The organism is Thalassotalea sp. HSM 43, from assembly GCF_004752005.1.
In the GTDB taxonomy this organism is placed as follows: Bacteria; Pseudomonadota; Gammaproteobacteria; order Enterobacterales; family Alteromonadaceae; genus Thalassotalea_A.
The window spans coordinates 3,919,854-3,977,524 of record NZ_CP038493.1 but is presented as its reverse complement, the minus strand read 5'-3'; the positions used below and the strand labels follow the sequence as shown (position 1 = coordinate 3,977,524).

Annotated in this window: 53 protein-coding genes and 1 tRNA gene (2 of these 54 cut by a window edge); 32 read left to right on the top strand and 22 right to left on the bottom strand. The window is 42.3% G+C overall.

Going from position 1 to position 57,671, the window contains the following annotated elements; genetic code table 11:
• Window positions 1-92, bottom strand: partial view of a signal peptide peptidase SppA gene (gene sppA, locus E2K93_RS17495; protein ID WP_135440321.1) — the beginning only. The gene continues 1,786 nt to the left of window position 1, outside the view; the window shows 92 of its 1,878 coding nt (coding positions 1-92); it begins with the start codon at window positions 90-92; its stop codon lies off the left edge, out of view.
• A 229-nt stretch (window positions 93-321) separates the two neighbouring features.
• Between sppA and E2K93_RS17490 the strand changes: the two genes are divergently transcribed.
• From E2K93_RS17490 to E2K93_RS17465, 6 genes are all read left to right on the top strand, one after another.
• Window positions 322-1,014, top strand: coding sequence for a DoxX family protein (locus E2K93_RS17490; RefSeq protein WP_135440320.1), 693 nt, complete (start codon window positions 322-324; stop codon window positions 1,012-1,014).
• Window positions 1,015-1,255: 241 nt separating this feature from the next.
• Window positions 1,256-1,813 (top strand): nitroreductase family protein, encoded by a 558-nt coding sequence (locus E2K93_RS17485; RefSeq protein WP_135440319.1) that lies wholly within the window; start codon window positions 1,256-1,258, stop codon window positions 1,811-1,813.
• 156 nt (window positions 1,814-1,969) lie between these two features.
• Window positions 1,970-2,437, top strand: coding sequence for a helix-turn-helix domain-containing protein (locus E2K93_RS17480; RefSeq protein WP_135440318.1), 468 nt, complete (start codon window positions 1,970-1,972; stop codon window positions 2,435-2,437).
• Between the two features lie 117 nt (window positions 2,438-2,554).
• A complete protein-coding gene (locus E2K93_RS17475; RefSeq protein ID WP_135440317.1) occupies window positions 2,555-3,250 on the top strand; it encodes an SGNH/GDSL hydrolase family protein in 696 nt (231 codons plus the stop codon).
• A gap of 93 nt (window positions 3,251-3,343) precedes the next feature.
• Window positions 3,344-3,574 (top strand): DUF350 domain-containing protein, encoded by a 231-nt coding sequence (locus E2K93_RS17470; protein WP_135440316.1) that lies wholly within the window; start codon window positions 3,344-3,346, stop codon window positions 3,572-3,574.
• 27 nt (window positions 3,575-3,601) lie between these two features.
• Complete coding sequence (locus E2K93_RS17465) at window positions 3,602-4,429, top strand: transglutaminase domain-containing protein (RefSeq protein WP_135440315.1); 828 nt, start codon at window positions 3,602-3,604, stop codon at window positions 4,427-4,429.
• 99 nt (window positions 4,430-4,528) lie between these two features.
• On the opposite strand, the gene E2K93_RS17460 is transcribed toward E2K93_RS17465, so the two are convergent.
• The 6 genes from E2K93_RS17460 to bioA form a co-directional block, all read right to left on the bottom strand.
• Window positions 4,529-4,984: a YybH family protein gene (locus tag E2K93_RS17460; RefSeq protein WP_135440314.1), complete on the bottom strand. Its 456-nt coding sequence runs from the start codon at window positions 4,982-4,984 to the stop codon at window positions 4,529-4,531.
• Window positions 4,985-5,193: 209 nt separating this feature from the next.
• A complete protein-coding gene (locus E2K93_RS17455; RefSeq protein ID WP_135440313.1) occupies window positions 5,194-7,677 on the bottom strand; it encodes an ABC transporter permease in 2,484 nt (827 codons plus the stop codon).
• A gap of 18 nt (window positions 7,678-7,695) precedes the next feature.
• Window positions 7,696-8,379 (bottom strand): ABC transporter ATP-binding protein, encoded by a 684-nt coding sequence (locus tag E2K93_RS17450; RefSeq protein ID WP_135440312.1) that lies wholly within the window; start codon window positions 8,377-8,379, stop codon window positions 7,696-7,698.
• A 47-nt stretch (window positions 8,380-8,426) separates the two neighbouring features.
• Entirely contained in the window at window positions 8,427-9,749 is a 1,323-nt protein-coding gene (locus tag E2K93_RS17445) for an efflux RND transporter periplasmic adaptor subunit (protein WP_135440311.1), read from the bottom strand.
• A 288-nt stretch (window positions 9,750-10,037) separates the two neighbouring features.
• Window positions 10,038-11,438 (bottom strand): asparagine--tRNA ligase, encoded by a 1,401-nt coding sequence (gene asnS / locus E2K93_RS17440; protein WP_135440310.1) that lies wholly within the window; start codon window positions 11,436-11,438, stop codon window positions 10,038-10,040.
• Window positions 11,439-11,596: 158 nt separating this feature from the next.
• Window positions 11,597-12,916, bottom strand: a complete 1,320-nt coding sequence (gene bioA, locus E2K93_RS17435) for an adenosylmethionine--8-amino-7-oxononanoate transaminase (protein WP_135440309.1) — start codon at window positions 12,914-12,916, stop codon at window positions 11,597-11,599.
• Between the two features lie 171 nt (window positions 12,917-13,087).
• On the opposite strand from bioA, the gene bioB reads away from it, so the two are divergent.
• The 17 genes from bioB (at window position 13,088) to E2K93_RS17355 (ending at window position 33,769) form a co-directional block, all read left to right on the top strand.
• On the top strand, window positions 13,088-14,143 hold the full coding sequence (gene bioB, locus E2K93_RS17430; protein ID WP_135440308.1) for a biotin synthase BioB: 1,056 nt from the start codon (window positions 13,088-13,090) through the stop codon (window positions 14,141-14,143).
• 2 nt (window positions 14,144-14,145) lie between these two features.
• Complete coding sequence (locus tag E2K93_RS17425) at window positions 14,146-15,315, top strand: aminotransferase class I/II-fold pyridoxal phosphate-dependent enzyme (protein WP_135440307.1); 1,170 nt, start codon at window positions 14,146-14,148, stop codon at window positions 15,313-15,315.
• On the top strand, window positions 15,300-16,094 hold the full coding sequence (bioC, locus tag E2K93_RS17420) for a malonyl-ACP O-methyltransferase BioC (protein WP_135440306.1): 795 nt from the start codon (window positions 15,300-15,302) through the stop codon (window positions 16,092-16,094). Before E2K93_RS17425 ends, bioC begins: the two co-directional genes overlap by 16 nt.
• Window positions 16,095-16,150: 56 nt before the next feature.
• Window positions 16,151-16,867, top strand: coding sequence for a dethiobiotin synthase (gene bioD / locus E2K93_RS17415; protein ID WP_135440305.1), 717 nt, complete (start codon window positions 16,151-16,153; stop codon window positions 16,865-16,867).
• Between the two features lie 156 nt (window positions 16,868-17,023).
• A complete protein-coding gene (locus tag E2K93_RS17730) occupies window positions 17,024-17,173 on the top strand; it encodes a hypothetical protein (protein ID WP_189637810.1) in 150 nt (49 codons plus the stop codon).
• 222 nt (window positions 17,174-17,395) lie between these two features.
• The gene (gene gltS / locus E2K93_RS17410; protein ID WP_228445399.1) at window positions 17,396-18,625 is read left to right on the top strand and encodes a sodium/glutamate symporter; all 1,230 of its coding nucleotides are present in this window, start codon (window positions 17,396-17,398) and stop codon (window positions 18,623-18,625) included.
• A gap of 126 nt (window positions 18,626-18,751) precedes the next feature.
• Complete coding sequence (locus E2K93_RS17405; RefSeq protein ID WP_135440304.1) at window positions 18,752-21,004, top strand: multiheme c-type cytochrome; 2,253 nt, start codon at window positions 18,752-18,754, stop codon at window positions 21,002-21,004.
• Between the two features lie 200 nt (window positions 21,005-21,204).
• Window positions 21,205-22,173 (top strand): AAA family ATPase, encoded by a 969-nt coding sequence (locus tag E2K93_RS17400; protein ID WP_135440303.1) that lies wholly within the window; start codon window positions 21,205-21,207, stop codon window positions 22,171-22,173.
• A gap of 11 nt (window positions 22,174-22,184) precedes the next feature.
• Window positions 22,185-23,126 (top strand): DUF58 domain-containing protein, encoded by a 942-nt coding sequence (locus E2K93_RS17395; protein WP_228445397.1) that lies wholly within the window; start codon window positions 22,185-22,187, stop codon window positions 23,124-23,126.
• A 1-nt stretch (window position 23,127) separates the two neighbouring features.
• Window positions 23,128-23,634 (top strand): DUF4381 domain-containing protein, encoded by a 507-nt coding sequence (locus tag E2K93_RS17390; protein ID WP_135440302.1) that lies wholly within the window; start codon window positions 23,128-23,130, stop codon window positions 23,632-23,634.
• Window positions 23,627-24,625, top strand: coding sequence for a vWA domain-containing protein (locus E2K93_RS17385; protein WP_135440301.1), 999 nt, complete (start codon window positions 23,627-23,629; stop codon window positions 24,623-24,625). The genes E2K93_RS17390 and E2K93_RS17385 overlap by 8 nt, the downstream gene beginning before the upstream one ends.
• Window position 24,626: 1 nt before the next feature.
• Window positions 24,627-25,604 carry a VWA domain-containing protein gene (locus E2K93_RS17380; RefSeq protein ID WP_135440300.1) on the top strand — a complete coding sequence of 326 codons (978 nt, stop codon included), beginning with the start codon at window positions 24,627-24,629 and terminating at the stop codon, window positions 25,602-25,604.
• Window positions 25,598-26,398, top strand: coding sequence for a hypothetical protein (locus E2K93_RS17375; RefSeq protein WP_135440299.1), 801 nt, complete (start codon window positions 25,598-25,600; stop codon window positions 26,396-26,398). The genes E2K93_RS17380 and E2K93_RS17375 overlap by 7 nt, the downstream gene beginning before the upstream one ends.
• Window positions 26,399-26,450: 52 nt before the next feature.
• On the top strand, window positions 26,451-27,872 hold the full coding sequence (locus tag E2K93_RS17370) for a BatD family protein (RefSeq protein ID WP_189637809.1): 1,422 nt from the start codon (window positions 26,451-26,453) through the stop codon (window positions 27,870-27,872).
• Window positions 27,873-28,165: 293 nt separating this feature from the next.
• Window positions 28,166-29,278 (top strand): efflux RND transporter periplasmic adaptor subunit, encoded by a 1,113-nt coding sequence (locus E2K93_RS17365; protein ID WP_135440297.1) that lies wholly within the window; start codon window positions 28,166-28,168, stop codon window positions 29,276-29,278.
• Window positions 29,279-29,287: 9 nt separating this feature from the next.
• Entirely contained in the window at window positions 29,288-32,398 is a 3,111-nt protein-coding gene (locus E2K93_RS17360; RefSeq protein ID WP_135440296.1) for an efflux RND transporter permease subunit, read from the top strand.
• A 111-nt stretch (window positions 32,399-32,509) separates the two neighbouring features.
• On the top strand, window positions 32,510-33,769 hold the full coding sequence (locus tag E2K93_RS17355) for an OmpP1/FadL family transporter (protein ID WP_135440295.1): 1,260 nt from the start codon (window positions 32,510-32,512) through the stop codon (window positions 33,767-33,769).
• Between the two features lie 116 nt (window positions 33,770-33,885).
• Here the strand turns inward: E2K93_RS17355 and E2K93_RS17350 are convergent, their stop codons facing one another.
• Window positions 33,886-34,296 (bottom strand): type II toxin-antitoxin system HicB family antitoxin, encoded by a 411-nt coding sequence (locus E2K93_RS17350; protein ID WP_135440294.1) that lies wholly within the window; start codon window positions 34,294-34,296, stop codon window positions 33,886-33,888.
• A 405-nt stretch (window positions 34,297-34,701) separates the two neighbouring features.
• Here E2K93_RS17350 and E2K93_RS17345 point away from each other — a divergent pair, with 405 nt between their 5' ends.
• From E2K93_RS17345 to E2K93_RS17335, 3 genes are all read left to right on the top strand, one after another.
• Complete coding sequence (locus E2K93_RS17345; protein ID WP_228445395.1) at window positions 34,702-35,703, top strand: alpha/beta hydrolase; 1,002 nt, start codon at window positions 34,702-34,704, stop codon at window positions 35,701-35,703.
• A gap of 114 nt (window positions 35,704-35,817) precedes the next feature.
• Window positions 35,818-36,027, top strand: a complete 210-nt coding sequence (locus tag E2K93_RS17340) for a zinc ribbon domain-containing protein (protein WP_135440293.1) — start codon at window positions 35,818-35,820, stop codon at window positions 36,025-36,027.
• A gap of 70 nt (window positions 36,028-36,097) precedes the next feature.
• Complete coding sequence (locus tag E2K93_RS17335; protein WP_135440292.1) at window positions 36,098-36,376, top strand: hypothetical protein; 279 nt, start codon at window positions 36,098-36,100, stop codon at window positions 36,374-36,376.
• A 121-nt stretch (window positions 36,377-36,497) separates the two neighbouring features.
• On the opposite strand, the gene E2K93_RS17330 is transcribed toward E2K93_RS17335, so the two are convergent.
• From E2K93_RS17330 to E2K93_RS17320, 3 genes are all read right to left on the bottom strand, one after another.
• Window positions 36,498-37,055 (bottom strand): NAD/FAD-utilizing enzyme, encoded by a 558-nt coding sequence (locus E2K93_RS17330; protein ID WP_135440291.1) that lies wholly within the window; start codon window positions 37,053-37,055, stop codon window positions 36,498-36,500.
• A gap of 342 nt (window positions 37,056-37,397) precedes the next feature.
• Complete coding sequence (locus tag E2K93_RS17325) at window positions 37,398-38,387, bottom strand: efflux RND transporter periplasmic adaptor subunit (protein WP_135440290.1); 990 nt, start codon at window positions 38,385-38,387, stop codon at window positions 37,398-37,400.
• 11 nt (window positions 38,388-38,398) lie between these two features.
• Window positions 38,399-38,905 (bottom strand): magnesium transporter, encoded by a 507-nt coding sequence (locus E2K93_RS17320; protein ID WP_135440289.1) that lies wholly within the window; start codon window positions 38,903-38,905, stop codon window positions 38,399-38,401.
• A gap of 211 nt (window positions 38,906-39,116) precedes the next feature.
• Between E2K93_RS17320 and E2K93_RS17315 the strand changes: the two genes are divergently transcribed.
• A complete protein-coding gene (locus E2K93_RS17315; RefSeq protein ID WP_135440288.1) occupies window positions 39,117-40,142 on the top strand; it encodes an AraC family transcriptional regulator in 1,026 nt (341 codons plus the stop codon).
• Between the two features lie 205 nt (window positions 40,143-40,347).
• Here E2K93_RS17315 and E2K93_RS17310 read toward each other — a convergent pair.
• The 3 genes from E2K93_RS17310 to E2K93_RS17300 form a co-directional block, all read right to left on the bottom strand.
• A tRNA-Pro gene (locus tag E2K93_RS17310) sits at window positions 40,348-40,424 on the bottom strand.
• Window positions 40,425-40,524: 100 nt separating this feature from the next.
• Window positions 40,525-42,219, bottom strand: coding sequence for a DUF3413 domain-containing protein (locus tag E2K93_RS17305; protein WP_135440287.1), 1,695 nt, complete (start codon window positions 42,217-42,219; stop codon window positions 40,525-40,527).
• Between the two features lie 26 nt (window positions 42,220-42,245).
• On the bottom strand, window positions 42,246-42,461 hold the full coding sequence (locus E2K93_RS17300; RefSeq protein ID WP_135440286.1) for a DUF1414 domain-containing protein: 216 nt from the start codon (window positions 42,459-42,461) through the stop codon (window positions 42,246-42,248).
• Between the two features lie 144 nt (window positions 42,462-42,605).
• Here E2K93_RS17300 and yejK point away from each other — a divergent pair, with 144 nt between their 5' ends.
• From yejK to E2K93_RS17280, 4 genes are read left to right on the top strand one after another with little or no spacing between them, the layout of a single operon-like run.
• Entirely contained in the window at window positions 42,606-43,709 is a 1,104-nt protein-coding gene (gene yejK, locus E2K93_RS17295; RefSeq protein ID WP_135440285.1) for a nucleoid-associated protein YejK, read from the top strand.
• Window positions 43,710-43,759: 50 nt separating this feature from the next.
• On the top strand, window positions 43,760-44,791 hold the full coding sequence (pyrC, locus tag E2K93_RS17290) for a dihydroorotase (RefSeq protein WP_135440284.1): 1,032 nt from the start codon (window positions 43,760-43,762) through the stop codon (window positions 44,789-44,791).
• An 18-nt stretch (window positions 44,792-44,809) separates the two neighbouring features.
• Window positions 44,810-45,688 (top strand): 6-carboxytetrahydropterin synthase, encoded by an 879-nt coding sequence (locus E2K93_RS17285; RefSeq protein WP_135440550.1) that lies wholly within the window; start codon window positions 44,810-44,812, stop codon window positions 45,686-45,688.
• The gene (locus E2K93_RS17280) at window positions 45,681-46,562 is read left to right on the top strand and encodes a M23 family metallopeptidase (RefSeq protein WP_228445393.1); all 882 of its coding nucleotides are present in this window, start codon (window positions 45,681-45,683) and stop codon (window positions 46,560-46,562) included. The genes E2K93_RS17285 and E2K93_RS17280 overlap by 8 nt, the downstream gene beginning before the upstream one ends.
• Before the next feature lie 77 nt (window positions 46,563-46,639).
• Here E2K93_RS17280 and E2K93_RS17275 read toward each other — a convergent pair whose 3' ends face one another.
• The 5 genes from E2K93_RS17275 to E2K93_RS17255 all read right to left on the bottom strand — a co-directional run bounded on the left by E2K93_RS17275 (window position 46,640) and on the right by E2K93_RS17255 (window position 54,762).
• Window positions 46,640-47,956 (bottom strand): tyrosine-type recombinase/integrase, encoded by a 1,317-nt coding sequence (locus E2K93_RS17275; RefSeq protein ID WP_135440283.1) that lies wholly within the window; start codon window positions 47,954-47,956, stop codon window positions 46,640-46,642.
• Window positions 47,957-48,565: 609 nt separating this feature from the next.
• On the bottom strand, window positions 48,566-50,389 hold the full coding sequence (locus tag E2K93_RS17270) for a 2OG-Fe(II) oxygenase family protein (RefSeq protein WP_135440282.1): 1,824 nt from the start codon (window positions 50,387-50,389) through the stop codon (window positions 48,566-48,568).
• A gap of 136 nt (window positions 50,390-50,525) precedes the next feature.
• On the bottom strand, window positions 50,526-53,516 hold the full coding sequence (locus tag E2K93_RS17265; protein ID WP_189637808.1) for a PqiB family protein: 2,991 nt from the start codon (window positions 53,514-53,516) through the stop codon (window positions 50,526-50,528).
• Window positions 53,513-54,166 (bottom strand): paraquat-inducible protein A, encoded by a 654-nt coding sequence (locus tag E2K93_RS17260; protein WP_135440280.1) that lies wholly within the window; start codon window positions 54,164-54,166, stop codon window positions 53,513-53,515. The genes E2K93_RS17265 and E2K93_RS17260 overlap by 4 nt, the downstream gene beginning before the upstream one ends.
• Window positions 54,163-54,762, bottom strand: coding sequence for a paraquat-inducible protein A (locus tag E2K93_RS17255; protein ID WP_135440279.1), 600 nt, complete (start codon window positions 54,760-54,762; stop codon window positions 54,163-54,165). Before E2K93_RS17255 ends, E2K93_RS17260 begins: the two co-directional genes overlap by 4 nt.
• Before the next feature lie 289 nt (window positions 54,763-55,051).
• Between E2K93_RS17255 and E2K93_RS17250 the strand changes: the two genes are divergently transcribed.
• On the top strand, window positions 55,052-55,816 hold the full coding sequence (locus E2K93_RS17250) for a MipA/OmpV family protein (RefSeq protein ID WP_135440278.1): 765 nt from the start codon (window positions 55,052-55,054) through the stop codon (window positions 55,814-55,816).
• A 163-nt stretch (window positions 55,817-55,979) separates the two neighbouring features.
• Here E2K93_RS17250 and E2K93_RS17245 read toward each other — a convergent pair whose 3' ends face one another.
• The 3 genes from E2K93_RS17245 to E2K93_RS17235 form a co-directional block, all read right to left on the bottom strand.
• The gene (locus E2K93_RS17245) at window positions 55,980-56,486 is read right to left on the bottom strand and encodes a hypothetical protein (protein ID WP_135440277.1); all 507 of its coding nucleotides are present in this window, start codon (window positions 56,484-56,486) and stop codon (window positions 55,980-55,982) included.
• 161 nt (window positions 56,487-56,647) lie between these two features.
• Window positions 56,648-57,214 (bottom strand): phosphoribosyltransferase, encoded by a 567-nt coding sequence (locus E2K93_RS17240; protein ID WP_416316098.1) that lies wholly within the window; start codon window positions 57,212-57,214, stop codon window positions 56,648-56,650.
• A 71-nt stretch (window positions 57,215-57,285) separates the two neighbouring features.
• A protein-coding gene (locus tag E2K93_RS17235) for a M28 family peptidase (RefSeq protein WP_189637806.1) crosses the window boundary here: on the bottom strand, window positions 57,286-57,671 show its end. 535 nt of this gene lie beyond the right edge of the window; the window shows 386 of its 921 coding nt (coding positions 536-921); its start codon lies beyond the right edge, outside the window; it ends in the stop codon at window positions 57,286-57,288.

Here is a 57,671-nt window from a genome sequence, read left to right as displayed (position 1 = left end):
AAGACGAGGTTTAAAAAGACTTTGCGGGAGGTGTTTAAAAACACCCACAAACTCTTAAAAATGCGTTTTATTACACTTGGCTTCTCTGACATACTTCCTCACGTCTAGCTACAGAATAATTAGAATATACATGGTCTTATGATTATTAATATACATGTGGTAAGGAAAAAGATCTTTGCTTACATCCATATATTAAAGAATATTTACAAATAATAAGGTCTTTTGCCGCTTTTTCCACATTTATTTGCCATGCAGGAAATAAAAATTCGGCTAAACTGTTCTAATAAGTTGTTGATACTTAAACAAAGGACTATTAAAACAATGATAGCTACATACAACAAGGCCGTTGACTCAATCCTTAAACTTGATGCCATTCCTGCATTATTGATGCGCGTATTCTTAGCGCCCGTGTTTATTATCGCTGGTTACAATAAAATGCAATTTTCTAACCCTGATTTAGCCATTATTGAACAGATCATGGCAGATCCAAATGTTGTCGAATGGTTCGGTAACAGTGAATGGGGTTTAGGTCTACCGTATGCTGAGGTGTTAGCTAATGCTGCGGCGTGGACAGAGTTCTTTGGCGGTTGGTTATTATTGATAGGCCTAGCGACACGACTGGTTAGTATTCCGTTAATGTTTACCATGATAGTAGCGGCAACCACGGTGCATTTAGAACAGGGTTGGTACGCTGTCGCGCCAACCAATCCGGATACAAGCTCAGCTAAAGTATTTTCATGGTTGGGTTTCGAAAGTGCCGATGAATCTTTAGCTAACAGTGTCGAAGCATCAAAACGGTTAACCCGTATACGTGATATTGTTGAAGAAAATGGTAATACCGATTGGCTTTATGAAACCGGTAATGTGGTGGTGCTCAATAATGGCATTGAATTCGCGTCGACGTATTTCATTATGTTACTGGCCTTGTTTTTTGTCGGCCCTGGTCGCTACGTCAGCCTAGACTATTGGCTGTTTACCGACGACATAAAAAAACAACCTGATACACAAAGCTAAATCATAAGCAGTGCATGACTAAAGCATGAGCGGTGCACGCATAAAACCGTCGTTATTATTTTTAATTAATAAGTGATCTTATTTTAAAATGAACCCGTAGGTAATAATGACTTAGTTTTCAGACCCTAAAGTTGCCTGGCCATTTGGACAGGCTTTTTTTTATAAAAAATTTGTTCAGTAATGAGAATCAATTCGTTTTATGGTACCTTGCCGTTAAACCTCCAACAATCATGATCAAACAATGACAACAACCGCTATAGACTTCCTTATTAATCGTCAATCCAATGGCTTATTACAAGCGCCAGCACCAAATCAAGCGCAAATTGATAAGATGCTGCAAGCAGCACTCGCCGTACCTGACCACGGCAACTTAAATCCGTATCGAGTAGATATTATTCAAGGGCAGGGGTTAGATAAACTCACCGACATATTTGTTGATGTAATGATGCTACTCACCAGTGATGAATTCAAACTGCAAAAAGCTGCGAAAATGGCCTACAGAGCGCCAATGATCATGGTTGTATCAACTCAATATAAAAGCCACCCTAAAGTGCCTAAGCACGAACAGATGATCACCGCCGGTTGTGCAACTCATGCATTGCAAATGGCCGCAGTGGCGCAAGGTTTTAATGCTATGTGGCGCACCGGAGAGTTAGCTGAGCATCCTGTAGTAAAGCAAAAATTGGCCATTGATGCGGATCAGGACATCGTTGGATTTTTGTATGTTGGTACAGAGAGCAAACAATTGGCTAAAAAGCCACGCCGTATTGATAACATAGAAGTACGCCATTGGCGCTAAGTGGTCTAAAATTAATTATATGCTTGGTCATAAAGAAACCGCTAAGTCACTGAAATAATTACATTGTCACTTTCATGTCAGGTGTTTGTCGTCACGTATTAGCGTCATTGTTTGTTATAACGTAAGCGACATCACATTCGGCAAAGGGAGAAAACCGTGTTAATCAAAAAGTTGAGATTGCAAAAAGGCTGGTCACAACAACAATTGGCTGAATTTTCCGGGCTTAGTGTTCGTACCATTCAGCGAATTGAACGCGGGCATAAAGCGGGTAATGAATCGCTTAAATCTCTCGCCGCCGTGTTTGAAACAAACATCCAAACGCTGCGAGGGGACAAGGATATGACAAAAGATTATCAAGTAAGCGACGAAGAGCAACAGGTCTTTCAACAAGTTCAAGACATCAAAGATTTTTTCTCACATGTATTAACCTTCATGGTCGTGGTTCCATGTATGTACATCTTTAATATTATGCTGACACCCGAGGTGTTATGGATTAATTATCTGGTTATTGGTTGGACTATAGGCTTAGCCTTGCATGGTATTTGGGCATATGACGTTATTTCCTTTTTAAGTCCTGATTGGGAGAAAAAGGAAATCGAAAAACGGCTTGGCAGAAAGCTGTAAAAAAAGAGCGGCTAATAGCCGCTTTTATTTTGTCTGTTTCGAAATTTTCAACAATAATTAAAGTGAGTCTGGTTCAACGCTCTAAATAAATATAACTCTTCGGTCCAGGAGATTGCTTTGATCAAACGAATCTCACAAATGTTACTCATGCCCTTATTTTATTGTCAGGGCTGGCACGTGCGCCGTACTGTTCCCAAAATGGACGAACCCAATGGCAATAGGTACGGTGAAACTGGCATGGGCAAAAACCTTAAGCTGTTAGTGCTTGGTGATTCTTCCGCGGCTGGGGTTGGTGTAAAGCATCAAAAATTCGCCTTGTTAGGTCGTCTGGTAAATCAATTAAGCAAACAACGTCGCGTGCAATGGCGGTTACATGCCAAGTCCGGTGCAACAACGGAAGACGCGATATTGCAAATGGATCAACTCGCGAACGAGCAATATGACGTGGTTATCTCGGCATTAGGGGTTAATGATGTCACCGGGCTAGTTGAAGTCGATGAATGGCTCGACTTACAGCACATCTTACGCGATAAAATTCAACGCAAATTTGCACCTCGATTGATTTTACACACCGCCATCCCGCCAATAGATAGAATGACTGCGCTGCCTCAACCGTTAAAGTGGTTTATGGCCGATAGAGGCCGTGAATTTGACCGTGCCTTGAAATACAGTTGTGATCGTTACAGCCAACATTTTCGTCTGGCGCTACCGCCAAATAAATCTATGGTAGCGATGGATGGCTTCCATCCTGGCCGCATAATGTATCGTATATGGGCCAAGCAAGCAGCGAAACGCATTCTCACCAGCATTTAATGTTACAGCAGAGGTTTCTCTAACCGTAGCAATTCTTTTTAGAACTGGTTAACATACCGTTCCTACATAACAATAATTAACAAGGAACACCTCATGGAATGGGATTTTGTCTCTGCCAGCATTATTAATTTAGGTATCAACCTAGGCTACACGGTTATTGCCGTTGTCGTCGCCGTATTGGCATTACTTTGGGTCGATAAAATGCTGCTTAAAGGTGTCGATATCCAACAAGAGCTTAAGAATAACAACATGGCCGTAGCGATATTTGCCTCGTCAATTCTTATCTTCGTCGCTCTGATCATTTGTTTTGGTTTAAAAGCGTAGCGCTTTTTAACGCTTAGGTTAAAACTTATGATACGTACCTTAGCCGCGTTTATCTTTGCCTGTGTTGCTGTGGTTTATTTGCAATCAATCGCTCCTGCAAAAACGGCGGATACGAAATTATTGCAACACGCCCAACTCGCGGGGGATAGCATTGACCCCAATTTGCGATTAAACCGTCGCCAACGTGGTGAGGTTGTGATGCTCGCTGACAATAGACGCATGAAGGACAGTTACGTTAACTATCAACTCGATCGATACTACGCGAATGAAAAGTCGTACATCTATTATTGGCGTGACAGTTTGAAAAACTTTGCGACTGCAACGGCGCAAGGTGTCGACTATAAACACTATTTCGTCAACAGTTATCTGGTTGGCATTCACCCATTTAATGTCGAGAATAAATGGTTACCACTGTACGTATTGTCAAAACGAAAAGCCTATCAATTAGACGACGAGCAATATGGCGTAGCAGACATGTGGCAAAACTCGGCGCAAGCCTATCAATTGCCACGCGGCGATTGTGAAGATCATGCCATTGCATTAGCAGACTGGCTTATCTCTGAAGGTATTGATGCACGCGTCGTGGTTGGTAAATATAAAGATGGCGGCCATGCTTGGGTCGTGGCCAATCAAAATGAGCAAATGTACATTCTAGAAGCTACAGATAAGCGCGCCGGCAAGTCATGGAACCACTATCCGCTCGCGTCTTTAAGCCAACATTACTACCCGCAATATATGTTTAATCGCGAGTATTTTTGGGAAAATACCTCGACACCAATGACCAAGGACTATTTGGGAGAGCATTGGAAAAAACGCTCAAAGTATAACAATTCGACGTCCAGTAACAGCGATTAACTCGATTACTTCGATTATTTGAACACCGGCTGAGTTTTACAACATGGCGTAATCAAAGCGAATGATTACGCTTTAAAGTCTCGAGCCAAAGCATCAGGCTTATTTTGTCTGGTGTGGCTCTGAATGATTGATAACATCGCGGTATATTAACCATTTTTTATCGGCTTGTTGCTGCCATACCACCATATAATTACCATTAATCAGGATTTTATTGTCGCCATCGACAACGGTTACTAGCCAGGTTCCTGTTTCAAATGCGGTTGTGCCGTTAGCTTCTAAGTCTACTGTGGTAAGTTCAATGGTTGCTGGTCCTGCGGCCATTTCTAATTTGATCTGCGCAATAATGGCGTCTTTGCCGGTAACAATAGAAAAACCATCCATCGAATAAACGGCGTCATCGGTATACAAGTTGGCAAGACCCACCGCGTCACCGGCGTTAAACAGGGCCATATATTGTTGATTATTTTGCTTAATAATCGACGCTAAATCTTCTGCCGACACTGCTTTTGTCGCCGTAACTAATAGCAAAAGGCAAATCAAAGCCAACTTATTCATGTTATGTCCTTTGTTGAATTGATTGTGTAGAAGCAATCAAAGAAAAGTCCCTTATAGTGTAGCCAAAGCTTTTATATAAGGGACTTTTTATTAACCGGACACTTGATTAACACATTAAGCGCGAATTACGGCTAGTAGCTAACGACTAGTAGCTAACGGCTAGTAGGGAACGACTAAATAAGTCGATCCCTACGCCTTTATGTTAGGCGTTACTCGTATCGTAAGGCACTGATCGGGTTTGCTCTTGCAACCTTGATTGAATTACTTGCCACAGTAACCCAGGCGATAAGCAGGGCAAACACACCTGAGATTGCACACAAGAAAATGATAAGGCTGGTATCGATACGATAAACAAAGACTTCCAGCCAATCGACCATCAAGTAAAACGCAATTGGCCAAGCGACAAGACAAGCAATAAATACCGGCTTTGAAAAGCTCAATACCAACATTTTGACTATATCAAAGACGCTGGCACCCATAACCTTACGAATACCGATTTCCTTAGTACGACGCGTCGCAGTGAAACTAGCCAAACCAAATAAACCAAGACAGGCTACAAAGATGGCTAAGCCAGAAAACGCAGCAAATAATTTCGCTTCACCTTGTTCTTGTTGATACAGTTCAGCGATGTCGTCTTCGACGAAGGAATAAGCAAATGGAATGCTTGGTACTTGTTGTTGCCATAGGGCTTTAGCATCTTCTTTTAACGTTTCAGGAGAACCATTAAAGCGCATACTGATACTGCCACCAAAATTTGCTGAAAGAGGGTAAACTTCAGGGCGAATGGTAGAGCGTAAACTATCAAAATGAATGTCTTCAACCACGCCAATAACAACGAGTTCAACGTACAGGTCTTCACCGACATCACCTCGAGCGGTAATTAAGATTTTACCTAAGGCTTGTTCTGGTGTGCCAAGACCTAAACGTTTTAACGCTGACTCATTAACAACGATGGAGCCTTGGAATGCCTCACCTTCACGTAATTGTTCGGTTGTAGGACCAACATCGTTGCGATCTTTGTCGTAAGTGCGACCGGCTAATACATTGATTTGATAGGTTTCGAAAAAGTTATAACCGACATCGCGTTGGCCAATGATAAGCGCATCTTCAGCAGGAATATCTGGGGTACGCATCATAGTGTTATTTTCGTTGCTGTTACCTGGTGTTTCATTCGAATAGGTTACCGAGGTAACTTGCGGATGCTTTTCAAGTTCATTAATAAGCACTTCGCGTTTTTCACTGGCAGCCTCGCGACCAACACGGAACATCACCATAACGTTTTCTTTGTTATAACCAGCGTCCATTTTTAACGCGTATTGCATTTGTGAATAGACCACAGCAGTCGCTACAAATAAACCGATAGATACCGCAAACTGAACCACAACCAAGCTGGCACGCAGTTTTAAAGACGCTTTTGTTTCAGCAGACTTATTGGCTTTTAATACTTTCGCCGGACGGAAACTAGACAATATGAACGCAGGGTACAAACCACTTAGCACACCAACAACTAATGCCAAACCAGATAAGCGCAATAAATTCGACGCCGAGTAGTCAAGAGCTAGGTTTTTATTTAGTACCTCATTGTAAACAGGTAGGGTAAGCTCAACTAACGCGAATGCTAGGGTAAACGCAAACAAAGTTAACAGTACCGATTCGCCTAAAAACTGCAGGATCAAATCCGTTTTTGACGCACCCATAACCTTTCTTAAAGACACTTCTTTAGCTCGCTTACTTGCTTGCGCTGTCGATAGATTCATAAAGTTAATGGCGGCGATTAGCAATATCAACACAGCAATAGCGGAGAAGGTTACCACCATGGTTTGGTTACCTTGCGGGCGCATTTCACCAAAACCAATCGAGTTTAAATGCAGATCCTTAATGTTCATGGCGCTAAGTTTTAGAAAATCAGACGCTTTAGCATCATCGCCACCAATAGGCATTTTCGGGAAATTGTTATCCGCGAAGGTGTCGTATTCTGCGTTGATGGTATCTAAATCACTGGCCTGTTTGGTGGTGAAATAAAGCTGCGCATTGACAGAGAACCAGGCATGAAACATGTAGTTTTGATCTTGCCAGTCTTTTTCATCAATTAACACTAATATTGGTAAATCCAATTGACTGTTATCTGGGGTATCTTCAATAATCGCGGCAACTTTATAGTCACGTTGAAAATGATTGAAATCCAAGCTCAATACTTTACCTATGGCTTGTTCTTGGTCAAAGAATTTTTTCGCCATGGTTTCGCTTAAAACAATAGAGTGGTTGTCCGATAGGGCTGCTCGAATATCACCCGCAAGCACTTTAACGTCAAATATATTCACAAAGTCAGCATCGACCAGTTTTGCTTGCTCAATAAATACTTTGTCGCCATAACTCATTGTCGGGCGCCAGTTACCTATACGGGTTGCGTGTTCTATTTGCGCAAAATCCTTTTTCAAGGCATGAATCAAAGGACCAGGTGAGGTCACGGCATGCATAGGGTCTCGACCCGGTATATTAAAGGTAATATGCGAGCGATGGATGCGGTCTGCTTTTTGCCAAAACTCGTCATAATTGGTTTCGTGTTTAACGTAAAGCATGATCATTACACACGCCGCCAAACCAATGGCTAAGCCAAACACATTGATGGCACTAAACAACTTGTTGTTGACCATATTGCGCCATGCGGTGGTTAAGTAATTCGTTAATAACATAGTTATAATCCTTTATTGTTATACGACAGCTTTAAGCTCTTGAGGTAGGATCTTGCCATCAAGTAAATTAACGATACGACTGGCATATTCCGCATGAGATGGAGAGTGAGTCACCATAATGATGGTGGTACCTTCTTTATTAAGTTGTTGTAACATTTCCATCACTTCACGACCGTGCTCACTATCTAGGTTACCGGTTGGCTCATCGGCAAGGATGATGCTTTGGTCACCAACAACCGCTCTGGCTACAGCCACACGTTGTTGTTGACCACCAGATAACTGACTCGGCATGTGTTTGGCACGATGATCAATACCGACTTTCGCCAATACTTCACTGACGCGCTTTTTACGCTCTTGTTTTGAAATGTCATGATAAAGCAGGGCAAGTTCAACGTTTTCTTGCACGCTTAATTCATCAATTAAGTTAAAACTTTGAAAAATAAAGCCGACATGTTGTTTGCGTATATTGGCCAGTAAGCTTTCTGAGTACTTGGCAATATCTTCGCCATCAAAGAAATAGCTGCCATCGCTGGCGGTATCTAACATGCCAATGGTATTAAGTAGCGTTGATTTTCCACAACCACTTGGTCCCATAATGGCAACGAACTCACCGCGCTTTATTTCTAGGTTAATTTTATTTAGTGCGGTTGTTTCTACGTCTTCGGTTTGAAAGCGTTTGCTTAAGTTTTCTAGATGTAACATATTGATATCCCTTTTAATTTTTAGTCATTCGTTAATTTGATTAAGATTTAAGATTTAAGATTTAAGCGACTCATGTCGATAAAACTGGAGTAAGGAGAGGTGATGACTTGCTCGCCCACCTCAAGTCCTTCAATAACTTCAATAAAGCGGTTGTTGCGTCGACCTAACTTCACTGCGCGTTTAACCGCGTGCTCACCGTCTTGGCTGACAACAAATATCCATGAACCGCCGGTATCTTGATAAAAAGCACCATTAGGGATCAAAGCGACATGGCTTGGATCACCAAGGGTTAATTTGGTTTGCAAAGATTGACCGCGACGGATGCCGCTAGGTTGATGTTCATCAAAGGTTAAATCGATACGGAACTGCCCATTATTTACTTGCGGGTAAATCTTGGCGATAGTCAGGCCATAATTGGTGCCATTGCGGGTAATGGTTGCGATTTGCCCTAAATCAACACGTTCTAAGTAAAACTCATCAACCATAGCCTGCAGCTTAAACGACGATGGATCGTCGATTTGACCAATGCGCTCACCGCGTTGAATCGACTGACCGACTTCGATGTTAAAACCCGATAGCTTGCCGACAACAGGTGCTTTCATGTTTAGGTTGTCCATATTGGCTCGCGCAAATCGCAAACTTTCTTCAAGGCGATGGCCAGTCTCTTGTAGAAACTGTAATTGTTGTGCTTGCATTAACGCGTCGGTTTTTTGGCTCTCAAGCGTCACTTGACGACGATTGATGTAGTACTCTAGAAGATCTTCATTCTCACGCAGTGCGTTATCAGAAATGCTGCCTTTTTCAAATACCACGCGTTCACGTTCTACTTGACGGGTAAGGCGTTTTATTTGGTAATCAATCTCAATCAAGTTGCGTTTATGGCTAAGCTTGTTTTGCTCTAACGACAATTCGATACTGCGCATGTTATTGAGCTGCTCGGTAACCGCGGCTTCATTGCGCATAACATCAAGCTGCAATTGGGTATTTGATAATTGCACAATGGCTTGACCTTGCTCGACCATCGCGCCATCTTCAATCAACACTTTCTCAACGCGACCACCTTCGACCGCGTCAAGATAAACGGTTTTTAACGGGGTAACTTTTGAGCGGATTGGAATAAAGTCTTCAAAGGTGCCGTACGATACTTTCGAGACCGTAATATTTTGCTGCTCAATGGCAAGCGACTTACCCGACGTTTGCGCCGAATACAGTTTAGAAATCACCGCAACTGAGGCGATGGTTAGGACGATGAAGGCAATCTTGCCCCAAGGTTTTGCTTTTCTTTCTATTTTTCTATCCATGTCATTAACTTCTAGCTGTAGAGTAAAACTAATATTGGTGATTGCCTGTTGGCATAATTCACTAACCATTAGCTGTAGTTACTTACAATAGAGCAGATAACGTGCCAATATTTTAAATTGTTGATATTAAAGGGATAGAGAGAATGGCTAGGGTGAATTTTAATCAGGTCAATTACAAGCAGTTAACAAATATGACTAAGTGTTAGCGAAATTTACCAAATGTAATTTTAGGTTGAATGATCAAAGCGGTGCTGTAAGGTGCTGTGGTGTATAACAGCCTCATAATCGCTGAACTACCGATTTACAGATACAAAAAAGGCGGGTTAAACCCGCCTTAGTTTTTATGCTGACTAACAATTAGAACTCAGCGGTTTTTGGCGCGCGAGGGAACGGGATAGTATCACGTACATTACTGATACCAGTTGCGTAAGCAACCAAACGTTCAAAACCAAGACCAAAACCAGCATGAGGTACCGTGCCGTAGCGACGTAAATCGCGGTACCAACTGTAATCTTCTTTATCTAAGCCCATTTCTTCAAGGCGAGCATCAAGTACGTCTAAACGTTCTTCACGTTGAGAGCCACCAATGATTTCACCAATTCCTGGGGCAAGTACATCCATTGCTGCAACGGTTTTGCCGTCGTCATTCAAACGCATGTAGAAGGCTTTGATGTCTTTCGGGTAGTTTTGCAATACCACTGGACCGCCAACGTGCTCTTCAGACAAGTAACGCTCGTGCTCAGAGTTTAGGTCAACACCCCATTCAACTTTGTTTTCGAACTTCTTGCCTGAGTTAAGCAAAATATCGATGGCATCGGTATAGTCCATGCGTACAAAGTCAGAGTTGACCACAGAATTTAAGCGATCAACCACGGTTTTATCGACACGTTGTTGGAAGAAGGCGATGTCATCAGCACGTTCTTCAAGTACCGCTTTAAAGACATAACGCAGCATTTCTTCGGCTAATGTTGCCGCATCGCTTAGATCGGCAAACGCGATCTCCGGCTCAACCATCCAAAACTCTGCCAAATGACGAGAGGTGTTTGAGTTTTCCGCACGGAATGTTGGACCAAAGGTGTAAACCTTTGAAAGGGCACATGCGTAGGTTTCAACGTTCAGTTGCCCTGATACGGTTAAGAAGGTTTCTTTACCAAAAAAGTCTTCTTTATAATCGATGGCGCCTTTTTCGTCGCGAGGTAGGTTTTCCATGTCTAACGTTGAAACACGGAACATCTCACCAGCACCTTCGGTATCTGAACCGGTAATTAACGGCGTTGCAATCCAGTAGTAACCTTTTTGATGCATAAAGCGGTGAATCGCTTGTGCTAAACAGTTACGCACACGTGTTACTGCGCCACCAATATTGGTACGGGCACGGAGGTGTGCGTGTTCGCGAAGGAATTCAATCGAATGACGTTTGGCTGCCATTGGGTAAGTCTCAGGGTCATCTACCAAACCAAGCACCTTAACGTCGGTTGCTTGGATTTCGAAAGATTGACCTTTACCTTGAGACTCGACCAAGATACCCGATACTTCAACCGAACTACCTGTTGTTAGCTTTAATACTTCATTTTCATAATTATCAAGGTCATTTGGCACAACCGCCTGAATAGGATCGAAACACGATCCATCATGAATGGCTAGAAAAGAAATACCGGCTTTTGAATCACGACGAGTACGGATCCAGCCTTGGACTGTAACGGTTTCACCAACTGGTGATTTACCCGCTAACACATCAGTAATTGAAGCAACTGACATTATTGACCTCGTTAGAAAAATTTATGAAAATAGGTTTAATTTAGTTAAGAGTGAGTAGTTTACCTATGGTAGCCACTAACTCAAGTAAATGTTGCCGTTATAACGCGATTTTTTAGTAATTTGTTGTAAAAATCATCATTTTAACTGGCTTTATTGCGTTAGCCTTTGTTAAACACCGCATCATCATCGATCACCTGACATAACGCCTTGGTTAGCTGCGCCAATTGTTGCTCACTGATCACAAATGGCGGCATGATATATATTAATTTACCAAAAGGTCTTATCCAAACGCCATGTTCAATGAATTTTTGTTGAATAATCGCCATATCAACAGGGTAGTTGGCTTCAATAACACCAATCGCCCCTAATACCCGAGCATTAGCGACATTAACATGATCATTTAACGGCAATAGTGCCTGTTTTAATGACGCTTCAATGTGTTGTACCTTGGTTTGCCAATCCGTTGACATAAGAAGGTCTAGACTGGCATTTGCTGCTGCGCACGCCAAAGGGTTCCCCATAAAGGTCGGCCCATGCATAAACACACCGGCATCACCTTCACTGATGGTGTTGGCCACGTCCGCGCTGCAAAGCGTCGCGGCCAATGTCATATAGCCACCGGTGATGGCTTTGCCTAAACACATGATGTCCGGGCTAATGTTGGCGTGTTCACACGCAAACAGCTTCCCGGTTCTACCAAATCCGGTGGCAATTTCATCGGCAATAAGCAAGATACCGTATTGATCACACAAAGTGCGGCATTGGCGTAGGTATTCTGGATGATAAAAGCGCATTCCGCCTGCGCCTTGTACGACAGGCTCTAGTATAAGAGCCGCTATCGACTCGTGATGCTCATCTAACTGTTGTTTAAGCGAGGCGATATCACTGTCATCCCAGCGTTGGTCGAAGCCTATTTGCGGCGCATCGGCAAACACGTTTTCGGCAATAAAACCACTAAACAACTGGTGCATACCGTTTACTGGATCGCACACGGACATGGCGGCAAAGGTATCGCCATGATAGCCATTCTTAATCGTGATGAATTTGGCTTTGTTGGCTTTACCTAAACTGTGCTGATATTGAATCGCCATTTTCATTGCAACTTCGACCGCAACTGAGCCACTATCGGCGAGAAATACTTTATCCAGTCCGTCAGGGGTGATGTCAACCAACTTTTGACCGAGTTCGATAGCAGCTTCATGGGTTAAACCGCCAAACATAACGTGGGAAAATTTATCAACTTGTGCTTTGATGGCGTTATTGATGATCGGGTGATTATAACCGTGAACAACGGACCACCAAGACGACATACCGTCGATAACCTTAGTTGGTTTATCCAACCCCTGGCCGCAAAGCGTTAGATAGACGCCTTCGGCACTTTCTACCATATAAGAAGCTAAAGGTTGCGTCATCGATGTATAAGGATGCCACAAATGGTTTTGATCAAAACGTAATAATTCTGTATATTTTTTAGTCATTAGTAAACAAATGCCGAGCTTAATAGTTGACAGCTTAGGTAAGAGGGCTAGACTAGCGCCTTATAAAAGCAATTGCAATATTCTCAAACAAACACAGCTAAACGCGCTAGATACCGTGAATATGCGCATTGCATCACAACGATAAATTATTACCCAGGGGTACATTCCGCTATGTCCACACATTCTGAAATTCGCAACAACTGGACGCTTGCTCAAGTTAATGCATTGTTTGACATGCCTTTTAACGATTTAATGTTTCAAGCGCAAACGGTTCATCGTCAACACTTTAACCCTAATGAAGTGCAAGTTAGTACCTTGTTGTCGATAAAAACCGGTGCCTGCCCAGAAGATTGTAAATATTGTTCCCAAAGCGCGCGTTACAGTACCGATGTCGATAAAGAAAAACTCATGGAAGTCGAAAAGGTATTAGAAGCAGCGAAAAAAGCGAAAGCGCAAGGTTCGACACGTTTTTGTATGGGTGCCGGTTGGCGTAACCCTAAAAACCGCGATATGCCACATATCGTTAGCATGGTTAAAGGTGTGCGTGAGCTTGGTATGGAAACCTGTATGACGCTAGGTATGTTATCAAAAGAGCAGGCCGATACACTGCAAGAAGCCGGTTTAGATTATTACAACCATAACTTGGATACCTCGCCTGAGCATTATAACCAAATCATCACCACCAGAACCTATCAAGACCGACTTGATACCCTCGACAACGTTCGTAACAGCGGCATGAAAGTGTGTAGTGGTGGTATTGTTGGTCTAGGCGAAAACGCGGTTGATCGCGCCTCGTTATTGATGCAATTAGCAAACTTAGAAAAACACCCTGACAGTGTACCAATTAATATGTTAGTAAAAATCGAAGGCACGCCACTAGCGGACGTTGATGACTTAGATCATTTCGATTTTATCCGTTGTATCGCCGTCGCGCGTATTATGATGCCAAAATCCCATGTACGTCTATCGGCAGGTCGCGAAGCGATGAATGAACAAATGCAAGCCATGTGTTTTATGGCTGGTGCTAATTCAATCTTTTATGGTTGCAAGTTGCTTACCACGGGTAACCCTGAAGCCGACAGTGATATGGCGTTGTTTAAGAAACTTGGTATTAACACCGAACGCGTACAAGCAAGTACCGAAGCTGAGCAAGCGCAGCAAGAAATGGATATTCATACCGCCATTGTTGATCAGAAAAACAAGGACTTGTTTTACAACGCAGGCTAATTATGGCGTTTCATTTTATAGAAAATGCCTTACTGCAATTGCACAAACAAGGGCGTTATCGACAAACAACGACCGTTGCTAATAATGTAGGTCGATTGATCACGATTGATGATCAAGCCTTACTTAATTTTAGCAGTAACGATTACCTTGGCATTGCCAGCAACAGTGACGTTAAACAAGCGTTTATTGATGTTGTTAATAGCCACGGTAGCGGTTCTGGCTCCGCCAGTTTGATCAGTGGTTTTTCGTCGATTCACGCACAGCTGCAAGAACGTATCGCAGATTGGTTAGGGCATCCTAAGGCGTTGCTGTTCAACAGCGGTTTCGCAGCCAATAGCGGTGTGTTGCATGCACTCGGTCAGCCACAATGTGATTATTTTCTTGATAAATTAAGTCATGCGTCGTTAATTGATGGTGCCTTCTTGTCAAAAGCGCAAAGTAAGCGCTTTTTACACAATGATATCGAACGATTGCAAACCTTACTTAGCCGCTCCACAGCCGACAGCAAAACCGTTGTTGTTGAAGGGGTATACAGTATGGATGGTGACATCGCACCATGTACGGAGATCACAGCGTTATGTCAACAACATGGCGCCAACGTATATGTTGATGATGCGCACGGTATCGGTGTGTTAGGTCCACAAGGTAGTGGTACATTAAATCATTTAGGCGTGAACAAAACAGCCGATGTTATCGAGGTTATTACCTTTGGCAAAGCATTGGGCACTCAAGGTGCGGCTTTGGTTGCAAGCGAAGACGTTATCGACTTTGTCACCAATCATAGCCGCGAGTATATTTACTCAACCGCAATGCCAGCTGCATTAGCCGCAGCGACATTAAAAAGTATCGAGATTTGTCAGTCACAACATTGGCGACGAGAAAAGTTGCAGCAATTAACACGCGACTTTAAACAAAAACTAGATTCAGACATTACACTCACCGACAGTGATAGCGCCATTATTGGTGTATTATGCGGTAGTGAAGAAAACGCACTTTACTGTCAACAAGCGTTATTGGAGCGAGGTTTTTTTGTTAAAGCAATCCGCCCACCAACCGTCGAAAACGGCAAGTCAAGGTTACGCGTAACCATTAACGCAAACCATAATGATAATGATATCAATGAGTTAGCAAAACATATAAATGAGGTGTTGGGTTCATGCCTGACAAAGTAAAAAATTCAAAAATCGCTCGTTCGTTTGGTAAATCGAGTAATTCTTACGATAGTTCTGCGCGATTACAGCGTTACAGTGGCCAACAAATCTTGTCTTTTCTGCCGGAAGAAGAGCAATTAACTGTTGTTGATTTAGGCTCAGGTACAGGCTTCTTTAGCCATATAATGGTGCAGAAATTTGACGCGGTTTTCGCCGTTGATTTATCGGAAGACATGTTAGAGTTCGCGCGCCAACATCGCGATGAACGTATACGTTGGTTTCATGCTGATATGCACCATTTGCCATTTGATGATCACAGCGTCGATGTGGTTTACTCAAATTTAGCGGTGCAATGGAGCAGCAATTTTGCGGCGTTGCTTGAAGAAGTGCATAGGGTACTTAAGCCTGGTGGCCGATTTATTTTTACCACCTTGCTTGATGGTACCTTGAATGAACTTAAACAAGCCTGGTCGGTTGTCGATTGCGATAAGCATGTCAATGACTTTAAAAGCTTAGAACATATCGAATCTGACATAAACAATAGCTGTTTTAGCGTCAATTCACTGGTTCAACATCCTTTGCGACTCGATTATCACAGCGTTAAACATTTGGCGTGTGAATTAAAAGGGCTAGGTGCCAATCACGTCGCCGATAAATCTCGTAAAGGTTTATCAGGTCGACATGCATGGCTAAATATGGTCAACGCTTATGAAGCGATATGTGTCGATAATAGCAGTATTGTCGCGACCTACCAGTTATGTTTAGCTCACTTAACCAAACCGTTAACCAGTAAAGCTTAAAACAAAAGCCTTCAAACACTTAGCCCTAAACCATAGGGCTTAAAGAGTAGTAAGCGATGAATCAAAAGTTTTTTATTACCGCAACCGACACGGATGCCGGCAAGACGTTGTTTGCCACGGCATTGATCCAAGGCTTAGTGCAGCGCCAGAAAAAGGTTCAGGCATTTAAACCCGTATCTGCTGGCTGTGAGCGTGTTAATGGTGAGCTTGTTAATGGCGATGCCAAGAGTTTATTTTATGCCGCCAATATGGGGCAGAGCATACAGTCCATTAATCCCATAGCGTATCAAGAGCCTATTGCCCCACACATTGCCGCAGCCAGTTCTGGTGAGTCGATCACAGTAAGTAAAATCCAACAGCATTTTCAATCATTAACGTCGAAGCGTGCTGATTATATCGTTACCGAAGGGGCTGGTGGTTGGCGGTTACCACTCGGCAATGGCGAGTCATTGGCCGATTTTGCTATCGCCGAAAATATGCAAGTCATTATGGTTGTTGGCATGAAGCTTGGCTGTTTAAACCATGCGTTATTAACGTATCAAGCGATTAAAGCAGACGGCTTGAACGTTGTCGGTTGGGTAGCAAATCGGTTAACGCAACCGGCAATGCCCTATATTGAAGAGAATATCGCCGAGTTAGCCCGCTTAGTTGATGCACCTTTATTGGCTGATATTGGCTACGTAGAAAACGTAGCAGACGCGGTAAACTGTATTCAATATGAGTTACTCGATTTGAGAGTCGACACAAGCTCTTTGAATGTCAAAAACAGCTAGCGCTAAAGCCAATTTAAAAGCGAGCTTAAAGCCGCACAGCTGCCAATTTCAAAGGCAGTTGCTAGGTTTGATGTTACAAATTAGTCATATTTATCATCAGGCGTTTTGATTACAATAGCTTTACATATCCGTTACGAATTTCTGCGGAGTATTAAAATGAAGCTAACCATGTTTAAAAACAAAGTCCATTTAATCAGTAAGATCATTGTTATTTTAGGTTGCGTATCCTTGTATACGACCAGCCCAAACGATATCAGTCTTGCCCTTGTATTTGCTGCTGCCGGTGTCAGTCTATATACCGATTAACCTGACACCTAGCCGCGCAAGGTTATCTATCTTGCTAACGTTGTTGTTATAAATATCCCGTCATCTTTCTTTCTACCTACCTGTTCCAATGCAAATGCAGCGATGTTGTAAATCACCAAGCGCTGTTGTTATTACCATGTTTATCTCGTATTTAGTTGCCCTTAGCGACAAATTCATCTACAAATTAAAGGGTTAACGAATCTCTTGGAGTGGAGCACTTGGATGGGTATTGAATTTATCGACGGCATATTAGCATTTAATGGTTTTCATGCTGTTAGCTTTGGCATATTGGTGTTATTTGTTGGTAAACGCTTAAACCAAAAAGTTGGCTTTCTACGCGAATTTAGTATTCCAGAGCCGGTTACTGGCGGTATTCTATTTTCGGTTATTTTTACCTTAGTCTATTTAATAGCGGATATCGAAGTAACCTTTGACCTATATTCCAGAGATGTATTGCTGGTCTACTTCTTCACGACCATAGGCATTAACGCCAACCTCAGAGATTTGCTTAAAGGCGGCATACCTTTGCTGATTCTGTTAACCGTAACGGTTGGTTATATCTTTGTGCAAAACCTCACCGGTATTACCATTGCGAGGCTATTTGATATGGACTCAGCGGTTGGTGTGCTAGGCGGCAGTGTGTCGTTAATCGGTGGTCACGGTACGGCCATCGCTTGGTCACCAAGAATTGCCTCAGATTATGGCGTAGAAAGCGCCATGGAAATAGGTATTGCATGTGCTACATTCGGTTTGATTTTGGCAAGCTTGATGGGTGGTCCGATTGCTAAATACCTAATTAAAAAACACAATTTAACCCCAAATGAAGAAGATACTTCGCTTAGTAGCGACGATGATGCAAAGCACAATAATACTATCGATTCTCATGCCTTTCTTGATGCCATATTGGCCATTCATATTTGTGCTTTCTTAGGTATTATTCTAAATGAGGTTATCGAGCAAGCGGGCTTGCAGTTACCGTTATTTGTTACCTGTTTATTTGCCGGTATTATTGTGACTAACATTATGCCGAAGAAATACCCTCGTATTAGTGGTCTTGAATGGCCGAGTCGTTCACCGGCCATTCAATTAATTGCTGACATGTCATTAGGTACCTTCTTAGCGATGTCGTTAATGAGTATGCAATTGTGGGCATTGGTCGACTTAGCCGGTCCAATCATGTCGATTTTATTGGCACAATTTGTGGTGGCGATTTTAATCAATATCTTTATTGTCTTTAAGGTGATGGGCAAAAACTATGATGCCGCGGTGATATGTTCTGGTTTTGGCGGTATTTCGCTGGGCTCTACGCCAACGGCAATGGCAAATATGTCCGCCGTATCGAAACGTTACGGTACATCAACGCTGGCCTTTATCGTTGTTCCTTTGGTCTGTGCGTTCTTTATCGACTTAGCCAACGCACTTATCATACCGTTCTTTTTGAGTAGTTTTTAACGGCTTGGAGATTTTCCTGATTGTTTAAAAATGGTATAAAATTAAGATAGTTAGCGTATCTTATTAAAATAAATCGAGAAGTGTGTAGTTTCTCGAACCAATGATGTTCACTGGAGTGCTATGTATATGACGGGTAGAAGTGTGGCGCATAGTTTATGTGCCTTGTGGTTGTTTTTATCACCAGCTACTCAGGCTGCCGACTACGTTGGCACCCAGCAATGTGCAACCTGTCATGAACAGCAAACCAAAGCCTGGAAAGGGTCTCATCATGATCTTGCCATGCGCCATGCCAAACCCGATGCGGTGCTGGGTGATTTTAACGATGCCACGCTACGCTTTAATGGCAAGGAAAATCGCTTCTTCAAACGTGAGCAGCAATATTGGGTTCATATCGAAGGCGCGGATGGTAAGTTTCACGACTATCAGATCAAATACACCTTTGGCATTCACCCATTACAGCAATACATGGTTGAATTTGACGATGGCCGGGTACAACTCATTCCATTTGCATGGGATGCAAGAGACAAATCTGCCGGCGGTCAACGTTGGTTTCACCTATATCCACAATTTACCGATCATCGAGAAGAGTTTTTTTGGACCAATACCGGGCAAAATTGGAATTACATGTGTGCCGATTGCCACTCAACCAATGTAAAAAAGAACTTTGACGCAAAAACAAATACCTATAACACCACATTCGATGAAATAAACGTTGGTTGTGAAGCCTGCCACGGTCCAGCTAGCGAACATATTACCTGGAGCAAAACGCGAGATAAAAATACGCCATTAAAAGGCTTTGATCGCACGGTTGTCAAATCGGTAAGTGAGTGGATAAAACAGGATAACGTTAGCACCTTACAACCAAAATCGATTAATGAAACACAACAAACCCTAGTTTGCGCGCAATGTCATAGTCGTCATGTACAAATCAGCGGTGAAGACCATGTTAGTAATAAAGAGCTGGGGCAACGTTATATCCTAAGTTTAATTAACGCTGCGTTATATTACCCTGATGGGCAGATATATGATGAAAACTATGTCTATGGTTCATTTTTACAAAGTAAGATGAGTGCAAAAGGTGTGGTGTGCAGTAATTGTCACGATCCCCATAGCGCTAAGCTGATAATGCCGCAAGACGTTGTATGTCTGCAGTGTCATGAATCTCAAACATACAATGATACCGCGCATCACAAACACCCTGAGGACAGCGCTGGTAGCCAGTGTGTAAATTGCCACATGGCAGAGACCACCTATATGCAAATCGACCCCAGACGGGATCACGGTTGGCACATCCCAAGACCAGACTTTGCCGTAAACCTCGGCGTCAAAGATACCTGTCTTGGTTGTCATGACGATAAAAACAGTCAATGGTCGTTAGAGCAGGTCAATAATTGGTACCCCAATTCTGCCATCACCAGTGAACGCCACTTTGCCCCGGTATTTGCTGCCGCGGATGTAGGCATGCCGCAAGCGGCAGATGCCTTGTCTCATGTGTCGCAAAATAAACAAAATGCCAACATCATTCGTGCCTCCGCACTCGAGCGTATGGCAGCCTTTAATAATACCAATACCATGATAGCCATTGCGCGAGGGGTAAAAGATCCGGATAGTAACATTCGGTTTGGTGCCATTCGCGGTGCCGCTGGACTTGAGTTAAATAAGCTGTGGCGAATCATTGCGCCATTATTAGACGACAAGGTACTAGCAGTGCGCGCTGAAGCCGCCTACAGTTTGGTACGTTTTTGGTCGCAATTATCCAATGATCAACGACAACAAATGACCCCAGCACTTGATGACTACATTACCCTGCAAGAATATAATCGTGATCGCGGTTTTGCTTATTCAAATTTGGGCACCGTATATAGTTATCAAGGCGATATGGAAAAGTCTGAGCAGATGTTTTTGGCGGGCATTAAGCAAGAACCTGTTTTTGCCGGATCCTACATTAACTTAGCTGAATTATATCGTCGCCAAAATCCAAATGGCGCACATCAAAAGTCGATAGAGGTGTTAGAGCAAGGGCTTGCAGCGGTGCCACGCAATGCTGAGATACCCTATAACCTTGGACTGGCCAATATACGAGCGCAACAAAAAGCCAAAGCCAATCAATATTTTCAAATGGCGGTCGAACGAGAACCTAACAATGGTCAATACCTGTACGTATATGGTTTAAGTTTGGAGCAAACCGACATCAAACGTGCACAGAACATGCTGCGGCAAGCGTTTTTAAACAGTCGCAATCCAGAGCATCTGTATGCGTTGTGCGATATGCAAATTCGTTACAAAGCATTTGCTGCCGGGCAATGTATTGAAGAGCTAGCGCAATACGCGCCACAACAAGTTATTGAGCAATTACAGCAAAGACTGAATGCGCAGTAACACCATTTAATCGCATAAAACTCTTTATAAAAACGCAATTTTTGAACGTATTTATGTTTTTTTAGCGAACTCAGCCTTGCTTTGTCTATTATCTATCTATTCTTAATAGTGTTGTAACGTCGTAAATGACGGCTACAACAGTTTGCTATCCATCACAGGCGATACGTTATGTTGAACTCTAACAAGAATGAGGCCCTTTCATGTCAGACAGTTACCAAGCGATACTAGAGCTTAAGCGACAAATTCAGCAGTCCGTTATTGGTCAAGAACATGTAGTTGACGCATTACTATTAGCATTATTAACCAATGGTAATGTCTTATTAGAGGGATTACCGGGTACAGCGAAAACGCGCTCTATTAAAAGCCTCGCCAATACCTTAACGGTAACATTAGGGCGGGTACAATTTACCCCTGATTTATTGCCGTCTGATGTGACCGGTACTGAAGTATATCAAGAAGTGGATGGCAAACCGGTTTTGACCTTTCAGAAAGGGCCGGTATTCAATAACTTATTGTTAGCGGATGAAATAAACCGCTCACCTGCAAAAGTGCAAGCAGCCTTGTTAGAAGCCATGGAGGAAAGACAAATTACGGTGGCAGGTAAGACCTATAAATTACCTGACTTGTTTATGGTATTAGCCACACAAAACCCGATAGAGCAAGAAGGTACCTATCCGTTGCCGGAAGCGCAAATGGATCGCTTCATCATGAAGATCAATCTCGAATACCCTGATGACGAAGCCGAGGCGCAAATTATTAAGCTGGTTCGTTCAGAAGAAAGCAGCACCAACGATACAGCAACCACCATAAACCCCGAGCATATATTTAAAGCCAGAGAACAAATCCATAACATTCACATGAGCGATGCCATGGTCGATTATATCGTAGCCATTATTATGGCGACAAGAAAACCGCAACGCTATCAAGACTCACCATTAGCCAGTTGGATCCAAGTCGGCTCCAGTCCTCGCGCCAGTATTGCCTTAGATAAAGCGGCAAGGGCCCATGCATGGTTAAAAGGCAAAGAGTTTGTTGACCCCGATGATGTGCGCAGTATCGTCCATTCTGTTTTACGTCATCGCTTGAGTTTAAGTTACGACGCCATGGCCGATGGCATCAGCGCCGACAAGGTGATCGATGAAATCCTTAATCAAGTGTCTGTTGCCTAGAGGTTATTACCGTGACTTCTAAAATCCCGCAATCGATTGCAGAAGAAAACATCTATACCAGCATTGAGCAATTGCGGCGAATGCAATACCTCGCCAAAGGCTTCTCGTTGCTACCACAGCAACCGGTCAACAGCGTCTTAGCTGGTCACAATGCCTCAAAATTGCGCGGTAGAGGCTTAAATTTTGAAGAGCTACGGCATTATCGGCCAGGAGATGATATTCGCTCTATGGATTGGAAAGTCACTCGTCGTACCGGCAAGCCGCACATAAAAGTTTATACCGAAGAACGCGAACGTAATGTCTATTTGGCAATTGACCAACGCAGTTCGATGTTTTTTGGTAGTACTGGAAAAATGAAATCGGTAATAGCGGCAGAAATAGCTGCGTTGTTTGCCTGGCGTGTGGTTGATTCTGGAGATCGTGTTGGTGCCATTGTTTATAACGACAATAAGCAAAGTTTTATTCCCGCTAAACGGGGAAGAGCGCACGTGGTTAATTTGTTATCTAGCGTGGTGAAACGCAATAACGAACTTAAAGTCGGTAAGTCCAGAGTCGAACCTCAGCAATCATTTGATCACATGTTAGCGAAACTCAGTCAAGTCTGTGGTCAAAATGCACTGGTGGTTTTTATCGGCGACGGCTACGGTTGGAGCGACAGTGCAGAAAGACGGGTTAAATCCATACGCCAGCATAACGAAATCATCTATTGCCATATCAGTGACCACTTAGAGCAACAATTACCTAGTATGTCGCAAATGGTGGTCAGTGATGGCGAAAAACAAATACAGTTTTCCAGCATGGATAAACAGATACAACATAAATACAAAGCGAGTTTGCAACAACAACTGAATGCTTACAGTCTGTTCGCGCGCAAATACCGCATTCCTTTGATTTCGATTGACACCTTGCAACCCGCTGAAAAGCAATTGTATAAGGCACTCGGGGGACAATAACTTGACCAGTTTTGATGCCCCGTGGGGCAATTACATGCTTAAAGAGCTTGTCGAAACATCATCCCCTGAGGCGATTAGTTGGTTACCGCAAACGCCCGGTTGGCTTGCCGTGGCACTATTATTGTTGCTTTTTTTGAGCAGAGCCGCTTACCGTAAACTTATCGACTATAAGCGCAATGCCTATCGACGGGATGCCTTAGCGTGGATTGAGCAATTGCCAACATATCAAGCGGATAACGTGGCGATAGGGTATCGGCAAATCCCCGCATTAATCAAAACCGCAGCGCTACATCACTTTTCTCGAGTAGAAGTAAACAACATCAAAGATGATGAGTGGGAAGTGTGGCTTGATAAACATTGCCAAAACAGTCGTTTTAAACAAACTTGTCCGCATTTATTGCGCCAACTCGCGCACGCGCCAAGTCTCGATATTAGTGAGCAGCAAATGCAAACCTTGCTGGCGCAAACCGAGCATTGGATCGCCAATCATGGACAACATCATGCTTGAATTTGCGTACCCATGGGCGTTTGTCTTGCTGGTGATTCCGGTAGTGATTTTCTGGTTAGCGCCGGCGCATAAAGAGCGCAAACATTCGGTGCAAATTCCCTATTTTGTGCGACTGGTTGATGTTACCGGCGAAACACCACAAACTGGCGCGGTCATCATCTCACGCAAAGTCTTACAACGTATTATCGTCGCATTAACCTGGCTTTGTTTGGTGGTTGCCATGGCCAAACCTGAAATCATCGGCGCGCCGATAACTCAGGAAAAATCCGCACGAGATTTAATGATAGCCGTCGATTTATCGGGGTCTATGTCGGTAGAAGATTTCACTAATGAGCAACAACAAACGGTCAATAGGCTTGCGGCGGTAAAACGGGTCTTACAGGAATTTGTTCAAAATAGAGAGGGTGATCGTTTAGGCTTGATCTTATTTGGCGATGCGCCTTATCTTCAAGCGCCGTTTACCGATGATATAGATACCTGGATGACCCTACTCAATGAGTCAGATATCGGTATGGCTGGGCCAAGCACGGCGTTTGGCGACGCCATAGGTTTGGCAATTTCGGTGTTTGAAAACTCTGCTACCGAAAATCGCGTGCTGATCGCGTTGACCGATGGCAATGATAACGGTTCCAAGGTGCCACCTGTCGATGCCGCTAAAGTCGCAGCGGCCTACAATATAAAAATATACGCCATTGCAATAGGCGACCCAAGTGCCGTCGGTGAAGAAAAAGTTGATATGGACGTCATCAACAACGTAGCTGACATTACGGGTGGTAAAAGCTATCAAGCCCTAAATCGCGCTGAACTTGAGCAGGTATATCAACAAATTGACGAGCTCGAACCGCAGTTATTTGATTCCTTATCTTATCGTCCACGCCGAAGCGTACATTTTTACCCCATCGCATTACTGGCCATAGTATATCTGTTGTCCTTGTCGGTGGTTGCGTTCAGAATAAAACGGACGCAAGTGGTCAATAAGGAGGTCAGTTAATATGGATCTCTACGCTGAACTGCTGCGCTTACAGTATTTTCATTTTTTACGTCCATTATGGCTATTGTTACTGTTGCCAATATTTTGGGTGATGCACAGTTTGTATCAACGTGACGACAGTCTCGGTGCTTGGCGCGGTTTGATGTCGACGCAAATCTTAGAGCATTTAACGGTTGCCGGTAATAATCAGCGTTGGTTTTCTCCTCAACGCGCGTCGTGGTTGGTCGCGGTGATCATTACCATAATTCTGGCGGGACCAAGTTGGACTCAGCAGCCATCACCCTTTACCGAAGATAAATCGGCATTAGTCATTGCCATCGACGTGTCCGAAACCATGCAACAAAGTGACGTACAACCGAGCAGGTTAGTCAGAGCCAAACAAAAGATCAGTGAACTATTAGCGCTAAGAGGCGATAGTAATACGGCATTAATCGCCTATTCAGGCAGCGCTCATATTGTTATGCCGGTAACCAATGACAAAGATATGATTTCGCATTTTCTTGATGCGCTCGACACAAACATGATGCCCGTTACTGGCAAGGCACCACAGCAAATTTTGCCCTTAGCTAAAGCATTACTCGGACCAACCGGCGTTCCGGGGACTATTTTACTTATCGGTGATGGTGCAAACGAGCAAGCAACGACCGCATTTGCGGATTTCTTTAGCAGCAATTCGCATCAACTGATTGTCTGGGCGATTGGGGATGCCAGTAAAATAGACAATGTTGAAAGTGGCTCAAGTTTAATACCCATGCAGCTTGAACAATTACAGCAATTATCGTCTGCCAAAGGCGCTAGGTTAATGATGATGAGTCATGATCAGTCCGACATCAAACAAGTCAATGGTTATATTAATAACAATTTGGTTATTGTCGATGATCAAACCACGCCTTGGTATGACTCGGGCTATCCTTTAGTGTTTATTGTTGCCTTTGTGTACTTGCTTTGGTTTCGACGAGGCTGGACATTGCAATGGTAAACCAGTTACTCAAACTAACCGATTATATTGAATCGATGCTCGGCCTCGCAGATAACTGGTGCAAGCGACATGCTTTGCTGCGTCGTGTACGTTCTCAGCGTAACAAGTTGGCTTGGTTAACTCTTGCGCTAGTGCTGGTTTATGCGGCGTTCAATCCTCATCAATTTAGCAGTTGGTGGTTAACCCGGGATCAACAAGGTCAGTTATTGTTTCAATTTAAACAATATCAGCTCGCCGCCAGTAAATTTAGTAACAGCCGTTGGCAGGCATACAGTTTATACGGTGCACAAGAGTTTGATAAAGCGGCGATAATATACAGTCAATATACTGACCTAGACGATATGTTGGCACGAGCCAATGCGATGGCACATGCGCAACGTTATGTGGAGGCGCGACAAGTATATACCGCGATATTAGAACAACAGGCAACGCATCAGGGCGCACAACATAACCTAAAAATCGTCCAGGATATTATTGATTCAATTAATTTGATGTCGGAATCTCAACAACCAGAAGAAGGTGATTCACCAAAAGAGTTGGGTGACGAACCACAACGAGCGGAAGGGGCTGAGAAAAAAGAGGCTAGGCAGGTGGAAATAGAAACGATGTCTGCTGAGCAATTGTTAAATGATGCCAAGCTAAATGAAATGTGGTTAAGACAAGTGCAAAAAAATCCTGCTCGTTTTTTATCGAATAAATTCCAATCGCAATTAACTAACCAACAAGTCGCAGACCCTAGCACTAGCAATGGCACAGGCACAAGCTCTGAAACAGAGGAGACCGAAAATGAATAACTGGTCTCGATGGCTTGTTGGTTTGTGCCTTTGTATATGTTGCTGGCAAACTATGGCTACAAGCATCGACGAATTGCTGCAGCAAGAAAAGCTTTTTGTCACCGCAACACTAAAAAATGAACAACCTATTATCGCTAAACAAGCGGTAACGATATTGATTGAGTATCAAACGGACAGATGGTTTGCCGGCGGTAATTCAATCGAAGACTTTGAAATGTCGGGTATTGTTAAGCTATCGCTAGACTCGCAGGCTACCAACAGTTCGGTACGAAAAAATGGCCAAACCTATGCCAGTCAAATCCGAGAGATCACATTATATCCAATGCAAGCGGGTATATATGAGCTACCGCCTATTATCGTCAATGTTGCTGTTAATAGCGAACAAGGCGTGGTTAAAGGTCAAGTAACGACCAAGCCAATCGAATTTGAAGTTATGTTGCCAAAGGCGCTTAACGGCATAGATGAGTATGTTGTCAGTGAGAATTTTGAGCTGCAGGTAAGTGGTGAGTTTGAGCAGGACAAAGCCTATAAAATAGGTGAAGCGGTTACTCAGCGTTATCAGTTTAAAGCCGCTGGCGTGCCGGCAATGATGTTACCTAAAATCAAAACAATATCGATACCAGGTGTGGGATTGTACCGTAATAAGCCAGTGTTAAAAGATGAAGACAATCGTAATATATTAACTGGATACCGTACTGAGCAAGTCAATTTTATCTTTGAAGAAAAAGGCCAATATACAATCCCTGAGCAAGTATTTTATTGGTGGAATCTAACCACCAACCGTCTTGAAACACAGGTTATTGAAGCACAAAGCTGGTCTGTATCATCAGAAGTCGTTGCCGGTCATAAACCGCAAACTAAATCGCTTAAACAATCCCTAATGGACGTCGATTTAATAACGCTTGTTACGCGTTTTCTGTTAGCGCTGTTCGTGCTCAGTGTTTTGTATTGGCTGTATTTGCGCCTGCATTGGTTACAGAGCAGTTATCAACGCATCACTCAGCTTGGTTACCGTCTACGTAAAGCTAAGTTTTTGACCGCCGTGACAGAAAAAAAGTATACGCTTGCCTGTGAGACGCTTTACCAAATCGTTAATCGCCTTACAGAATCTCGTCAACAGACCGTGAACTCTGCACCTATTGCCGCGATCAGCCGTGTTAGCAATCAAGATGAGATGGCGTCTGATGCGACAGACATAGAGGCTAACCTAGTACTCAGAGCGCACTTTCGTCAATATCACGATGAACACGCCTTACAGACAGTAGATGCATTATTGGCAAATGGTTTTGCGCAACCTATTGAAGAATACCCAGGTCAAGAACCCTCATATCAAGAACGTCTAGGTCAAGAACGCCAAAAACCACATACCATCAGCATCAGTGCCGCCAAACGTTTACTGGCATTGATAGACCGCCACAAAAAACGCAGGGCGTCGGCAAAGCCATCAGCACCTATCAACGTCAATCCGCGTTAGCCATTCGCTGATATTTTATACACCAAGCAACACTGCTTTTTTATCTTGGGTTTTTATCGGCAGTTTTTCATGATTAGCTTTTCATCGCTAGCTAAACACCGACAGAGCCGTCTCTCCCCCTTAAAAAACACACTTTATTAAGCCGTCATCTCGTAGCAAAACCGTGCGATTGAACTAAGCTTAAAGACATTCAGCGTTTTTGTTAATAAGAACAGAGTTTTAACGCCTAATGTTAACTAATCTCCCTATCCAAAAAACTTATCCAGTGAGTCACAACGATTGAGGGTTAAGCAGTGAAAACGACGAATTTACATCCCAGTATGCTGTGCATCATTGGTCTAGTGTTTTTAGTGGGCTGTGAGCAGCCTGTAGAAAAAAAACAGGTCATTAAAAAAGTAAAAGCGGTACAAATCGGCGCGTTAAGTGGTCTTGAAAAGCGTGCATTCCCAGGTAAAGCAAAAGCGGTTGATGAAGCAACCTTGTCTTTTCGAGTATCTGGCCAAGTTGAAACCCTTATCGTTAAATCAGGCGACATGGTCAAAAAAGGCGATGTTATGGCCACCCTTGATGGCACCGATTACCAAAATAGCGTGCGAGTGGCACAAGGATTGTTAGCTGAAGCCACAGCGGCAAACCAAGACGCTGCGCGAAACTACAAACGTTTATTAGAAATTCAAGAAAAAGAGCCAGGCGTCATTAGTCAGTCAATGGTGGATAGAGCCCAAGCTGAAGATGCCATCACCTATGCCGCTAAAAACAGCGCCGAAGCTTCACTACAGCTTGCCATGGACCAACTTTCATACGCGCAATTACTCGCTCCATTTGATGGCGAAGTCGTAGCGACATACGCGGAAGCGTTTGAAACAATTATTGCTAAGCAGGGCATTTTACGTCTGATAAATAGAGACTCAATGGAGTTTGAGTTTGAAGTTCCTGAACGCTTGATTGGCTATGCCAGTATGGTCGAAGAAGCGCGCGTGGTGTTTGATGTAAATCCTGATGCAAGTTTTGCTGCAACAGTAAAAGAAGTTGGCCGGGAAGCATCCCGCAGTACCAGAACCTACCCAGTAACGTTAACGTTAGAAGGTAACAACGCCATTGAGGTTTTACCTGGTATGGCTGGCAAGGCTTATATCAAAGCAACGTTGCCTGAAGAATCTGTCTATACCGGCATCGATATTCCGGCTACTGCGTTATTTTCAACTGGCGAGATGAAACAAAGCTATGTTTGGGTGGTAAACGAGAACGTTCTAGAAAAACGTCAGGTTGAGGTATTAAGACCGACTGACTTTGGCATCAAAATAGCCAGAGGTATTAACCAAGGTGACTGGATCGTTGTCGCTGGGGTTAATTCACTTAGTGAGAATCAACAAGTAAGAATCATGGATGCAACTGAGACTCACTAAGGCACTATTATGAATATCACCGCATTTGCAATTGAGCGCAAAAAGCTCACCATGTTTTTTTCAATGCTGCTGTTTATTGGCGGTATCTTTGCGTATCACAACCTAGGCCGTCTAGAAGATCCAAATTTTACCGTGAAAACTGCAGTGATCATGACACTGTATCCTGGTGCCAGTCCTACCGAGGTAGAGCAAGAAGTCACCAATATCATCGAAAAAGCGCTACAAGAAATGCCCCAGCTCGACAACATTTACTCTTTGTCAAAAGCTGGCATGTCTATTATCAAAGTCGATATGAAACAAACCTACTGGGCAGATCGTTTGCCACAAGTATGGGATGAGATGCGCAAAAAGATCCGCGATGTAAAAGGGCAGTTACCAGCAAATGCGCTACCTTCAGAAATTATGGATGATTTTAGCTTTGTCTATGGTTTCGTGTTATCGATTACGGGCGATGGCTACAGTTATGAAGAGCTTGAAGACTACGCAGATGTATTAAAGAAAGAGTTGGGTTTATTGCGGGAAATTTCTCGAGCAGAGCTTTGGGGCGTGCAGCCTAAAGTTATCTATGTCGATATTTCAGAGGCGCAAATTGCCGGATTAGGCATTACAGAGGAAGCGATATTAGCCACCTTGGCGAATCAAAACTTTGTCGTTAACGCTGGTGCCGTAAATTTACCTGAACGTCGTATGCGTATTGAAGTTAAAGGCGAGTTTGATTCTTATCAAGATATCGGTGACGTATTAATTAGGCGCTCATTCTTAGATCTTGGCGTCAATGTAGCGCGAGATTTAAGCGAAGATCGCGGTTATGGAAAAGTAACCGATACAGAGATGATTCGACTTGGTGACATTGCCAATATACGACTTGGTTACTTAGAGCCTGCATTCACGTTAATGCGTTTTAACGGCCAGCCGGCATTGGCGATTTCACTGGCTAATGACGTTGATAGCAATATCATCAACACCGGTAAGGCACTTAATGACAAGATTGATGAGTTAGTCGCCGAATTTCCAGCAGGCATTAATGTAACCAAATTTCAATGGCAATCAGATTTAGTTAAAGAGTCTATAGATGCGTTTGCGGTTAACCTCGCCGAAGCGGTACTTATCGTATTGGTGGTGCTCACTATTGCCATGGGCTGGCGCATGGGGGTGGTTATAGGCGCAGGTTTAGTACTGACGATTCTCGGTACCTTTATTGTCATGTTGATCATGAATATTGAACTGCATCGTGTGTCATTGGGGGCCTTGGTTGTTGCCCTCGGCATGATGGTTGATAACTCCATTGTTGTCGCCGATGGTGTGTCGGTGCGGCTCAGCAAGGGCATGACGGCGAAAAAAGCGGCAATAGAAAGTGCAACCATTCCAGCCATGCCATTACTCGGTGCGACAATTATTGCGTCAATGGCATTCTACCCAGTGTTTAGTGCCAAAACAGATGCGGGGGAATATGCCCAAACGCTGTTTTTAGTGGTAGCGATTTCCTTGATGCTAAGTTGGCTGATTTCGGTGACCATTACACCATTGCAATGTATTCGAATATTAAAAGCACCAGAGAACCAGCAAGATGATCCCTACGGCAGTGGTTTCTTTAGGCGCTTTAAAGCGATACTTGTTGGTTTAATTAAATATCGCTTGTTTACCCTGATTGCTCTAATTGTCATGTTGGCGGTGTCGGTATTTGGCTTTGGTAAAGTTCCGCAACAGTTTTTTCCAGACTCGACACGAGCGCAGTTTATTGTCGATTACTGGGCTCCTGAAGGTACACCAATAGAAAGTGTTTCAGAGGATCTGAAACGCATAGAAGCTAAACTGATAGACGATGAGAGAACCGGCGACATAGGCACGTTTATTGGTTCCGGCGGTCCACGCTTTTACTTACCTGTCGATCCGGAATTTCCATATCAATCATACGCACAAATCATCGTCAATACGCCAAGTTTTGCTCAAGTAAATCCGCTTGTTGATGAAATGGAACCTTGGTTAAATGAACAATTCCCCGATATTCTTACCCGGGTACGTAAATATACCGTAGGTCCTGGAGATACGTGGCCATTTGAATTGCGTATAACCGGTCCAGTTGATGCTGACCTTACTGTGTTACGAGAACTTGCCGGTCAGGTGACTGACATTTTACACAATAATCCGCATACCAAACATGTTCGCACCGACATGCGCCAACGCGTGCAAAAAATAACGATTGCTTATTCTCAAGACAGAGCCCGTTGGGCAGCGGTTACCCGAGCCAATATTGCGTCTGCAACTTCACGTGCTTACGATGGTATGCCAATTGGTATCTACCGAAAAGGCACCGATACCTACCCAATCATTGCCCGCAACATTGACGAAGAGCGTTCGCGAGCAGCGGGCTCTTTGGATGTTATCCAAGTCAAACCAACAATGTCATTAAAATCTATCCCAATTTCAGAAGTCACTGAAAGGATTGAATTAAAATGGGAAGAACCAATTGTCTCGCGTTGGAATCGACGTCGCCAAGTGGCTATTCAGGCACAACCCGATGGCGAAACATTTCAAGCATTACGGGCACAGGTTATTGACGATATTAATCAAATTACTTTACCACCGGGGTACCAGTTTGAATGGGATGGCGAATACAAAAGTACCTTTGATGCACAGATGTCGTTAGTACCCGGTATGGCACCGACGTTTGTGATTATCTTATTGATCATTGTTGCGCTGTTTAATGCTTACAGACCGCCTATTATTATGTTTTTGGCGATACCTTTTTCGTTGATTGGCATTACCGCACTGTTCTGGCCAACCGGGACGGCATTTGGCTTTATGGCATTGTTGGGTGCGATGAGTTTGGTGGGCATGATGATCAAAAACTCCATTGTTTTGCTCGATGAAATTAACCTTAATATCGCAGAGGGAATGGAACCCTATGACGCTGTGGTCATGGCCTCGGTGTCCAGACTTAGACCGGTGTTACTTGCGGCATTAACCACAGTGCTTGGTGTGATCCCACTACTGCAGGACGCATTTTGGGTATCTATGGCCATGTGTATTATGTCTGGTTTAACCGCTGGTACAGCGATAACCATGCTGCTGGTTCCGATACTTTATGTGACCTTATATAAGGTAAAGACGCCAGATTAGTATACTATTTAAGCTATGTGACTGACTTAATAGCAATTAAACACACAATAAAATTACCGATAAAACGGATGTCAGAAGATGGTCGGTGCTCAGATCTAAGAGGAAATTAGAATGAAAAAGCTAACAATAAGCGCATTACTGACGACGATGTTTTCCATAAATGCAAGCGCTACAGGTTTATACCTAACGGAGTTAAATGCAACTGATGTAGCACTGGCCGGAGCGGGTTGGGCGGCGAGAGCAAATGACGCGACAACGGCGTTTAACAACCCTGCAGGTATGACACGTCTTGATACAGCCCAATATGAAGCGGCAATTTTGCCGATATACATTAGCCAAGGCTTTAGCGCAAACTCAAATAATATGACAGAAGGTACGACAGCTAATGCCGATGCTTGGTTACCCTCAGCCAGTTTTTTCTATGTTCGTCCGATCGATGATAAATGGTCGTTTGGCTTATCCATGGCAGGTTATTTTGGATTAGGTCTCGAATATGACGATGACTGGATAGGCCGCTATTACAATACGAAAAGTATTTTGCAAACGGTGGGCATTCAACCGTCGGTTGGTTATAAGGTAAATGATAATTGGTCGGTGGGATTGGGCGTTATACTTGGCTATACCATATTTGAGCAAACCGTTGCAGTGAAAAATATTGCACCAGACAGCGGTGATGCTGAGTTGGAGTTAAAGGACGAGGATACTTCGATTCAATTTAGCTTAGGTGTATTATACGAATTTAATGAGCGTACTCGCATAGGATTACAATACTTAAGCGAAGCTGAATTAGACATGGAAGACGTAACCGGTTTAAAAGATGCTGGGCCAATATTAACCAATATATTAGAGCAGAATGGTCTAAATGATATCTCATATGATTTTGAGTTTACCTTACCACAAGCCGTATCGGTTAGCCTGTTCCATCAAATAAACGATCGTTGGAACTTTTTGGCTAATGCGACATGGCAAGAGTGGTCTGAATTTGGTCAAATTGGCTTATTTGTCGATACCGAGGACAATATCAATGTTGATATCGATAAAAACTTTAATGATACCCATGGTGCATCCATAGGTGTGCAATACCAATTAAATGATCAGTGGATGCTAAATTCTGGCGTTGGTTATCACAGTGCTATGGTGGATACTAAATACCGCACCCCTGACTTACCGATGACCGAAAGCTACCGCTTTGGTTTTGGCGGTGTCAAAACGTTGAGCGAATCATCGACTCTTAAGCTTTCAGCGGAAATCTTGTGGTTTGGTGACTTTGAGGTTGAGCGTAATCGTGGCCCGGTTACTGGTCAATTTCACGCAGACTATGAAGATATTAGTATGACTTTCTTAGCGTTAAGTTACGCTAAAACGTTTTAAAACAAAGTCGTTTAGAGATGTAAAAAGCTCGTTTTCAAAGCGAGCTTTTTATTATTCGTTAAAACTTTAATGAGAATATAGTAGATAAAGCATCAAAAGACTGCTTCGATTACACTCTATTTAAGCTTAGCTAATTCGTTCATTGCCGCGGTTGCTAAAAATCCAGAACGGGTATGATAAGCTGGTTCGGTTGATACGGTATCATCAATTTTTTTGATCAGCAACTCAGGCAAGGTAACGTTTATTTTGTGACTTTTTCCTAAATAGGGGGTTACATCAATATCAACAACCGCCCAAACACCACCTCTAAATTCCATTTTACTTACGTGTGATTCAAACGACGAAGCAACTGGAATATCTTCATTATATTCAGCCAAGATGGATAAATGAGACTCAATAACACTGATCACTTTATCTAAAGCGTCATCCATTGTTGACGCTCTACATTCACAGCCAGGCATGTCAGCAACGACCACTTTATAGTCATTTTTCTCAGGGTTAAATAACAAAACAATAGGGAAGCGCATCAGCAGTATAACTCTTATTTAAGGGGAATTACTGATAACTCTAACAACTCTACATCAATAATTCAAGATAACCCCTATAACTCCTTAGATTTTTTTGTATACAACCCTGATAACTCTCGAGCGCTGACGGTGAGTAACCCCTATAACCCCACCTATCTGGTTGGTGATTAATCACATACAGCGAAGTTGTTAACAAGTAAGGGCATTTAGTTTGGAGTAGATAGCTATTGGTTTTTACTTGAATTGATAACGGCTTATCTACTGTGTTATCCACAGGGGCATTGCTCTTGTTATATGGCGGGGTTATTGGATGGCTGTAGAGTGAGTACCAAAAAATAACGTTGTGAATTCGCTTGGCTATTTAATACTATGAGGAACAAAACTTTTCTTACTTTGGATGGGTATATGAATCTTGTTTACTTGAACTTGATGACGTTAATGATGATGGTCGTGTCACTGTCTACAAACGCACAAACAGATGAAAATCAAACTACGGAAATGGTACAGAACGATAAAACAAAAATTGAATTAACCGACTCTATTGAGTCCGTAACTTCTGGGCAATTGAAAACCATAACCAAGTTTCCATCTAAATTTGTGACGAGTCGTCGTGTTCAAGTATGGTTACCCGATGGCTATTCTAAAAAATTAAAATACGCTGTTTTATATATGCACGATGGTCAAATGTTATTCGATGCATCTGTTACCTGGAACAAACAAGAATGGCAGGTCGATGAAGTCGCATCGTCATTAATCGCCAAACAGAAAACAAAACCGTTTATTGTTGTCGCGATTGACAATGGAGGCGATGATCATCGTCACAGCGATTACTTTCCAGAAAAGCCGTTTTTAAGTTTAACGAAACAGCAACAACAGATTGCGTATAACCAACGCCGAAATAGTCAGCAAAAAGTATTCGAGAATTCGGTAGCATCTGATAACTATTTAAAGTTTTTGGTAGAGGAATTAAAACCCTACATCGATGCCCATTTTTCAGTGTTAACCGACAAACAAAATACCGCCATTATGGGATCGAGCATGGGTGGGTTGATATCCATGTACGCGATGTTTGAATATCCACATGTATTTGGCGCAGCCGCGTGTCTATCCACGCATTGGCCCGGTGTGTTTTTCAGCGACAACAATCCGATCCCAGACGCCTTTAATCAATACATGGCAAAAGGTTTAGCTAATTTATCTGGCAATCGTATTTACTTTGATTATGGCGATCAAACATTAGATGCGATGTATCCACCATTGCAAAAACGCGTAGATGAAATTTTTAGTCAGTACGATAATACGCTATGGGTAAGTAAGTTTTTTCCAGGTGAAGAGCACAGTGAACGGTCTTGGGCAAAACGCTTAGATATTCCCATGCAGTTTGTATTTTCAAGTGAGGCTCGCTAAACAAAATCTACTAAATAAAGTCCACTAGACAAAAGTCGACTAAACTTTGTTTATTGAAGATGACAAAATAACAATTTAAACAATGATTTACCTAAAAATAAGTAAGGAAAGTTAATGCGACATGATAAATGGCATTGCCCAAAATGTGGTCATAAGGAATTTGAAACAGGTGAGATGCGTGTATCCGGAGGCTTTTGGTCTCGAATATTTGACGTACAAAACAAACGTTACTTTGCGGTTAGTTGTGAACACTGTCGCTACACCGAATTTTACAAAGGCAGTGCGTCAACCGTTGGCAACGTATTTGACTTTTTCACTGGCTAACAACCTGACTCGCTAACGACCTGACTCGCTAACAACGTTACTCGATGACAGTATAAAGAAGGTAAACAGAATGATGAAAAGTCTGATCGTCGCTTTGATGACATCTATCACCTCGGCGTGCATGGTCTTGCCAGAAACAGATAAATCCGCGGTATACCATTGTGCTGTGTCGACGGAGTTAAAAGTATTAAAAGTGGTTAATATCACCGAAGGCGATACAAGTTTTTATGAGTGGCAAGATGAGATGATATCGGTTATCACTATGCCAGCGAGCGCCATCATTTCGGCATCGTATGTGGCAATAAATAACGTTATCCATATTGGCGAGCGCGCTATTGTCTGCAGTTAAGAGGTAAGAGCTAATACGTAAGAGCTATGAGCTAGCACCTAACTTCTAAGGCCTTAACGACGGGCCTTTAACCGCAATGGCCATACATAACTCCCAGATAGTAGGTGAAAAATGATGCCTATTACGGCATCATTTTCATAAAGTCTTGATAGCCTTTCTGACTTTTAATAAACCATTTTGAGCTGCCGTCACCAACACCTTCAGTCACTAACGCCGGGTGCATGGTTACAACGTCTTGCAGAGCTGATTGTTGTTGCTCATTCGCGTCAATCATCAAGATGTGTTTACCCTGACGCAATAAGCCTTTGAAACGCTCAAATCGTTTATTAGGCATTTGGATACCAATAAATCCACCTTCCCAAGTACAAAAGCCAAGCACTACGATGGCAAGAAAGACAAACGGTAACCAGCCAGCTGCTGATTCAGTCCAGCCCATTAGATAAGCCGCTGTTAGCACTAATATTGCACCTATCGCCCCAACTAATGCGCCAATCTCGGTAGAGTGAACAACATCTTTCTTTAATACCGACTCGACTTCGTTTAGTTGATAACGTTGCACTGCGGCATCGTCTTCTGTTAATACATGCACTTGTGGCAAACTAAAGCCGTGCTCAATGAGGTCACTTTCGACGTCTTTGAGACTTTTAAGGTTTGTGGTTGAAAAGTAATGGCGGATCATAAAGCCTCCCGTGAAACACTTATTCCGTATTCGTAGTATGGTTACTGCCTTGAATATGGGTATCTATACGAAGCTGCGATTACAATAGTTCAATTATAGCACTTTGTTGTTTGCTAGGACTTATAACAACGTGCCTTAGACGGTTAACTTGCTAACATGAGCTAGCATAGCAATAACATGAGGCAACAGAAGGGGACGATGCAGAGAACCAAACGATACAACAAACAATACAAAACAATAAAGGGCAGAGAAAAAACAAAATCCGCTTAACCTAATATTAAGCGGATCTTAGCGTATTAATTTTTAGCGACCTAAACCGGTATTACTCGGTATAGATAACCACTACAGGGTGTTTAAATACGACTTATACGAATGCAGTCGTACCGTAGCGGCGCCAATCACATCGATAAAACCCAAAAATGGGTGCGGCTTTGTCGCACAAATCCAAGCACTACCGGTAGCACCAATAGGGATTGTTTTTCCTTCAGGCTCGAAAATCTCAAGAACCACAGTACGACCATGGGCGGTGGTATTTTTACCAACATGCTGTTTTACACTTTGCTGTTGATTAATTGGTGAAACTGCTGCTTCACCAGTACCAGCATTAAAGCTATGCACGCGGGCTCTAAATACTTCACCAGGGTAAGCATCAACATAAAACTCAGCAAATTGACCTTTTTTAACATAGCGAAATGTTTGGTCAGGGACACGGATTTCCATGAATTTGCGAGAAATATCATACAGCTTCATATTACCGACACGTGAACCATTGGCAATATTGACGATGGCGACTTGTCCATCAAACGGTGCTTTGACCGTTTTTAGCTCCTGTTCAAATGACGCTTTATCAAGATCGGCTTGCAATGATTCTAATTGTGCCAGTGCGATACGTTTGTCCGACTTGGCTTTTTCAATAGCTCGCTGATTAAAGATTTCTGGTTGTTCTTCTGAACGTTGTATATCCCGAGTCATTTGTTTAACAGATTCTTGCTGCTTAATAATCTCCGCTTCAATTGCGGCAACTTCAGACTCACTTTCAGTATCAACTAAGGTGTAAATGACATCACCTTTTTTAACTAACTGGTTATGGTCAACGTGAATTTCGTTAATCTGTTCACCAATTAACGGTGATACCACAGAGTGGGGCGCTTTAATGGTACTTGAGTTGGTCATATCAACCGGCGCCCATAAGCGCGACATATAAAACAAAAGCGCTAATATAAATGCACCAACGGAGACTATCCAAAAGGCGTTGCGCATGGTCCATTTAATGGCACCTGTCGATATCAATATCCACATCAATAAAACATAAGGGATCATTATTTCTTTCATTGCCGTGCTCCTTAATTATTTGCCGTTGCTTTAGCGTCGTCACTGCGACGAGCAGCGCTGAAATCGGAAAGACCATTACGGATAATGCGAGCGATTGAATCAGTAATGTGACTCCAATTTGCAAAGGCAATAATAATCGCCACTACCCACCAGGCTTTATGTAAGAACAAGCCACACAGCGACAACGCAAATACCAATTGAATTTGCGTGCTTTTTTGCTCCTGTGCTTTATGAACAGCGACTTCATGAATCTGCCAGAACAGGTAGGCAACAAACAATATAAAGGCAATGGTAACGGCAAATAAATAACCGCTAAACATTTCATGTTGGAAAAACATCATCATTGCATCATTCGGCGTACTGCTAAACAACGACATATCGATGTCTTTGGAGTTAATCTTGCCTAAAGGCGCAAGAAAATAGGCTCCAACGAGCATAATGGCGATAAACATCAGAAATTTAATTAATACCTTACCGATAATAAAAATAACAGATGCTATTTTTTTCAGTAGTTTCATTTACTTACTCTCTCATTAAAAACAAAACTGTTTTAACTCTAGGTTTTTCACTGTCTGAAATGATGCGTTTATATTTTAGTTTTCGCCGCTAGTGTAAAAAAACCGAGAGTGTTCTCGAGTAATTGGTATTTAATTCGTCATTTTGTAGCAAATAATGACCGATTAACTAACATTATTGTTAGGGCTTAGGACGTTGACGCGGCTTATAACGATGAAGACTCCATGTTACTTTTATCGAAGTGTCTTAATTAAAAACCTCTATGAAATGGCTATTTTAGAGTTTGACCTTAAAAAGTCATACTTTGATATACCTTACGATGTGATAAGCAAACCACATAAGTTGGTGCCTTTGCCCGACATTGAACATTTCTATCGTCAACTTGCTGACTGTAAAAAAGCCGACAAACAAGATCCCATGCTGATGTTGGCACAAAAATATAACGTCATTCCACTTGGGCATTTAAAAAATTGGTTACTCAGTGGTCAAGACGTGTCAATGAGCATTATGCGCCTGGCCAATATGCTCAAACTTATTCAATCCAATGCACAATCGCAAGTAGTGATTGTTAAAGACCAAATCGGTTGGCGTATTCACATCAAAGGCGTCGCCATTGACGTTATTCAATATGAATCGGTGCGTGCTGCCATTGGCATGCTTAATATACTTAGGTATTTTTTCGGCGAAAGTTTTACCCCAAACAAACTCTGTTTATCCGGTTATTGTCATGAACGAGACGAGAAGCAATACAGAGATTTATTTCAGTGTGATATTCAATGGCATCAACCCAGAACCGAAATATGGTTTAACCGAGCAATGGCATTTTCAAAGTCATCGGTTGTTTTCGAGGACAGCTATAGAAATTACCAGATGGGAGTTGACGACTTAGATAGGTATTTTAATATGCCAGACCCACTCAACAAGGTGCAGGGGATCATCTCAACCATAGCTTACCAACGTCACTATCGCTTGCCTCGATTGGTCGATGTCGCGCAAAAATGGGGATGGTCAGATCAACAACTAAGCCGATTTTTACGTGATAAACAAGTTTCTTTTACCCAATTACGTTCGCTTGTTTTAGCTAATGAGGCTATTACCATGCTGCAAAAAGGCATAGACATCGAGCAAGTTCGTCATCGTTTAGGCTATGAAAATCAAGTCAGTTTTACCAATATGTTTAAAAGCATGAAGGGCATGACGCCAAAACAATATCAACAGCGCTTTGTTAGCGAGCGCTAAAACAATGTCTCTAAAATAAGTAGCTTATCAGCAGTCCATTCGCGGTGTATTCATTAGGGGTAGGCTTAGGTTTGGTTTTGGGCTTAGGTTTGGGTTTGGGTTTGGTTTTGGAGTTTAAGGCTCAAGGCTTACTATTCAGGGCTTAGCGTTCAAGGTAAAAACTAAACATAAAAAAGCCCGGTGTATTCACCAGGCTTTAATAATTTGGTCGGGATAACAAGATTCGAACTTGTGACCTCACGTCCCCCAGACGCACGCGCTACCAGACTGCGCTATACCCCGAACTGCATCGTTAGCGAACTAACCAATTCAATGTTAATCAAACCAAACGGTTTTGCAACCGCTTTTTAATGAGCCACGGCTTAACCGGCTAATAATTATACTAATTGCCTTGCTGCTGCGGTTCGACCTTGTTCATTTCACTAAACAGGTTTAATTGGTTTACGCCATCGATCAACATCGGAAAATCACTGTCTTCACTGATGATGGTATCTAGGGTTGTCGAATAACTTTCAAAGTTTCCTTGTTGATCGACAATGATGTTTTTGTCTTTCTTAACGACCAATAAGCCGTCATCGACGGTATTAGCAAACACCCGATCATCTCGAACACGAAAGACGTTGGTGCCGTTGCCGTATTGCTTATACGGTGTGCGACACTGGAACCAGTAGCGCAGTAACGTTGTTGGTATATCCATATTGGCGGTTAAACCAGTGATCGTGTCAGCGGACATTCTTGGCCAAATTAGCAAAGACGGCTTGGCAGAGACCACTTGCGTTTCTTTTTGATTACCCAATGATGTGATCCAAATAACGTCTTTTTGCTGTTTTTGTTTTTGCGCTAACAATAGGGCATTCACAAACAACTCATATTGATAGTCACTGGTTTCTTGAAAGTAAAACACATGCAGGCCTTTATCGAGGCCATTTAATCTTTCAGCAAACACAAACGGGGATATATCGCTGTGCTCTTCGGTGTTATCAAACTTGTCGCGCAACCATTGCGGTATGGTGTTGGGTTCACTTGAGTCATTTATTAACGTTAATGACGACAAAATCTCACTAGCCTGCAATTGTTGCATCAGCATTGGCGTCGCATCTTGTTCTTGCATGTCATTTAAATATAAGGTTGGTAAGCTAAATAACATATTAAACCAAGCGTCATGTTGGTTGGCGTTATCGACATGATTTAGCAGACGCGCACCGCGCATTGAAGACAGTTCATCGAACTGATTGATTTGTCTACTCGATAAATTTGAGTCGTTTAGTATCAGAAATACCGAATAATCCCGCGGTTGCAGCGCCTTACATTGTTGCTCAAGCATTGGGTAGCTAGGTGCACCATTAGCCAACTTAAATGGGCTATTTTTGCGTTGCACGTAATCACCGCGATTAAACAGTCCATATTTGGTTAATAACGTTTTCGCTGTCGACGGATACGACAATGGCAGCATATTATCTTGGCGCAACACGTTATAATCGAGTTTGGCATCCGCATAAATATGGATAACATGGCTGGTGACAAAACATGCTAATAAGACGCTGATAATCACCTTCGGGTAACGTCGTTGCTGCAGTTCACGTAAATGCTTCCATGCATAGTTACTCATAATCAATTCAAACGCTAATATCGCCACAAACGCTGAGATGGCGATACCACTAAACGATAAGGTCTTTTCAGTAAATCGGTCTTTCACCAATTCAATGATCTGCGAACTCGATGAAAAGTTAAGGTGATAGCCTAACTGTTGATAGGTAAAACCATCGAGTAATAACAAGGTTAATACAATGGTAAAAATAACCGAGGCTGCGCCGCGAATAAATCGCGTGACCGGATATAACAAGGTCAGCGGAAAAACCGTAAGTACAAAGGTGATAAAGGTTAAGAACGCCATATGACTCACCCAAGTGGTGATCATATAAAGCTTGCTTATACCGGTTTCAGGAACTCCTTCGGCATCAAGAAAAATAAAGGCAATCAAGATGGCTGCAGCAATATTAAAAAACGTAAACCAATGCGCCCAGCTAATTAGGTGCAATAATCGCTTACTGTATGGGGATTTTTGTTTGTTAACCATATAATTGATTGCCGATTTTTGTTATTTTACTGCTTGGTCGATTGTTCTAGCGCTTTGCTGAAGTTTTTCGCGATAGCGAGGCGTTGCTGTTCAGGAATTTGATTGTTGATAATAGTTGATAGCGCATTGCCTAAGCACATAAGTGCTAAATCGGTAGACGCTTCTTCTTTAACAAGAACATCAATGAGATTTTGAACAATTTTTTCTACACGTTCATTAGAATATTTCGATACAATAGGCATTATTTTAAAAGAATCCTGTTATTTGGCGTTAAGGCAAAGTTTAGCAGCGTAAATTGCCAATACTTCACTTTGGCCAAATTAGCTAAAAATGAATTAGTTTTTAGTTTATCAAAAGCTTACGGAAGATAAAACAAACCAAACATTATGAGTTTAATTATAACCAATATTGATCTGCATTACCTGACTAAAGCAGAAAACTCAGCAGAAGTAAAAATTACTTCCAATAAAGGCCTCATTGAAGTTAATGAGAAGATTAACGCCTTTATGGAAAATCTGCATTCGACCTACAACAGCAAAGGCAGTAAATCCTTTGGTGGTTTCAAACAAGGGCCAGAGGTTGATAATGCGCAATCATTTATGAAATTGCTGCAAGATTATCTCGATGACCAGGAACAGTTTGTGCCGTTTTCTAACCAAGCGGTAATGCGTTTAAAGTTAGAATTAGAGAAGTATGAACTTGCTGAAACTGGCTATTTAGTGACATGTCATTATGAAATGCTCGGTGGACGTTATTTGTTTGTCTGTCTATTGCCTGTGTCAGAGCACTATTACGTTGACGGTGAATTGAATATCTCAGCCGATACCCACGTAGACACCTCAAAGATGACCTTAGCCGCTCGTATCGACTTATTTGAATATGAGCAGAACCCACAAGGTAATCGCTATATATCCTTTATTAAGGGACGTGCAGGCCGTAAAGTGGCGGATTTCTTTTTAGACTTTTTAGGCTGTGAAGAAGGCATTGATGCTAAACAGCAATCTCATAACTTGGTCCAAGCGGTTGAAGATTTTGTTAACGTCAATCAATTAAACCCTGAAGAGAAGCAAAATACCCGTAAAGAATTGCTGTCTTATTGTAAAGAACAGAATCAATTAGGCCAGGAAGTAAAACTTAAAGAGCTATCAGAGGTTATCCCTGTAGAGGATAACGGTGAAAAGTTCTTCGAATTTTGCCAGCAAAATGATTATGAACTTGAAGAAAGCTTTCCGCACGAACAAGCCGTGATTAATAAAGTCACAAAATACTCAGGCTATGGCGCTGGTATCAGTGTCAGCTTTGAACGTTCTCACTTTGGTAGCGACGTTCGTTATAATCCCGAAAAAGGTACACTTACAATTTATAAAGTACCACCAAATCTCAAAGAACAACTGCTAAAATTAATCGAAGATCACAATAAAGCACAAGATGCTGTCTCAGATGACAGTAATACAGCCGCTACTGCGCCATCTGATAGTGCTCCATTTTAGTGGTAACAACTCGAACATCGTAAATTATTTTGTCAACTAATGAGACCTTTATGACCCAGACATTAACCATTACTCGCCCAGACGATTGGCACGTTCACCTAAGAGATGGTGAAGCGTTAAAAGATACCGTACGCGATATTAGTCGCTATTTTGGCCGTGCTATCATCATGCCAAACTTGGTACCTCCAGTAATGAATGCTGAACAAGCGCAAGCGTACTACGATAGAATCCAAGCGCAAAATCACTCGGCTCAGTTCGAACCACTAATGGTTCTGTATCTAACAGACAACACCACAGCTGATGACATTAAACAAGCCAAAGCAAGTGGTATTGTACATGCTGCTAAGCTATACCCAGCCGGGGCTACAACGAATTCATCATCCGGTGTAACCGATGTGAAAAACATTTACTCTGTCATCGAAGCCATGCAAGAAGTCGACATGCCGTTGTTGATTCATGGTGAAGTGACCGATAACCACATCGATATCTTTGACCGTGAGAAAGAGTATATTGATACCATTTTAACGCCGTTGGTAAGCGACTTCCCTAATTTGAGAGTCGTGTTAGAGCACATTACCACCAAAGATGCAGTCGAGTTTGTACAAGCTGCTGGTACTAACATTGCTGCGACCATCACCGCGCACCATTTATTGTATAATCGCAATCACATGTTGGCTGGTGGCATTCGCCCACACTTTTACTGCTTACCTATTTTAAAAAGAAACATTCACCAGGATGCATTAGTTCGCGCGGCAACCAGTGGTAGTGCTAAGTTCTTTTTAGGTACGGATTCTGCGCCACACACTAAAGATAAAAAAGAAGCCGCCTGTGGTTGTGCCGGTGCGTATACCGCACACGCCGCTGTCGAACTTTACGCAGAAGTATTTGACGCCGAAGGGGCGTTAGATAAGCTTGAAGCGTTTGCCAGCTTCAACGGCCCAGACTTTTATAAAATGCCACGCCATAGCGATACCATCACCTTAGTTAAAGAAGATTGGTCCGTTCCAGAAACGATGCCATTTGGCGGCGATAAGGTTGTACCTATTCGCGGTGGTGAAACCATTCAGTGGCAAGTGAAATAGGGCACCTAGATGAAAAATATGCAACTGTTCGTCAATGATCTTACGGTAATCGACTTTTCTTATCTGTGTGAATCACGCGGTGTTGTCGGCGAAAGCTGGATTGTTGACGTATTGTTGTCCGGTGATCTTAATGCCGAAAGCATGGTGTTAGACTTTGGCATCGTCAAAAAGCAAATTAAAGCGATTATTGACGAGAGTGTTGACCACAAATTGGTGCTACCTGGCGAGAGTAAGCAATTAAGCATTAGCAAATCGCCACGGAGCGGCCACTTGTATGTGGATTTCAATCTCACTGACAATGCCATGTTCTTACAATCACCGGCACAGGCTTTTGCGGTAATAGATACCCCTAAAATTGATGAGGAGTCAGTTACGCGTTACCTAGAAGGAGTTATAAAACAACAGCTTCCAGAGAACGTTCAGGGTATTCAATTAACCTTGCGAGCAGAGCATATTGATGGTGATTACTATCATTACACCCATGGTTTGAAGAAACATGACGGTAATTGTCAACGAATTGCCCATGGTCATCGTTCAAAAATAACCATTTTTCAGGACGGTCAACACAGTAAAGATCTTGAGCAATATTGGAGTCAGCGATGGCATGATATTTATTTGGCGAGTGACTCCGATCAGGTTGCTGTTGAGCAAATCGAACTATCTGATTTTGCTAAACAAAATTTAAGACCCGATCATCAATATTTTTGTTACTACGCGCCGCAAGGAAGATTTGACATTGCTGTCAGAAAAGGCACACTGGAAATAGTAGATTGTGATTCAACGGTTGAGTTACTAGCAGATTACATCGCCAGACAGTTAAAACAGCAAGCACCAGAGCATTCATTTAAAGTAGTCGCGTACGAAGGTGTCGGAAAAGGAGCAATAGCAAGTGCGTAAAACAACATTTAACAAGTTACTTGGTAAAACCATTGTAGCCAGTGTCCTGTCATTAGCGTTTGCAGGCAGTGTCGCAGCCAAAGTAGATTTACGATTGGAAGGCGACATTATTCAAGGTGGTCTGATCGTCGGTCAAACCAGTGAAGGTAATCAAGTTTTTATTGATAATGACCCATTGAAGGTGTCTCGTCATGGCTTGTTTGCCTTTGGCTTTTCACGTGACGATAGCAAAACCCATGAGTTAAAGGTTGTTGCTGCAGATGGTGAAGAGTATAAACAGTACCTTACGCCGAAAAAGCGCGAATATAATATTCAAAAAATCGAAGGCATCGATAAGAAAATCATGGAGCCTAGTGCGGATGCGTTAAAGCGTATTAAACAAGACGGCATTAAGATTCGCGCCGCTCGTGCGATAGCCTCAGATAATATTGATTTTGCCCACGGTTTTAAAGCGCCAGCGACAGGTCAAATTACCGGTGTATATGGTAGCCAACGTATCTACAATGGCGTCCCTAAAAACCCACACTATGGTTTAGATTATGCGGGCCCTAAAGGTACGGCAGTACAAGCACCCGCGGCAGGTATCGTCACCTTATGGGTGCCGGATATGTTTTACTCTGGTGGCACTTTAGTTATCGATCATGGTCACGGCATTACCTCAACATTCTTGCATTTAAGTGCCAGTAAAGTCGATATTGGTGATAGGGTGAAACAAGGTCAGGATGTTGCAGAGATTGGTTCAACAGGGCGCTCAACTGGGCCGCACCTAGATTGGCGTGTAAACTGGCATAATGTCAGACTCGATCCTGCATTAGCGTTAAAAATACCAAACTTTGAGACGTTTAAAGCGAAAAGCGAAGAAACCACTGAATAAGGTTTATTCATCGCAAGTTGAATGTAAAAAAGCCGGTTTATGCCGGCTTTTTATATTTTATACATCGCGTATTTGCTTTATTTACTCTCGATAACCCGCTTCTTACCAGATTTAGCACGTTCTTGATGATCCGATTGAACATAGACTCTATCCGTGGTGCCCATGCTGGCATGGCCAAGCTCATCAGCCATATGTTTTAACGGTCTCGAATCGATGTCCATCGACGCACCAGTGTGACGCAGCCAGTGAGTAGTGGCTTCTTTGAGTGTTTGTGCTTCCTCTTTAAAACCATTACGAATCATATCGTTATAAGCATTATCAAAGGCTTGTTGAACAATACGGCGTAACTGCCGTGAGGTCATGCCACCAGAGCCTTTAAGTTTATGAACGAGGGGATCTGTTTCACTTGATAACGGATAACCGCTCAGTCCACGGGTTGCACGATAACGCTCGAGATAAGGCAAAAATGAATCTGGAACGGTCACATCGCGTTGTTTAGCACCTTTACCAAACACCTTGAACCAATGGTTTTTATCACTATCTTGCCAAAAATGGCCCATAACAGGTACCCAATTATTGCGTTCTGATAACTCGGAAACCCGTAAATACAGGGTCTTTAAACAGGCAATAATAAATAGGGTGCGTTCGTGATCAACGTTTTCACTGGCCATTTTAATGGTGCTTTCGAGGATAAAATCCCATTGCAATGAAGACAATCGTTTTACTTCGGTAAATGAGCTGTTTTTGATCACATAGGGACAGTCTTTTTTTACCGAGGCGATGGCATTGCCAAAGGCGTAATCTTCGGTAACCAGGTAGTCATAATAAACGTTTAACGTTGAAAAGGTTGCTTTAAGAGCGTCCTGTGAACACTGATAATTCTGCTTTTTCTTTTTGAAATCAATGTCATCATTGCGCTGTGACTTAGGGATTTTAATGGTAAATGGGCGCCAGCTGTCATTTGTCGAACGAACACCGTTACGATTATCAAAACGGCGATAAACGTTATCTGAAATCCAATCAACAGGTGGCTTGTGAATAAAATCAATGTAAGACTCTAAGTCGCGACGCTTAAGTTGCACCACAGATTTTTTCGCAATCAACCAGGACCACAAGAGAAATTTTTCAGTCTCTCCGCGAAACAAGTTATAGGTTGCTTCATTACGACGTCCTTTAGATTGCAAAAATTCTTTTGTGTACTTGTAATCGTCAATGGCATCATCAACAGGTACAGAGCGAACGAACAATTCAACACTTGGGTTGTCATCACTGAACAATTGATTTTTATGAAGCTGCTGAAAATAACGATGCGAATCAAACAAAGGTTCGGCAACGAAGTTAGTTGAGGGCTTATTCGCGCTGGTTTTGGCAGGCGTTGTTTTTGTATTTGCCATAGTATTTAACTTTTGCGTTTAACTTATTCTTATGAGTAACTTAGCTAATAGCATTTTATGACCAAGCGGTGCGCTACGTGAAAAGTATTCGCCAATGAGTAACTGAGTAAGCGAAAACTAAATCTCACGCATAGTATTATCTATCGCAATTTATCAAAGTGCATTTCATTACAGCGTTAAGATAAACACTAAATGAATACAGTCACTAACTTAGTCACTGGCATGATAACGTGCATAAGGAAACAAGGTCTAAATAGCATCAACCAATAACAAACTGGTTATACGCCATGATATAAGGCTTTACCTTATATGTCCACTAATTAACATTAACGGACATTTGATAAGGTAAGCGTTGCCCCTGTTTATGTCCTTATATAAGTTCTTGAACAAGACTTTATCTTAGCCATAGCCTATTTGTGTATATAACGAGTACGCTATTCTTAGAAAATGACTTAACACTAACTGACATTGTGATTTGCTATTAACTTAGTCGTTTGGCCTAATTATATCTATATCTCTAACTCTATCTGTGTGTTCGCTACGTTAATTTCTCGGGTAATGACAAGCAAAACCGCTCTATTTTTTACGTAGCGCATACAAAAAAACGCGTTATTTTAAGTCGAAAGCCACGGAAACTCTGGGCTCTGAGCCGGTAAATGGTATGGTTGAATGCCACACATAAGATGGAAATAACGTCAAAATCCCTACTTCTGGCTGCAAATAGCGTTCAAAATCGAGTTTTTGTTGCATATCGCTGTTTAATTGCAATCCAGGCTTACCAACCGCGAAACAACCTTGATGATCATTTGCGTCGTTCACCGATTCAGGTACCGCCACATAATAAGCACTTGAGTACCATCCTTTAGGATGAACATGACTACGGTGAAATCCACCTTGTTCAATCCAAATTGACCACGCCGTGGCAAAATCAAAATCTTGACGATAAAATTGTCTAACCGGATGTGATGCCGCTAACGAGTCAATGAGCGTTGTATTTAATACGGATTTTGCGGTGTTTTTTAAATAACGACGTAAATCGGCTATGATTGGCTGATCATGTTGAAACAAAAAACCTGGCGTTTGTATGCCTTGATAAACAGACTGCGCCAACGGCTGGTGTTTCATTTGATGGATGTCTTCTAACACCGCCATTAACTCTTGGTTAAAGCTGTCTAGGTTGGCATACTTTGTTTTGTCTATTTCAAGTTCACGTCGAAACACCAATTTATCGTAATCACATAATTGCTGATACGCTGATGAATCTGTCAATCGTAAACAACTGGATTTCAATGCCCAGTAATATTGGTTATTCGGTTGCCAGCTTAATAGCTGTTCAATATGTTTCAGTGCATCCGCTGGCTTATCTGTTGCTAGCAAACTGTCACTGTACAGCTCTTTAATTGCAAGGGATTGCGGATTATTTAGATCAACTCTAGCATCGTTTACGCATTTTAAAACGTCAGCAAATCTGCCTTGGTTCTTATGTATCTGGCACTCACTGTACAATAACTGCGAGGCAAATGACGTGGTCTTTTTATAGTGCTGTAATTGTTGTTCTGCTGCGTTTAAATGACCGCTATTAACGAGTTTATTTAAATGCTCAGCTGCCAGACTGGCGGTAAGTTGGCTTTTCGGTATATTGACGTACGGCAAAAATGGTTGCTCAGCGCCACTTTCAAACGCTAATGACGCATATAAACCTAACAATTTTGCGCTATTCGGTATTACAGACAAGCCTTGTTTGAATACCGCTAATGCTTGCTGATTTAGGCCGTGGTGTAAAAGCCCCAATGCATAGGTTTCGTAGATAAACTCAGCATTCGGTTGCAGTTTTACCGCTTGGTTAAAGGTGTCTAATGCGCTGTCCAACTGGCTATTTCGTAGCAATACGTCACAATATCTATTTAGATAGTAAATGTCGTTTTTATTGAGCACTTTGGATAAAATAGATAACGATTGTTGAACGTCATTTAGCTGTAAATAGCAATCTGCGAGTGCCATCCTGGCTTTATCAAAATCCGATTTTAACGCTAAAACCCGTTGCAAAGCATCAATAGCAGCACGCCAATTAGTATCTTGTTTAAGACATAAGCCCATATTGAAGTGGTATTGAAATACCTTATCGTTAAGGGCAATGGCTTTTTCAAAATGCTGCTTAGCAAGTTGCAACTGCCCTTCTTTCTTATACAAATCGCCGACGATATTGTGAACTGCATCAGCATTATCATTTAATGCTAGGGCGTCGAGTAGTCGAGATTTCGCAGCTGTTTCATCACCATGTTGCAACAACGCAATGCCATGCGCTTTTATCAATTCAAAGTGTTGAACATTAAGTGTTTGCAGTTGTGAGAAAAGTTGCAGTGCCTGAGGAATCTGTCCCTGACGCATTGCTTGGATGGCTTGGTTAGCTATGTTTTTGATATTATTATTCATTTTAAATTAACGCTCGGTTACCCGAGCGCTATACTGCTAGTAAAATAATGACGTTTTTTGGCTGTTCTACTGGCGTCAATTGTTGCCGCTATATCTAGTATTTAGTGTCTACGGTTTAGTGCTTATGGCTTAGTATTTAAGGTTTAGTCAGGGCTGGTCGCCACTGTAACCAGTCTGGATCTACCGTTTCATTAAGCTTAAACGCCTGCCCAGACTCCACTGTGCCATTACCATTGTCGTCTGACTCTGGTGTCGCAAAACCTATACCACCTGATAGTATCGTATCTACGCTCTCTGTGGTAACTTTTACCCCAGAAAAAACACCAGCATCAATATCAATACCACTGGCATTGTAAAACTTAGAACCGCGGCGTACTAAGTGGGAAAAATCATCGGCAATATTAGCATAGATCACCACCCCTGTAGCGTCTTGATTAAGCTCGATACCCAATACTTTACCAACTTGCATTTGTCGATAATAAACGGGGTTACCTGGGTTTAACGAACCGCGTCTACTTGCCGTTAAGGTTAGGTTTAATCCTGACGGCAAGTTTGTTATCGCAGGTTCATAGGTCAGGCCGGCAAAGTTAGTTTGCTTGTCACCTGAGCCCGGTATGACTTTAATGAAGTTACCAATGAAATAAGCGATTGGATCTTTAACATTAGCGACACTGACAGACGGTTCCGCAAACCAAAATTTGGCACCCGATTGAGTTAAGCTTGGGTATTCACTTTTGATCATGGCAGTGACTATTGTCTTGCTTAAATCCTCATTGAGTTCAACATCGGTAACTCGACCAACGACATAGCCGTTAAACTTAACATGGGCGTCGGGCAGTAAATCAATGGCTTGGTCGAATTCAATTTCAACTTCATTGCCCGCGATTGTCATTTCATCGCGTGTTGCATAAAGCGGAAACTGATCTAACTCCTCGGCTTTATCGGTTAAGTCGGCATAATCATTTGAAAAGGCTAAACCGCCTCTTAATATGGCATCCAGACTTTCAGTTTTCATTTTAAGGCCACGCAGATTAGCCGTAGCATTTATGCCACTGGCATTGAAAAAGCGCGTTTTCTTACCAATAAATTTACGATACTTTTCTTCAATGGTAATTGACACTTTAACGCCCAATCCATCGTCACTGTATTCAACCACGTCGACCTGCCCAACAGGCATGGCTTTATAGAAAATCGATGTGCCTCGCTCTATACCAAAGGACTTACTGGCGTATAACTCCAGTTGCAGACCCGGATCTGACGGATCGTTTGCAGGGGCTTCGTGCAACAAGTTATAGTGGGTTTTTGCTTCGCCGTGCCCGGGTTTTACTTGTAAAAAACTACCTTGTAGCAACGCAGAAACGCCCGCTAAATTACCACTCGATAACTTAGGTTCAACAATCCAGATTTTTGTCGACTCTTTAAATAACTCTTTATAGTCACTTTGATAACCTATGGTAAGAACGCTTGAATATAAATCTTTGCCCGGCTGAATTGTTCTGACCTGACCAATTTCCTTATCACCATACTTAATCTTGGTAATGCCTTCGACAAACTCGTACTGATTTGACGCATCAATTGTGATGCTCTCAATGTTTAACGCCTCGGTTAAGTTGCGATTTAGATTAAAATGGTGGCCGTCTTCAACACTTGTACCATTTTCAAAGTTAACGGTATGAAAGGCTACACCACCAGCTAAAATGGCCTGTAATGGCGCCGAACGTATGGTAAATGAGCGCAAAGATCCGTTTACTTCAAAACCACCTTGTTCGTAAAAAACGGATGTCGAATTAACTAAGTGCTCGTATTCTGGTTCTATATGCAAATGCACATTAAAGGTACGTTGGTCATCGTTTAGATAGTGATTTTGGACGGTACCGACTTTAAGGTTTTTATAAAACACCGGCGAGCCAAATGACATTGAATCGACTTTCTCTGCTTTGATGTTAAGGTGCAAGCCTTCTTCATCAAAACTGAGCGGAGGTTCAGTCGGTAGCACGTCAAATTCTCTTGTTGGGTGACCACCGCCTAATCTAAAGGCGACAAATGAGCCGCTAAGTAACCTATCGACATTGGTCACGCCACTTAAACTAATATTGGGCTTAACCAGCCAAAACTGCATTTCAGACAATAAATACGGCTCTAATCGTGGATCCATAATGACTGATGCGGTAACGCCGCCTTGCTCAGAATTGTGAACAAAGTCTTCGACCAGACCAACTTCAACACCTTCGAAAATGACTTTAGTAATACCGGCTTTAATGCCGCTTTCCCGTGGAAAGTTCATAACAACTTTGACGCCAGCACGGGCTGCGTCAAAATCTTCAAACAAAGGATATTCCGTAAAATCGGTAGCGGTAGTTTCTCTATCGCCTGTTTCTGGCGTGTAAAATGCGATACCGCCGCCAACAATTGATGCTAATGATTGGGTTCGAATTTTAAAGCCTGATAAATCACCGGTCATCTCAATACCACTGGCGTTCCAAAATCGAGTATTTAATTTAACAAGGTGCTCATAGTCTTCATCAATCAATACATTTATCTTCAAATACTCTGCATCGTCAGCCAGTTCAAAGCCATACACCTCACCAACTTGGATCTGTTTATAAAATACAGCGCTGCCGTGACCAATAGAGCCTAATTCTTTGGCATGCAATACCACATGTAAGCCTGGGGCATCTTCAGACTCTGGTGGCGGTTCTTTTAATGCTTCGTATACTCTGAGTTGTTTTTCGCCTTCAACGGGCAAAAATTCAAAATAATTACCGGTAATAACCGTATCTAAACCTGAAACACCAGACAGACTGATATCGGGCTTAACCAACCAAAACATGCTATTTTCAGACAGGTAGCGTTTTGCCGTGTTGTTCATTTCAATAGTCACTAACACGGTATTTAAGTCTTCAAGGTCCAGCTCTTTCACTAAACCGACAACAAAGCCTTTGTATCGAACTTCAGTTTTATTGGCGACGATGCCCTCGGCACTGTCGACTTTGACGGTAATATCGACACCGCCTTCTGAAATAGATTTGAACAACAACCAAATACCGATCAAAGCAGCAATAACCGGCAGCAACCATATCGAGGATATGGGCGATTTATTTGAAACTATGGCATTATCTTCGGTCATATCGATTTTTCTTCTTTTGTTGCCTGAGATTCCGGCTTTTCTTGATCCCATAACAGCCTAGGATCAAAACTGTGTGCAGCAAACATGGTCAACACAACCATGATGCCAAACGCTGTTGCACCGGCCCCAGCATTGATTTCTATTACATTACCTATTTCGACTAAGGTCACCATTAAAGACACAACGAATACATCAAGCATAGACCACTTCCCCAATAACTCGATATATCGATATAAATCAGTACGTTGTTGCTTGGTTAAATTGGTTCGATATTTAAGAGAATACAACAAATAAAACAGCCCACCAATTTTAGCTAAAGGCACGATGAAACTGGCAATAAAAACGATCGCGGCAATAGGATACATGCCAAATTTAAGCAGTAAGATAATACCGGACAAAATTGTATCTGGCTGGCCTTTACCGAAATACAGTACAGTCATTATTGGAAAGGTATTGGCTGGTATCGCAGCTATCATTGAACAAATGGTCCACGCCCAACATTTTTGAATCGACTCATTAATACGTTGTTCGACAAAGCTGTCGCAACGGGGACAATAATTGGCGTGCTCAGGTTTGTATTGAAAAACCAAATGACACATTTTGCATTGCGCCATGCCTTTTTCTTTTGCGGTAACTATCTCCGTACTCATCGCACTTGATCCCAAATAAGTTGTTTATCAAGTGTCACTTTTAATGAAATAACACACAGCACCAGTAAGCAATAACACAACAGCCCTAAGTCATACTCTAATTCGGCCATATCTTTTAACTTAAATATCGATACCAAAATGCCAATCAGAAAAACTTCGAGCATCTCCCACGAGTCAGCGTGATTGTAATAGACTAAAAAATGCCGATACCATTCTCGATGCGCCTGATTAAACTTAAATCCTAGGGTAACGATCATAGCCGCCGTTAATTTTACCAACGGCGTTAAAATGCAAAACAGAAAGACAAATATTGCAACGATATGCAGCTCACTTTGCCATAGCGCTTGAATACCGCTCAATAAGCTCGCAGAACTTTCCACAGACAACACTTTCATCGACAATAATGGGTAGGCGGTGGCGGGAATAAAAAGCATCAATCCAGCGAGGCAAATCGCTAAGGTGCTGTTTATTGGATTATGCTTTCTTTCGATAATGGTATGCTTGCACCGCGGGCATTTGGCAACATGACCCTCCTCCAATTCAGTCACCTGAATTAGCGCGTCACATTCTATGCATGCATATTGGGTTTGTCTCATTCAGTTGAATAACATTAAAAAACTGATAATTTCATTGTTAGAAAAAAGTGCCAAATAAGCAAGTTTCGGCTATTAAATAAATTGAAAAAAATACTTATAAAGCAATGAATTGCTCATTTTTCGACTAGGTATGTAATTATCGACAATGGAATCGGATCAAAATTGTTAAGTATCTTACTTAAATTCTTGATAAGTCTAATAAAGGTGCTAATACTTAAGCTAATGGTTTAAATAATAAGAGCCGTGTATAACTCTGTCCCTGGGTTAAATTGTTTTAAGGACTACAAAAATGAAAAAACTTCTATTAGCGTCATTGCTCGTTTCAGGCCCTACTCTTGCCGCTGGTTCTGGTGTTGTAGGTAGCACCGCTGACATTCCTGCGTCTCACCATGCCGACGATTCTTCAGGTTGGCAAGTATCACTTGGTGCGGGTGCCGTTAATGCACCAGAATTTGACGGTGTGGATGATACAGAAACTAATGCGGTGCCACTTATCAAAGTTAACTACAATCATCGTTTTTATATCGAATTTAACAAAATTGGTTGGTGGGCATGGAAACCAGATGATACTGGTTTCAGTTTAGGTTTAGTTGCTCAGTCTCGTAAGGGTTACGACAAAGGTGACGGCCCTATTCCAAACTTTGAAGTTGACGATACAGCACTTGCTGGTATTCGTGCTCGATGGATTAACGGACGCTTTGCGATTCACGGTGCCGTATTAGGCTCGTCAGAAAGTGACAGTGGTGGCGAAGCGCACATTACCGCAAGTTACACCTTCATTGCCTCACCTAAAGGTACCTTATCAGCTATGGTTCAAGCCGAAACATTATCGGAAGATGCAGTAGATTATTTCTACTACGCAGAGACTGATGCGGGTGCTGACAGTGCCACAAACCTTTCATTAGGTGTTATTGGTACCTACAACTTTAGTAAAAAATGGACAATGATCGGTGGTGTTAAAGTGACATCGTTAGATGATCCTATCTCAGATGCACCAGGCGTTACGGAAGACTCTAGTACCAAAGCCGTACTGGGTTTGATGTACAACTTCTAAATGCAACTCTGACGTTAACACGTTAACTAAATAAGGCTCTTTCGGGAGCCTTTTTTGATCTCTGAACAGCATTAATCCAAAAAACGACAAACAGGTGATTTGATGCTGCTAATGTTGCTGTACCGTTGCTGTCGATAACTTACCTACGACGACTCAATCGCATCTAGTCTGTTAAAGGCGATATATGCTTAGCAGCAACGTTTAATGTGACTTGGCTACCGTATTGAATCTCTTTGATAAATGGCGCGATTACTTCAACGACATGAGCTCTTTGAAAGTGATCTGGCTTTGTTTCTGGGTGCGGGTAGTAAATTAAGCCTGCATAAGTCTGCTCGTTAACGTTCAATTGGCAATGGCAAAAGCTAAAGGTTTCTGGGGCAATAGCATCGCACCATGGCAAATCAATAATTTGATGATCGGGTTCCACAATGCTTAATTGGTACGGCGCGATATCGAGATTAATCGTGGCTTTATACATGTGGTCTATATTGACACCGTGTTGCTTAAACAAAGGTGCTTGTATGACGATAGAGCCGTCTTTATAGGGCGTGTTAGGGTTTTGCCCTGACGCAATTTGATGGCCTTTAACGACCGTTGCCTTAAGGGATTTGATGTTACAAGGCTGTTTGGAAAACGTTTTGATGTTTTGAGATGTTGGCCGGTTTTTCATCCATTAACCTTTTACTGCGGTGAATAACCTGTCTTTAAGCTTAGAGAATAAATTGAAAAAACAACCATTTCAAAACTAGAAAAACAATATAACGGAGCAATATAGCAGAGCGATTTAACAGAGCAATAAAAAAGGGAGCCAAGCCCCCTTTCAATCAATCATTAACAATCTTCATAAAGAATATCGAGAATATTACTCACGTCTGACTTACCCGCTTCAATTTCTTCACGAGTCAATCCAGACAACTCATGCGGAAACACTAACCACTCGTCAGACGTATGCACATGATAATCTGGTACCAAATCTACTTTGCTATTTTGTGGCTTGTACCAAGGCGTCGCTACGCGAATGTCGGTTGGCGTATTAAGTCGCATCAGTGATTGAATTTGCTCAATCAAGGCAACCACGCTGCGTCCAGAATCAAAAACGTCATCTACAATCAACAATGAATCGTCAGCATTGGCGTTTTCAACCAAGTAATGCAAACCATGCACGCGAATCTCTTTTGCTTGTTGGTTAATGCCGTAATATGACGACGTGCGAACGGCGATATGGTCGGTATCAACTTTTCTAAAGTCAAAATACTCTTGCACGGCAATACCGATAGGTGCACCACCGCGCCAAATACCTACGATAAAATTAGGACGAAATCCGTCTTTATAAACTTGGTGTGCTACGCGAAAGGAATCTTCTAGTAATTCCTGAGCCGTGATAAATCGTTTTTCCATTATTTCAGACCTGAATAGTAAAAAGTCGGTTAATTTGATGATTATAACCCATTACCACTAAATTTTACTCGCTAGATGGTAATTAAAAACTGATCCAGAGCAACGACAAGCCTGTTTACGCTATTGTTTGCTTTCTCAAAAAACATAGGGTCAATTTTATCGGCTTTGTCCTTGTCAGTATGATAACGGTGATGATTTTCACCGGTAACCATTAAAAAAGGAATGTCTTGTAAATAGAATGGATAATGATCACTCGAGCGTAATAATTGTATGCGCTGTTTTTTGGTAGAAACCACATTACTTTGAACGGTTTCTTGAAATCGAAAAGGCACCGGCACGGATTTATTGGCGCTATTGACGATGGGTTTTAAAAACGGAAAAGGCTTTGTACCGGCAATAATTAATTCACGTTGCTTCTTACCATAACCAAGCATATCTAAATTAACGTTTAATACGA

Bases quoted from the DNA above. Each gene is read 5' to 3' on its own strand.
- bioA (WP_135440309.1), bottom strand. From the start codon at position 12,916: ATGACTAAAAAATATACAGAATTATTACGTTTTGATCAAAACCATTTG.
- E2K93_RS17345 (WP_228445395.1), top strand. From the start codon at position 34,702: ATGAATCTTGTTTACTTGAACTTGATGACGTTAATGATGATGGTCGTG.
- E2K93_RS17305 (WP_135440287.1), bottom strand. From the start codon at position 42,219: ATGGTTAACAAACAAAAATCCCCATACAGTAAGCGATTATTGCACCTA.
- E2K93_RS17360 (WP_135440296.1), top strand. From the start codon at position 29,288: ATGAATATCACCGCATTTGCAATTGAGCGCAAAAAGCTCACCATGTTT.
- bioB (WP_135440308.1), top strand. From the start codon at position 13,088: ATGTCCACACATTCTGAAATTCGCAACAACTGGACGCTTGCTCAAGTT.
- E2K93_RS17275 (WP_135440283.1), bottom strand. From the start codon at position 47,956: ATGGCAAATACAAAAACAACGCCTGCCAAAACCAGCGCGAATAAGCCC.
- E2K93_RS17490 (WP_135440320.1), top strand. From the start codon at position 322: ATGATAGCTACATACAACAAGGCCGTTGACTCAATCCTTAAACTTGAT.
- bioD (WP_135440305.1), top strand. From the start codon at position 16,151: ATGAATCAAAAGTTTTTTATTACCGCAACCGACACGGATGCCGGCAAG.
- E2K93_RS17355 (WP_135440295.1), top strand. From the start codon at position 32,510: ATGAAAAAGCTAACAATAAGCGCATTACTGACGACGATGTTTTCCATA.
- E2K93_RS17380 (WP_135440300.1), top strand. From the start codon at position 24,627: ATGGATCTCTACGCTGAACTGCTGCGCTTACAGTATTTTCATTTTTTA.
- E2K93_RS17260 (WP_135440280.1), bottom strand. From the start codon at position 54,166: ATGAGTACGGAGATAGTTACCGCAAAAGAAAAAGGCATGGCGCAATGC.
- E2K93_RS17325 (WP_135440290.1), bottom strand. From the start codon at position 38,387: ATGAAAGAAATAATGATCCCTTATGTTTTATTGATGTGGATATTGATA.
- E2K93_RS17270 (WP_135440282.1), bottom strand. From the start codon at position 50,389: ATGAATAATAATATCAAAAACATAGCTAACCAAGCCATCCAAGCAATG.
- pyrC (WP_135440284.1), top strand. From the start codon at position 43,760: ATGACCCAGACATTAACCATTACTCGCCCAGACGATTGGCACGTTCAC.
- E2K93_RS17455 (WP_135440313.1), bottom strand. From the start codon at position 7,677: ATGTTATTAACGAATTACTTAACCACCGCATGGCGCAATATGGTCAAC.
- E2K93_RS17405 (WP_135440304.1), top strand. From the start codon at position 18,752: ATGACGGGTAGAAGTGTGGCGCATAGTTTATGTGCCTTGTGGTTGTTT.
- E2K93_RS17465 (WP_135440315.1), top strand. From the start codon at position 3,602: ATGATACGTACCTTAGCCGCGTTTATCTTTGCCTGTGTTGCTGTGGTT.
- E2K93_RS17240 (WP_416316098.1), bottom strand. From the start codon at position 57,214: ATGGAAAAACGATTTATCACGGCTCAGGAATTACTAGAAGATTCCTTT.
- E2K93_RS17370 (WP_189637809.1), top strand. From the start codon at position 26,451: ATGGCTACAAGCATCGACGAATTGCTGCAGCAAGAAAAGCTTTTTGTC.
- E2K93_RS17340 (WP_135440293.1), top strand. From the start codon at position 35,818: ATGCGACATGATAAATGGCATTGCCCAAAATGTGGTCATAAGGAATTT.
- E2K93_RS17485 (WP_135440319.1), top strand. From the start codon at position 1,256: ATGACAACAACCGCTATAGACTTCCTTATTAATCGTCAATCCAATGGC.
- E2K93_RS17460 (WP_135440314.1), bottom strand. From the start codon at position 4,984: ATGAATAAGTTGGCTTTGATTTGCCTTTTGCTATTAGTTACGGCGACA.
- E2K93_RS17335 (WP_135440292.1), top strand. From the start codon at position 36,098: ATGATGAAAAGTCTGATCGTCGCTTTGATGACATCTATCACCTCGGCG.
- E2K93_RS17315 (WP_135440288.1), top strand. From the start codon at position 39,117: ATGAAGACTCCATGTTACTTTTATCGAAGTGTCTTAATTAAAAACCTC.
- E2K93_RS17350 (WP_135440294.1), bottom strand. From the start codon at position 34,296: ATGCGCTTCCCTATTGTTTTGTTATTTAACCCTGAGAAAAATGACTAT.
- E2K93_RS17285 (WP_135440550.1), top strand. From the start codon at position 44,810: ATGCAACTGTTCGTCAATGATCTTACGGTAATCGACTTTTCTTATCTG.
- E2K93_RS17300 (WP_135440286.1), bottom strand. From the start codon at position 42,461: ATGCCTATTGTATCGAAATATTCTAATGAACGTGTAGAAAAAATTGTT.
- E2K93_RS17320 (WP_135440289.1), bottom strand. From the start codon at position 38,905: ATGAAACTACTGAAAAAAATAGCATCTGTTATTTTTATTATCGGTAAG.
- E2K93_RS17400 (WP_135440303.1), top strand. From the start codon at position 21,205: ATGTCAGACAGTTACCAAGCGATACTAGAGCTTAAGCGACAAATTCAG.
- gltS (WP_228445399.1), top strand. From the start codon at position 17,396: ATGGGTATTGAATTTATCGACGGCATATTAGCATTTAATGGTTTTCAT.
- E2K93_RS17385 (WP_135440301.1), top strand. From the start codon at position 23,627: ATGCTTGAATTTGCGTACCCATGGGCGTTTGTCTTGCTGGTGATTCCG.
- E2K93_RS17330 (WP_135440291.1), bottom strand. From the start codon at position 37,055: ATGATCCGCCATTACTTTTCAACCACAAACCTTAAAAGTCTCAAAGAC.
- E2K93_RS17730 (WP_189637810.1), top strand. From the start codon at position 17,024: ATGAAGCTAACCATGTTTAAAAACAAAGTCCATTTAATCAGTAAGATC.
- E2K93_RS17445 (WP_135440311.1), bottom strand. From the start codon at position 9,749: ATGGTTAGTGAATTATGCCAACAGGCAATCACCAATATTAGTTTTACT.
- E2K93_RS17425 (WP_135440307.1), top strand. From the start codon at position 14,146: ATGGCGTTTCATTTTATAGAAAATGCCTTACTGCAATTGCACAAACAA.
- asnS (WP_135440310.1), bottom strand. From the start codon at position 11,438: ATGTCAGTTGCTTCAATTACTGATGTGTTAGCGGGTAAATCACCAGTT.
- E2K93_RS17245 (WP_135440277.1), bottom strand. From the start codon at position 56,486: ATGAAAAACCGGCCAACATCTCAAAACATCAAAACGTTTTCCAAACAG.
- E2K93_RS17470 (WP_135440316.1), top strand. From the start codon at position 3,344: ATGGAATGGGATTTTGTCTCTGCCAGCATTATTAATTTAGGTATCAAC.
- E2K93_RS17250 (WP_135440278.1), top strand. From the start codon at position 55,052: ATGAAAAAACTTCTATTAGCGTCATTGCTCGTTTCAGGCCCTACTCTT.
- bioC (WP_135440306.1), top strand. From the start codon at position 15,300: ATGCCTGACAAAGTAAAAAATTCAAAAATCGCTCGTTCGTTTGGTAAA.
- E2K93_RS17375 (WP_135440299.1), top strand. From the start codon at position 25,598: ATGGTAAACCAGTTACTCAAACTAACCGATTATATTGAATCGATGCTC.
- E2K93_RS17255 (WP_135440279.1), bottom strand. From the start codon at position 54,762: ATGAGACAAACCCAATATGCATGCATAGAATGTGACGCGCTAATTCAG.
- E2K93_RS17265 (WP_189637808.1), bottom strand. From the start codon at position 53,516: ATGACCGAAGATAATGCCATAGTTTCAAATAAATCGCCCATATCCTCG.
- yejK (WP_135440285.1), top strand. From the start codon at position 42,606: ATGAGTTTAATTATAACCAATATTGATCTGCATTACCTGACTAAAGCA.
- E2K93_RS17450 (WP_135440312.1), bottom strand. From the start codon at position 8,379: ATGTTACATCTAGAAAACTTAAGCAAACGCTTTCAAACCGAAGACGTA.